The sequence below is a fragment of the Martelella sp. AMO21009 genome (genome assembly GCF_053484295.1).
Map to the genome: position 1 here is coordinate 1 of NZ_JBAKFR010000040.1, position 41,296 is coordinate 41,296.

39 protein-coding genes and 1 tRNA gene are annotated in these 41,296 nt (G+C 59.5%); 18 read left to right on the forward strand and 22 right to left on the reverse strand.

The genetic code is table 11. The features are described from left to right. Positions 1–247 precede the first annotated feature (247 nt). Positions 248–643, reverse strand: coding sequence for a DUF2794 domain-containing protein (locus tag V6766_RS23235; RefSeq protein WP_230719212.1), 396 nt, complete (start codon positions 641–643; stop codon positions 248–250). A gap of 236 nt (positions 644–879) precedes the next feature. On the opposite strand from V6766_RS23235, the gene V6766_RS23240 reads away from it, so the two are divergent. Next, a complete protein-coding gene (locus V6766_RS23240; protein WP_448470650.1) occupies positions 880–2,031 on the forward strand; it encodes a GNAT family N-acetyltransferase in 1,152 nt (383 codons plus the stop codon). A gap of 8 nt (positions 2,032–2,039) precedes the next feature. Here the strand turns inward: V6766_RS23240 and V6766_RS23245 are convergent, their stop codons facing one another. The 4 genes from V6766_RS23245 to V6766_RS23260 form a co-directional block, all read right to left on the reverse strand. Continuing rightward, positions 2,040–2,615 carry a hypothetical protein gene (locus tag V6766_RS23245; RefSeq protein WP_448470651.1) on the reverse strand — a complete coding sequence of 192 codons (576 nt, stop codon included), beginning with the start codon at positions 2,613–2,615 and terminating at the stop codon, positions 2,040–2,042. A 106-nt stretch (positions 2,616–2,721) separates the two neighbouring features. Further along, positions 2,722–3,627 (reverse strand): oxygen-dependent tRNA uridine(34) hydroxylase TrhO, encoded by a 906-nt coding sequence (trhO, locus tag V6766_RS23250; protein WP_448470652.1) that lies wholly within the window; start codon positions 3,625–3,627, stop codon positions 2,722–2,724. Between the two features lie 79 nt (positions 3,628–3,706). Then, positions 3,707–4,621 carry a CHAD domain-containing protein gene (locus V6766_RS23255; RefSeq protein WP_448470653.1) on the reverse strand — a complete coding sequence of 305 codons (915 nt, stop codon included), beginning with the start codon at positions 4,619–4,621 and terminating at the stop codon, positions 3,707–3,709. 1 nt (position 4,622) lies between these two features. Further along, positions 4,623–5,099, reverse strand: coding sequence for a CYTH domain-containing protein (locus tag V6766_RS23260; RefSeq protein ID WP_448470654.1), 477 nt, complete (start codon positions 5,097–5,099; stop codon positions 4,623–4,625). Positions 5,100–5,283: 184 nt separating this feature from the next. On the opposite strand from V6766_RS23260, the gene V6766_RS23265 reads away from it, so the two are divergent. The 6 genes from V6766_RS23265 (at position 5,284) to dnaJ (ending at position 11,432) form a co-directional block, all read left to right on the forward strand. Further along, complete coding sequence (locus V6766_RS23265) at positions 5,284–5,925, forward strand: 2-dehydro-3-deoxy-phosphogluconate aldolase (RefSeq protein ID WP_448470655.1); 642 nt, start codon at positions 5,284–5,286, stop codon at positions 5,923–5,925. A gap of 71 nt (positions 5,926–5,996) precedes the next feature. Beyond that, on the forward strand, positions 5,997–6,689 hold the full coding sequence (locus V6766_RS23270; RefSeq protein ID WP_448470656.1) for a GNAT family N-acetyltransferase: 693 nt from the start codon (positions 5,997–5,999) through the stop codon (positions 6,687–6,689). Continuing rightward, positions 6,682–6,897, forward strand: coding sequence for a hypothetical protein (locus V6766_RS23275; RefSeq protein ID WP_448432428.1), 216 nt, complete (start codon positions 6,682–6,684; stop codon positions 6,895–6,897). Before V6766_RS23270 ends, V6766_RS23275 begins: the two co-directional genes overlap by 8 nt. Positions 6,898–6,917: 20 nt before the next feature. Then, positions 6,918–8,030: an NAD(P)-dependent oxidoreductase gene (locus V6766_RS23280; RefSeq protein ID WP_448470657.1), complete on the forward strand. Its 1,113-nt coding sequence runs from the start codon at positions 6,918–6,920 to the stop codon at positions 8,028–8,030. A 246-nt stretch (positions 8,031–8,276) separates the two neighbouring features. Next, a complete protein-coding gene (gene dnaK / locus V6766_RS23285) occupies positions 8,277–10,205 on the forward strand; it encodes a molecular chaperone DnaK (RefSeq protein ID WP_448470658.1) in 1,929 nt (642 codons plus the stop codon). Between the two features lie 81 nt (positions 10,206–10,286). Next, complete coding sequence (dnaJ, locus tag V6766_RS23290) at positions 10,287–11,432, forward strand: molecular chaperone DnaJ (RefSeq protein WP_448470659.1); 1,146 nt, start codon at positions 10,287–10,289, stop codon at positions 11,430–11,432. 170 nt (positions 11,433–11,602) lie between these two features. Here dnaJ and V6766_RS23295 read toward each other — a convergent pair whose 3' ends face one another. The 4 genes from V6766_RS23295 to V6766_RS23310 form a co-directional block, all read right to left on the reverse strand. Further along, complete coding sequence (locus V6766_RS23295; protein WP_448470660.1) at positions 11,603–12,715, reverse strand: ABC transporter permease; 1,113 nt, start codon at positions 12,713–12,715, stop codon at positions 11,603–11,605. Positions 12,716–12,718: 3 nt separating this feature from the next. After that, positions 12,719–15,490, reverse strand: coding sequence for a ribosome-associated ATPase/putative transporter RbbA (gene rbbA / locus V6766_RS23300; protein WP_448470661.1), 2,772 nt, complete (start codon positions 15,488–15,490; stop codon positions 12,719–12,721). Further along, on the reverse strand, positions 15,487–16,545 hold the full coding sequence (locus V6766_RS23305; protein WP_448470685.1) for an HlyD family secretion protein: 1,059 nt from the start codon (positions 16,543–16,545) through the stop codon (positions 15,487–15,489). Before V6766_RS23305 ends, rbbA begins: the two co-directional genes overlap by 4 nt. 480 nt (positions 16,546–17,025) lie before the next feature. Next, the gene (locus V6766_RS23310; protein WP_448470662.1) at positions 17,026–17,754 is read right to left on the reverse strand and encodes an SIMPL domain-containing protein; all 729 of its coding nucleotides are present in this window, start codon (positions 17,752–17,754) and stop codon (positions 17,026–17,028) included. A gap of 162 nt (positions 17,755–17,916) precedes the next feature. Between V6766_RS23310 and V6766_RS23315 the strand changes: the two genes are divergently transcribed. Beyond that, a tRNA-Ile gene (locus tag V6766_RS23315) sits at positions 17,917–17,992 on the forward strand. Between the two features lie 28 nt (positions 17,993–18,020). Here V6766_RS23315 and V6766_RS23320 read toward each other — a convergent pair. Genes V6766_RS23320 through V6766_RS23345 form a run of 6 tightly spaced genes read right to left on the reverse strand, consistent with a single transcriptional unit; the run spans position 18,021 to position 22,554 of the window. Continuing rightward, positions 18,021–19,133, reverse strand: a complete 1,113-nt coding sequence (locus V6766_RS23320) for a tyrosine-type recombinase/integrase (RefSeq protein ID WP_448470663.1) — start codon at positions 19,131–19,133, stop codon at positions 18,021–18,023. Continuing rightward, complete coding sequence (locus V6766_RS23325) at positions 19,121–19,291, reverse strand: hypothetical protein (protein ID WP_448470664.1); 171 nt, start codon at positions 19,289–19,291, stop codon at positions 19,121–19,123. Before V6766_RS23325 ends, V6766_RS23320 begins: the two co-directional genes overlap by 13 nt. Beyond that, positions 19,291–20,508, reverse strand: a complete 1,218-nt coding sequence (locus V6766_RS23330; protein ID WP_448470665.1) for a phage portal protein — start codon at positions 20,506–20,508, stop codon at positions 19,291–19,293. The genes V6766_RS23325 and V6766_RS23330 overlap by 1 nt, the downstream gene beginning before the upstream one ends. Beyond that, on the reverse strand, positions 20,505–21,041 hold the full coding sequence (locus V6766_RS23335) for an HK97 family phage prohead protease (RefSeq protein ID WP_448470666.1): 537 nt from the start codon (positions 21,039–21,041) through the stop codon (positions 20,505–20,507). The genes V6766_RS23330 and V6766_RS23335 overlap by 4 nt, the downstream gene beginning before the upstream one ends. Next, on the reverse strand, positions 21,038–21,316 hold the full coding sequence (locus tag V6766_RS23340; protein WP_448470667.1) for a head-tail connector protein: 279 nt from the start codon (positions 21,314–21,316) through the stop codon (positions 21,038–21,040). The genes V6766_RS23335 and V6766_RS23340 overlap by 4 nt, the downstream gene beginning before the upstream one ends. Next, a complete protein-coding gene (locus V6766_RS23345) occupies positions 21,316–22,554 on the reverse strand; it encodes a phage major capsid protein (protein WP_448470668.1) in 1,239 nt (412 codons plus the stop codon). Before V6766_RS23345 ends, V6766_RS23340 begins: the two co-directional genes overlap by 1 nt. Here V6766_RS23345 and V6766_RS23350 point away from each other — a divergent pair. Next, positions 22,553–22,750, forward strand: coding sequence for a hypothetical protein (locus tag V6766_RS23350; protein ID WP_448470669.1), 198 nt, complete (start codon positions 22,553–22,555; stop codon positions 22,748–22,750). The two genes, V6766_RS23345 and V6766_RS23350, sit on opposite strands and share 2 nt — an antisense overlap. Before the next feature lie 4 nt (positions 22,751–22,754). On the opposite strand, the gene V6766_RS23355 is transcribed toward V6766_RS23350, so the two are convergent. Both V6766_RS23355 and V6766_RS23360 read right to left on the reverse strand, forming a co-directional pair. Next, entirely contained in the window at positions 22,755–23,357 is a 603-nt protein-coding gene (locus V6766_RS23355) for a hypothetical protein (protein ID WP_448470670.1), read from the reverse strand. Between the two features lie 53 nt (positions 23,358–23,410). Continuing rightward, positions 23,411–23,962, reverse strand: coding sequence for a hypothetical protein (locus tag V6766_RS23360; RefSeq protein ID WP_448470671.1), 552 nt, complete (start codon positions 23,960–23,962; stop codon positions 23,411–23,413). Between the two features lie 116 nt (positions 23,963–24,078). Between V6766_RS23360 and V6766_RS23365 the strand changes: the two genes are divergently transcribed. Both V6766_RS23365 and V6766_RS23370 read left to right on the forward strand, forming a co-directional pair. Then, a complete protein-coding gene (locus tag V6766_RS23365; protein WP_448470686.1) occupies positions 24,079–24,285 on the forward strand; it encodes a helix-turn-helix domain-containing protein in 207 nt (68 codons plus the stop codon). Positions 24,286–24,287: 2 nt separating this feature from the next. Beyond that, positions 24,288–25,130, forward strand: coding sequence for a DUF4145 domain-containing protein (locus V6766_RS23370; RefSeq protein ID WP_448470672.1), 843 nt, complete (start codon positions 24,288–24,290; stop codon positions 25,128–25,130). Here the strand turns inward: V6766_RS23370 and V6766_RS23375 are convergent. The 5 genes from V6766_RS23375 to V6766_RS23395 all read right to left on the reverse strand — a co-directional run bounded on the left by V6766_RS23375 (position 25,057) and on the right by V6766_RS23395 (position 30,081). Next, positions 25,057–26,679, reverse strand: coding sequence for a terminase large subunit (locus V6766_RS23375; RefSeq protein ID WP_448470673.1), 1,623 nt, complete (start codon positions 26,677–26,679; stop codon positions 25,057–25,059). The genes V6766_RS23370 and V6766_RS23375 overlap by 74 nt on opposite strands. A gap of 141 nt (positions 26,680–26,820) precedes the next feature. Beyond that, on the reverse strand, positions 26,821–27,144 hold the full coding sequence (locus V6766_RS23380) for an HNH endonuclease (RefSeq protein ID WP_448470674.1): 324 nt from the start codon (positions 27,142–27,144) through the stop codon (positions 26,821–26,823). 263 nt (positions 27,145–27,407) lie between these two features. Further along, entirely contained in the window at positions 27,408–28,916 is a 1,509-nt protein-coding gene (locus V6766_RS23385) for a primase-helicase family protein (protein ID WP_448470675.1), read from the reverse strand. A gap of 2 nt (positions 28,917–28,918) precedes the next feature. Continuing rightward, a complete protein-coding gene (locus V6766_RS23390; RefSeq protein WP_448470676.1) occupies positions 28,919–29,194 on the reverse strand; it encodes a hypothetical protein in 276 nt (91 codons plus the stop codon). A 74-nt stretch (positions 29,195–29,268) separates the two neighbouring features. Then, positions 29,269–30,081, reverse strand: a complete 813-nt coding sequence (locus tag V6766_RS23395) for a metallophosphoesterase family protein (protein ID WP_448470677.1) — start codon at positions 30,079–30,081, stop codon at positions 29,269–29,271. Between the two features lie 321 nt (positions 30,082–30,402). On the opposite strand from V6766_RS23395, the gene V6766_RS23400 reads away from it, so the two are divergent. From V6766_RS23400 to V6766_RS23430, 7 genes are all read left to right on the forward strand, one after another. Next, complete coding sequence (locus V6766_RS23400; RefSeq protein ID WP_448470678.1) at positions 30,403–32,142, forward strand: hypothetical protein; 1,740 nt, start codon at positions 30,403–30,405, stop codon at positions 32,140–32,142. Continuing rightward, positions 32,139–32,501 carry a hypothetical protein gene (locus tag V6766_RS23405; RefSeq protein ID WP_448470679.1) on the forward strand — a complete coding sequence of 121 codons (363 nt, stop codon included), beginning with the start codon at positions 32,139–32,141 and terminating at the stop codon, positions 32,499–32,501. The genes V6766_RS23400 and V6766_RS23405 overlap by 4 nt, the downstream gene beginning before the upstream one ends. Continuing rightward, positions 32,474–33,871, forward strand: a complete 1,398-nt coding sequence (locus V6766_RS23410) for a hypothetical protein (protein ID WP_448470680.1) — start codon at positions 32,474–32,476, stop codon at positions 33,869–33,871. Before V6766_RS23405 ends, V6766_RS23410 begins: the two co-directional genes overlap by 28 nt. A 449-nt stretch (positions 33,872–34,320) precedes the next feature. After that, entirely contained in the window at positions 34,321–37,398 is a 3,078-nt protein-coding gene (locus tag V6766_RS23415; protein WP_448470681.1) for a TerB N-terminal domain-containing protein, read from the forward strand. Positions 37,399–37,408: 10 nt separating this feature from the next. Next, positions 37,409–38,719, forward strand: coding sequence for an ATP-binding protein (locus V6766_RS23420; RefSeq protein ID WP_448470682.1), 1,311 nt, complete (start codon positions 37,409–37,411; stop codon positions 38,717–38,719). Next, the gene (locus tag V6766_RS23425) at positions 38,716–40,935 is read left to right on the forward strand and encodes a DEAD/DEAH box helicase (protein WP_448470683.1); all 2,220 of its coding nucleotides are present in this window, start codon (positions 38,716–38,718) and stop codon (positions 40,933–40,935) included. Before V6766_RS23420 ends, V6766_RS23425 begins: the two co-directional genes overlap by 4 nt. Continuing rightward, on the forward strand, positions 40,932–41,288 hold the full coding sequence (locus V6766_RS23430) for a 3'-5' exonuclease (protein WP_448470684.1): 357 nt from the start codon (positions 40,932–40,934) through the stop codon (positions 41,286–41,288). The genes V6766_RS23425 and V6766_RS23430 overlap by 4 nt, the downstream gene beginning before the upstream one ends. Positions 41,289–41,296 lie beyond the last annotated feature (8 nt).

A 41,296-nucleotide genomic window follows, 5' to 3' on the forward strand; every position in this document is an offset into this window, starting at 1 on the left:
GCGCAGATCCAACAAACAATGCTCGGACTTGATCCGAGCATCCAGGCGGCTTAAGTCTCTGAATTTTCAAGGATTTATAACAAAGACTTTGCCAGTCTGCCTGGATCCTCGGGTCGAGCCCGAGGATGACCCAGAGTGTGGGAGACGTTTGTCAGCAAACTGAGCCCTCATTTTTTGGAAGACCTTTCCTTTTTGCGGGTCTCATCCCCAGCTACGCCCCGGCGGACGGCGGAGCATCAGTCAGAGGCTACTTCTCCACCAGCTTCAAATTCCGGTCGAAGACCTTCAGCACCTGTTTCAGGTCGTGGCCGCGCTTGAGCACCATGCCGGCGGTGTTGGTGACCGAGAAGGCGCCCTGGCGGGCGGCGAGTTTCGGGTTTTTCTCGATCCGGTAGAGTGGCATTTCGCCTGCGCGCTTGAAGACCGAGAACACCGCCTTGTCCTTCAGGTGGTCCAGCGCATAGTCGCGCCACTCGCCCTCGCCCACCATGCGGCCGTAGATCCAGAGGATCGCGTCCAGTTCGCGCCGGTGGAAGGTCACCGGCAGGGGCTCGGCCTTCTGGCCGGCGCGATATTGGCTGAGCTCCACCACATTGGCGTTGGCGGCAGCCCGGCCGCGTTGCGTTTCCGGCTTGTCAGCCATGGCGTCTCCGCTTCGCAAACATGACACTTACACGACAGTCTGCCCGTATCGGCCAAAATTGCAAGGCCGGTGTGGCGTGAGAGTAGCCAACGCTTTGTTAACCGAAACCGGTTATCCCTTGTTAAGTGCGTTTGTAAGAGTTCAGTATCCATGCGTTCAGGCCCCCCAGAGCTGCCCGTCTTGCCGGACATGCCGTGCGCATCGCGCTTCGGCCGCCGGCCGAAAGGGGCGCGGCCATGAGCATAATTCGCAAGGACCTTGGCCAACGCCCGCCGGCCCGCCTCAAATCCAAGCTCTCCGTCGTCCAGCCCGGCAAGGCGGTTCCCGATATCCGCCTCGAGGTTCGAAGCGGCGGCGAATTCTCGCTCTATTCGCAGGCTCCGGATCATATGGAACCAGCCATGGACCGGCTGGCCGAGAGCGCGATCGAGCGCAACATCTTCCAGACCCCGGCCTTCCTGCTGCCGGCGCTCGGCGAGCGCCATTCGCTGCTGAGGGTCGCGCTGATGGAAGACGGCGACAGTGATGACAATCTAACCGCACTGATGACCTTTTCGGTGCGCGGCAACGGCTCGCACCTGCTCGCCCACGCAATCGGCGATATCGGCTATCACGCCCCGCTGATCTCGCGCCACCGGCCGATGGCGACGCTCGATCAGTTGTTCGAGGCGCTCGCCGGTTCGCTGGTCAACCTGCCGGGCATTGCCGTGTTTCCGCATCTGCTTGCCGATGGCGCGTTCATGCGCTTCGCCCGCGCCGTGGCCGCCGCCCGCGGCCTTGCCTTCCGGGTCACCCATGCCCGCCGGCGACGCGCGCTGTCGGGTCCGATCAACCCCGCTGGCGCGGCGCTGACGCCCGGCGAGCGCGAGGCCTGGCAGGCCAATCTTGCAAAATGGGAAGCACTGAATGCGCGCGGCAAGATCGGCTACCACATCGCCCGCAACCCATCCGAAACGGCGCTGATGCTGGATGAGCTGTCAGCGCTCACGACGACGGTCGCGGAAGACCGGTCCCGATTTGCGGCGCTGCTGCCCACGGCCAAGAAGCTTGGCCGCAACGACCAGCTTCGCATCCACGCGCTCTATCTTTCGGGCGAGATGATTGCGGCGGCGATCCAGCCGGTCACGGCCGGCGAAGCCTGGATCTGGCAGGTCTTCGTGCGGCCCGACATGGAACAGGAAGCGGTCGACGAGCAGCTGATCATGCGGCTGACGGAATGGAACACCCGCGACGCCAATATCGCGGTCACCCGCGCGGCCCCCGGCGTCGGGCCGTATCTCGCCGAGCGGTTCTGGCCGGTCGAGGAAGGCTATGCCACGCTGATGGTGGCGATCCGTCCCGGCATGGAACGCGCCATCGACGCGCTGGCCCGCGAGCACCGGGACTGAAGCAAGCCTCAGGAACAGCGCTTCAGGCGCGATTCTTCCGGCCGGTTCATCAGCGCGAAAATATCGATATCGGAAAGCAGCGGGTGGAATTCCTCGCCGGAATCGGCCCTGATCAGCACATCGAGCGGCACCACGGGGGCCACCATCGGACCGTTCCAGCAGGTGGAATCGAGGTCGACCTCGAAGCCCGGCTTGGCGCTGCCGGCGCCGCGCGCGGCCGCCATCTGCTCCTGCTGGTCGCGCAGGCGCAGCGCATCGGCGGGCGCCAGTCTCAACAGGGTCACCACCTGCCCCGGCTTGCGGAATTCGGCAACCGCCGCATCGACCTTCTCGGAATCGGCATTCACCAGCGTGTAATCCTGGCTGATATCGCCGCCCGCGCCGCGCTGATAGACGGTCAGCTCGACCTCTCCCTTCGGCAGGCGAAATTCCTCCGGGGCCAGAACCGCGATCCGGAGCGAAGCGGGATTGGCGGCGATCGGCGTGGGGATCGGCTCGGAGGCGCCCGGCAGGAACGAGAATGTCGAACAGGCGGAAAGCAGCACTGCTGCCGAAACTGCCAGGGATTTTGCCAGAAAACGCATGATGCCGACCGTCTTGCTTGTTTGTTGAGGCGAAGCTAACCAATCATGATTAAAGACGGGTAAATTCAGAGTCGGCGCAGTGCCTGCCCACAGTGCCTGACGGGCCCTACGCCCCGAGATGACGCTCGCCGCGGGCTTTCGCCAGCGCGATTTGGTGCTGGCGTTCGCGAAAGCGGGCGCGGTCGGTCTCCGAATAGCTGTCGGCGCAATGCGGGCAGGAAACGCCTTCCTCGTAGTCGGCGGAAAGCTTGTCCTCGGGCGTCACCGGATGGCGGCAGGCATGGCAGAGTTCGTGCTCGCCCTCTTTCAGGCCGTGGGTCACGGAGACGCGCTCGTCGAACACGAAGCAGGCGCCGTCCCAGAGGCTTTCCTCTTCCGGCACTTCCTCGAGATATTTCAGGATGCCGCCCTTCAGATGGTAGACCTCGTCGAAGCCCTGCTCCTTCATGAAGGCGGTTGCCTTTTCGCAGCGTATGCCGCCGGTGCAGTACATCGCAATCTTCGGCTTGTTGTGGAGGCCCTGGTTTTCGGCGACCCAGCGGGGAAACTCGCGGAAGGTCTTGGTCTTCGGGTCGACGGCGCCGCGGAAGATGCCGATCGCGGTCTCGTAATCATTGCGGGTGTCGATCACGATCGTGTCCGGATCGGAAATCAGGTCGTTCCAGTCCTTCGGCTCGACATAGGTGCCGACCGTCTTCAGGGGGTCGATATTGTCGACGCCCATGGTGACGATTTCCTTCTTCAGCCGCACCTTCATGCGGTTGAACGGCATCTTCGAAGCGTGGCTTTCCTTGTGCTCCATGCCGGCAAGCTCGGGCCGGGCGCGGATGAAGGCGAGCACGTTGGCGATGCCCTCAGGCGTGCCCGCGATCGTGCCGTTAATGCCTTCATGGGCGAGAAGCAGCGTGCCCTTGACGCCGTTCTCGTCGGCTGCGGCCTGAAGCGGCGCGCGGAACGATTCATAATCGGCGAAGCGGGCAAAATGATAAAGAGCTGCGACCAGATAGGACATGGCCTGTCTCCGCGTTACGTTTTCAATCGGCAGGGGCGTGTTTGCGGCCAATACACCCATTGCTGAGGCTTTGCAATTGTCAGCCTTCGCCGCGCGCGACGCGCTTGCGCCAGAGCGTCTTGATAATCGCGCTCTCGATTTCCGCCTCGTCGTCGAACACCTTGCGGGCGTTCTTCACCGCCCGGCGACGCAACCGCGCCCTTTGCGCGATCGCTTCCTCGCGGCAGATCCGGTGGGTCTTTTCAGACAGTGCCGGCGCGTCCGGGCCGTCAAGCAGCGCGATCATCACGCTGAGGTCGTGCTCGTGGCCAATGAGATCGGCAAGCGCCTTGGCGTCGGCGCGTTTGGCCTTCAGCGCCGTCGGCCAGATATCGGCGACAAGCGCGCAGAACATCCAGTAGATCTGCGCCTCCTTGCGCAAATCGTGGAAATGCTCGTCTGTCGCCTCGGCCCGGACCGCCATGATGGCGACATGGGCGGAGGCAAGCTGCTTGCGCCAGGCCTTGGCGATCGCCTTTTCCGGCGATTTCCCGTCGAAATCCTGGTTCTCGACCGCAGCGATGGCCTCCCGGCAGACGTCGATCGCCGCCTTCGCCTTCTTCTGCAGCGCATCCTCGGAAACCGCCCTGGCATCGCGCCGCACGATCAGCGCCGCCTCGAGCCGGGCCAGCGCCATGTCGACCTTTCCTTCGGCCGCATTCAGCCTGAGATAGCGGACGCATTCGATCAGCGCGGCGGCGTCCCGGTCGGCCGAGAGGGAATTCGCCAGATCGCGGATGCGGGCATTTTCCGCTTTCGCGAAATCCTTCGCGGCGGGGCGGACCAGCCGGTAGAGGCCGCGCACCCGCTTGAACTTCTTGCGGGCGTCGTGAACCGCTTCATGGACGCCGTTCGGCTGCTTCTTCAGGGCGCGGATCGCATCTTCGAACTGGGAGACGGCGACTTTCCGGACGGCGGCGTCGAACGGGCGATCGGGATCGAGCGAGAATGCCATATCAGTCTGCCTCCTCAGGATGCCGGCCGGTTTCCGAAAGCGTCTGGTTCAGATAGCGCGGGTCACCGGTCACCTCGCGGCCGAGCCAATCGGGAAGCGGTGGCGTGGCGGTCTCATCGGGAAGTTCCACCTCCGCCACCACGAGGCCCGCGAGATCGCCATGATAGACATCGATTTCCCAGACATATCCGCCGTCGGCGAGACAGTAGCGTGTCTTGTCGATGACGGCACCCAGCGCATGGCTCACAAGTTCCAGCGCATCGGCAAGCGGGATGTCATATTCATATTCATCGCGGCTGAGCGCGGCGCCGCCGAACTTCATCGTCAGCCGTGCGCGGCCGCCATCGAAGATGCGCACTCGCGCCGAGCGTTGCGGGCCGCTCATCAGATAGGCCTGGGTCAGGCGGACGCCCTTTTCCGCGCCATCCTTCCAGCCGTCGCCATCGACCAGAAACTTGCGCTCGATTTCCTTGGCCATGATCGTTCTCCCGGACGCTTTCAGCCCTGCCTCTGGCGGTCATGCCGCCGTGACGAAATTCCCTTATGAAGATCACTGCGCCCACAGGCAATGGGCAGCAAAGAATAACCCGGTTCCGGGGCTCGACTTGCCGGCTTTGCCGGGGTATCCCATGGACAATATCAACTAGGAAAGCGGTGCGAGAATGGAAGCGAAAACCGAAACCCTCCTCAAGGCGCTCACCGCGCAGCCGGTGATCCCGGTGATGATCGTCGAATCCGTCGAACATGCCGTGCCGCTGGCGCGCGCGCTGGTGGAAGGCGGGCTCAAGACGCTGGAAATCACGCTTCGTACCGATGCCGCGCTCGACGCCATCAAGGCGATGACCGACGAGATCGAAGGGGCCGTGATCGGCGCCGGCACCATCCTTTCGGCGCGCGATTATGCCGCAGCCGAAAAGGCGGGCGCCGAGTTCATCGTCTCGCCCGGCATCAACGGCGATATTCTCGATGCCGCAGACGACAGCGACGTGCCGCTGCTGCCGGGCACGGCGACAGCCAGCGAGGTGCTGTCGCTGCGCGAGGAAGGCTACCGGGTGATGAAGTTCTTCCCCGCCGAACAGGCCGGCGGCGCGCCCTATCTGAAGGCGCTCTCCTCGCCGATCCCCGATGTCATGTTCTGCCCGACCGGCGGCGTTTCGCTCCAGAATGCGCCGGATTACCTGAAACTGCCCAACGTCATCTGCGTCGGCGGCTCCTGGGTAGCGCCGAAGGACATGGTCGCGCGCGGCGACTGGGACGGCATCCGCAAGCTTGCCGAAGAGGCCTGCGCGACGCTGAAGGCCTAGGCCCTCGCTATTTCAAGGTGTTGAGGACCCCGGCCTTTCGTCGGGGTCTTTCCGATTGCAAAGGTATTGCGATGCAGGATCTGACGAATTTCGCGCCACGCGAGCGTCCGCAGCCGATCGTCGCCGCAGGCGCGAGCGTGATTGTCGAGCCTTATGATGGCGCACGTCACGCCGTTGAACTCTGGGAAGGGCTCGGCGGGGCGGCGGACGCGATCAACGACCTTCTCAAGTATTTCCCGAACGGGCAGTTTGCCGATGCTTCGGATTTTCGCGCCTGGCTCGACCGCGAGAATGCCTCGGGCAGCTATGTCACCCGGGTCTTCCGCTCGGCTGAAACCGGCAAGCTGGTCGGCATGGCAAGCTATATGCGGCTTGACGAGAAGAACGGCGTGATCGAGGTCGGCGCGGTGGCGCATGGCCCGGCAATGCAGCGCTCGACCATGGCGACCGAGGTTCACTACCTGATGGCACGCCACATCTTCGACGATCTCGGCTATCGCCGCTATGAGTGGAAGCTCAACAACGAGAACGAAAAGAGCCATGCCAGCGCGAAGCGGCTCGGCTTTACCTATGAGGGCACCTTCCGCAACCACATGGTCGCCAAGGGCCGGAACCGCGACACCGCCTGGTATGCGATGATCGACAGCGAATGGCCGGCGCGCAAGGCGGCCTTCGAAGCGTTTCTGGCGCCGGAAAACTTCACCGCCGACGGCAGGCAGATCCGCACGCTTGCCGAAATCCGGGAGGCAGGCGCGCATGGCTGATCAACCCACCGGCAACCGCTCCACGATCATCGCCGCGGCGCTGATCTTTTTCGGCCTGCTGATCGGCGGCTATTTCCTGCCCGACGCGGTCAATTATCTCGCGCAATACTCCGTCTGGCTCGCGGTCGCCGTCGGGATCGCCTTCGTCCTGGCGGTTTTTCTGGTATTCTGGCTGCGCGGCCGCTATCAGAAGCGCCACGGACGATAGCGCTGAAAGAAACGAACCGAATGACTGAAATCACGCCGACATGGGCGAAGGCCCATATGCCGCGCACTGCACGCGCGGTTGAAAACCTGCCCGACATGACCGGAATCCGGCTGGCGATGAGCATGCATCTCGACATGAAGATGCTGCCGCTGGTGGAAGGGCTTGCGGGCCGCGGCGCGGCGCTGTTCATAACCACCTGCAACCCGGCGACCGTGCGCAACGAGGTTGTCGACGCGATGCGCGCCGCCGGCGCGCGGGTCGATGCCTACAGGAACATGCCGGAGGAGGACTGGCGCGCGGCGATCCGCGCCGGGCTAGAATGGGGTCCGACCCATCTCAGCGAAATGGGCGCGGATTTTACCCATATGCTGCTCAGCGAAGGGATGGAGATGCCGCCGATCAAAGCCGGGCTGGAGGCCACGGGCTCCGGCATCAACCGGCTTCAGGGCGCGCTGCCGCCATGGCCGATCTTCAACTGGGACGATCTCCCGGTGAAGGAAGGGCTGCACAACCGCCACATGGTGGGGCTCACCACCTGGAACGCCTTCTTCACCCGCACGCTGTTGAGCCTGCATGAAAAGACCGTGCTGGTGGTCGGCTACGGCTCCGTCGGCCAAGGGCTCGCCGCCAGCGCGCGGGCCTTCGGCGGCACGGTGATGGTGGCCGAGATCGACCCGGCGCGGGTTCTGCAGGCGCGCTATGACGGCTTTTTGGCCGGATCGGTCGAGGCGCTTGCGCCGCTCGCCGATGTGATCGTCACCGGAACCGGCGGTCATCATGTCGTGCCATATTCCGTGATCCAGCGCCTGAAGGACGGCAGCTTCCTGCTCAATGCCGGCCACCGCATCGACGAGATCGAACTGGCGCCGCTCGCAGACCTGCCGCAAACCAGGGCCCTGCCCGCTGTCACGACCTACCGCCTCGCCTCGGAAAACTGCATCCATCTGTTCGTCGACGGCGCGATGGCCAATCTCGTTGGCGGCGAGGGCGACAGCCTGAATGCGTTCGACATGACGCTCGCGGTGATGGCCGAGGGCATCGGCCATATCGTCGGCGATGGCGCTTCCGCGGCGAGCGGCGTGCACCTGCTGCCGCGCACGGTCTGGGAACGCGCCTGCCCGTCTGCATCATGAGCGTCACGGAATCGATATTTCCGGCTCGTGCGCACCGGCCGGGCAATCCGCGATCACGTGTAAAATTTGGTCATAAATGGCGTTTTAAGCCGCCCACAGCGCCTTGCAGAGCGTTTTGGCGCTTATTATATACCGATCACAACGGCGTTATCGCCGCCCTGGAAATCAAATCAAGACCATGCTCAAGGGGCCGTCAAGGAATGCCTGAAGGGTTCGGATGGCCTGCTTAAAAGGAGAGAAAATAAAATGGCTAAAGTAATTGGTATCGACCTGGGAACCACCAACTCCTGCATCGCCATCATGGATGGCAAGGATGCGAAGGTGATCGAAAACGCCGAAGGCGCGCGCACGACGCCGTCGATGGTGGCCTTTTCCGAAGATGGCGAGCGCCTTGTCGGCCAGCCCGCCAAGCGTCAGGCCGTCACCAACCCCACCAACACGCTGTTCGCGGTGAAGCGCCTGATCGGCCGCCGCTACGAAGACCCGACCGTGACCAAGGACAAGGGCCTCGTTCCCTTCGAAATCGTCAAGGGCGACAATGGCGACGCGTGGGTAAAAGCCAACGGCAAATCCTATTCTCCCTCGCAGGTCTCGGCCATGGTCCTTCAGAAGATGAAGGAAACCGCCGAAGCCTATCTCGGCGAAAAGGTCGAGCAGGCCGTCATCACGGTTCCGGCCTACTTCAACGACGCCCAGCGCCAGGCCACCAAGGACGCCGGCAAGATCGCCGGTCTTGAAGTCCTGCGCATCATCAACGAGCCGACCGCTGCCGCGCTCGCCTACGGCCTCGACAAGAACGAAGGCAAGACCATCGCCGTCTACGACCTTGGCGGCGGCACTTTCGACGTGTCGATCCTCGAAATCGGCGACGGCGTCTTCGAGGTGAAGTCGACCAATGGCGACACCTTCCTCGGCGGTGAAGACTTCGACATGCGTCTCGTCGAATACCTTGCCGACGAGTTCAAGAAGGAAAACGGCATCGACCTGCGCTCCGACAAGCTTGCCCTGCAGCGCCTGAAGGAAGCCGCCGAAAAGGCAAAGATCGAGCTGTCGTCCTCGTCGCAGACCGAGATCAACCTGCCGTTCATCACGGCGGATGCGACCGGTCCGAAGCACCTGACGCTGAAGCTGACCCGCGCCAAGTTCGAAAGCCTTGTCGACGATCTCGTCAAGCGCACGGTCGGCCCCTGCAAGGCTGCCCTCAAGGATGCCGGCGTTTCGGCGAGCGAGATCGACGAAGTCGTTCTCGTCGGCGGCATGAGCCGCATGCCGAAGGTTCAGGAAACCGTCAAGCAGCTGTTCGGCAAGGACCCGCACAAGGGCGTGAACCCGGATGAAGTCGTGGCCCTTGGCGCGGCGATCCAGGGCGGCGTTCTGCAGGGCGACGTCAAGGACGTTCTGCTGCTCGACGTCACCCCGCTGTCGCTCGGCATCGAAACGCTCGGCGGCGTGTTCACCCGTCTGATCGACCGCAACACCACGATCCCGACCAAGAAGAGCCAGACCTTCTCGACGGCCGAAGACAACCAGTCCGCCGTGACCATCCGGGTCTTCCAGGGCGAGCGCGAAATGGCCGCCGACAACAAGATGCTCGGCCAGTTCGACCTCGTCGGCATTCCGCCGGCCCCGCGTGGCGTGCCGCAGATCGAAGTCACCTTCGACATCGACGCCAACGGCATCGTCAACGTCTCGGCCAAGGACAAGGGCACCGGCAAGGAGCACCAGATCCGCATCCAGGCATCGGGTGGTCTCTCCGACGCCGACATCGAGCAGATGGTCAAGGACGCCGAAAGCCATGCCGAGGAAGACAAGAAGCGCCGTGCGGCCGTCGAGGCCAAGAACCAGGCCGAGAGCCTGATCCACTCCACCGAGCAGTCGCTCAAGGAGCATGGCGACAAGGTTTCCGAGGATGACCGCAATGCCATCCAGACCGCGATCGACGAGCTGAAGACCGCCGTGGCCGCCGAAGAGCCGAATGCCGATGACATTCAGGCCAAGACCCAGACGCTGATGGAAGTCTCCATGAAGCTCGGTCAGGCGATCTACGAGGCCCAGCAGTCCGATGAAGAAGCCCAGGCTTCCGCAGACGCGGCGCGCGATGCCAAGTCCGACGATGTGGTCGACGCCGAATTCGAAGACGTCAGCGACGATGACGACAAGAAGAAATCGGCCTGATCTTTCGATCGGATAGGACCTGAATGATTCCGGCCGTCCCAGGACGGCCGGTCACTCTTTTTCAAGAGGTATTGCATCTCCATGGCAAAAGCGGATTTTTACGAGACACTCGGCGTCGGTCGCTCGGCCGACGAAAAGGAGCTGAAGAGCGCCTTCCGCAAGCTTGCGATGAAGTATCACCCCGACCGCAATCCGGACAACGCTGAAGCCGAGAAGAAATTCAAGGAAGTCAACGAAGCCTATGAAACCCTGAAGGACCCGCAGAAGCGGGCCGCCTATGACCGCTTCGGCCATGCCGCCTTCGAAAACGGCGGACCGGGCGCCGGCGGTTTCGGCGGCGGCGCGCAGGGCTTCGGCGGCGCGGGCGGTTTCTCGGATATCTTCGAGGATATTTTTGGCGAAATGATGGGCGGGGCCCGCGGTCGCCGCCAGCCTAACGGCCGCGAACGCGGCGCCGATCTGCGCTACAATATGGAAATCAGCCTTGATGAGGCCTTCCACGGCAAGACGGCGCAGATCCGTGTGCCGAGTTCGGTCGTATGCGACGAATGCTCCGGCTCGGGCGCAAAGCCCGGCTCGACGCCGACCACCTGCGGCACCTGTCACGGCGCGGGGCGCGTGCGTGCCGCCCAGGGCTTCTTCTCGGTCGAGCGCACCTGCCCGACCTGCCACGGTCGCGGCGAGATCATCTCCGACCCCTGCCCCAAATGCCGGGGCGAGGGCCGCAAGGTCGAGGAGCGTTCGCTTTCGGTGAACATTCCGGCCGGCATCGAGGATGGCACCCGCATCCGCCTTCAGGGCGAGGGCGAAGCTGGCCTGCGCGGCGGACCGTCAGGCGATCTCTACATCTTCCTCTCAGTCAAGCCGCATCCGTTCTTCCAGCGCGACGGCGCGGACCTGCACTGCTCCGTGCCGATCTCGATGACCCAGGCAGCGCTCGGCGGCAAGTTCGAGGTGACCACGCTCGACGGCGCGAAATCGCGCGTCGCGGTTCCCGAAGGCACCCAGGCCGGCAAGCAGTTCCGCCTGAAGGGCAAGGGCATGCCGGTGCTACGCTCCTCGCATCGCGGCGACCTCTACATCCAGGTCCGCGTCGAAACCCCGCAGAAGCTCACCAAGCGCCAGCGCGAACTGCTGCAGGAATTCGAGGAACTTTCGTCGAAAGAAAACAACCCGGAATCCAACGGGTTCTTCTCCAAGATGAAGGACTTTTTCGGGACCGAGTGAGCCCCTTTCCGAAGTCGAAGACAGCGATGCGGCGCCCTCTTCCGCCGCATCGCAAGCTTTCGCCAAGAGTTCGAAACCGGACGCGTTCCTTCAGATGTTCGAGCGCGCCGTCCCTCTTTCCGTATAGAGCCCCTCAGGCGAGGACAGAGCAACAACGGCCAACGGATACTCTATTGCAGAAAGCCGCGGAAGCGCCGTAGCGCGATGGCGAAGAGCGCCAGTCCGAGCGCCGCCAACCAGACGAATTGCGGCCAGACGACATCAAACCCCGCGCCGCGAAACAGGATGGCCTGCGACAGCGTCACATAATGGGTATTGGGCGCCAGCAGCATGATGTCCTGAATGAATTGCGGCATGCTTTCGCGCGGCGTCATTCCGCCGGAAAGAATCTGCAACGGCATCAGCACCAGCATCAGCAGCAGGCCGAACTGCGGCATCGAGCCCGCCACGGTTGCCAGGAAAATACCGAGCGAGCACATCGAAAACAGCATCAGCGCGCTGCCGGCAATGAACAGCGGCATGGAACCGTTGACCGGCACGCCGAGAATGCCTTCGACCACGATCACGAGCGAAAGCGCAGAAGCGACGAGGACGACGAGGCCGATCGACCAGATCTTGCTGAGCACGATTTCAAGCGCGGTAACCGGCATGACCAGAAGGTGCTCGATCGTGCCATGCTCGCGCTCGCGGATCAGCGCCGCGCCAGACAGGATCATCGACAGCATTGTGATGTTGGTGATGATGTTGATGATCGAGCCGAACCACATCTCGCTGAGCTGCGGATTGTAACGGGCGCGGATATCGAGAGAGACCGGAATTTCGCTGCCGTCGGGAAAGCGGTTCAGATATTCGCTGACGGTGTTGTCGATAATCTGCTGAATATCGTTGTTGCCGGTGAAGGCCTGCGTCATGCGCGTGGCGTCGATATTGAGCTGCAGTTCCGGCTTCCGCCCGGCCAGCACGTCCCGTTCGAAATTCGCCGGAATATCGAGCACGAAGGTCGACGTTCCGGTATCCAGCCGGGCATCCATCTCGGCGGTGGTAATGATTTCCGGCTCGATGAAATAGGGGGGATAGAAGGCATCGATGATGCGGTGCGACAGCGCCGAGCGATCCTCGTCGACAACCGCGATGGCCGCGCGGTTGAGCGTTTCCGGCATGGCGGAGGATTCCATGTAGATGGAAAGCGAGAAGGCGTAGATGATGAGAATGAGCATCAGCGTGTCACGGCCAAGTCCCCGCAATTCCTTGATGCCGAGCTGGAGGATATTGGAAAACCGCATCACCTACCTCGCCTGCTTGCCGAGCAGCAGCGTGCTGGCGACGGTCAGAACCGGAATGGCGATGAGAAGCGGCACGAAGGCGGATTGCAGCTCGGCAAAGCCGAGCGCCTTGGTGAAGGCGCCGCGCGATATCGTCACGAAATAGGTGGCCGGGTAGACATTGCCGATCATGGCGCCGAAGCCTTGAAGCGCGCTGACCGGATCGATAAGGCCGGAATACTGGATCGCCGGAATGAGTGTAAGAAGAGCTGTGGCGAAAAGGGCCGCGATCTGGCTGCTGGTAAAGGTCGACACCAGAAGGCCCATGCCGGTGGAAATGACAACGTAAAGCAGGGCCGCCGCCGAGAAGGCCAGCAAGCTGCCGGTAAACGGCACCTGAAACACCATCAGCGAAGTTGCCAACAGCAGGACGAAATTGAACATGGCAAGCACGATATAGGGCACCTGCTTGCCGATCAGAAATTCCAGCCTGGTCGTCGGCGTGACATAGAAATTGACGATGGAACCAAGTTCCTTTTCCCGTACGACGGAGAGCGTCGTGAGAATGGCGGGAATGAGCATCAACAGCAGCGGAATGACCGCCGGCGCCATGGCGACGAGGCTGCGAATATCGGGGTTGTAGCGATAGCGCGCTGCGACCGAATAGGCCGGATCGGCCGCCCCTGCCCCGTAGACTTCCTCGATCTTGCGGGTGAGCCATGCGGCATAAACGCCCTGGATATAGCCTCTGGCCGAAGACGCCCGCTGCGGCATCGAGCCGTCCAGCCAGACGCCGATCTCGACATCCCGGCCCCGCGCGAGGTCGGCGGCGAAATTCGGCGGAATTTCGATGGCGAAACTGATTTCCCCGTCGCGCATGCGCCCGTCCATATCGGCATAATCGACAAGCGGGGCCTTCTCGTCGAAATAACGCGACCCGGAAATATCGAGCGTAAGGTCCCGGCTTGTTGCGGTTTGATCGCGGTCGAGCGTGGCATAGCTCAGGTTTTCGATGTCGAGATTGATGCCGTAGCCGATCACCAGCAGCAGAATGACGCTGCCGATGATCGCCATCGCCGCGCGGATCGGATCTCGGCGCAGTTCCAGCATCTCGCGCCAGGAGTAAGCCATCATCCGGCGAAAATCGAAATGGCGCTTCAGCGCCCTTTCGGCGCCCCGCTCGTCGGCGTCATCCGCTTCGGCAATTTCGGCGACCACCGGGGTTTCCGTCTCGTCGCCGCTATCCGTCACCGCTTCCAGATGGCCGATGAAGGCCTCCTCGAGCGTTGCCTTTCCGCTTGCGGCGATAATGGCGGCCGGGCTGTCGCTTGCCAGCACCTTGCCGGCATGCATCAGCGAAATCCGATCGCAGCGCGCCGCTTCGTTCATGAAGTGGGTGGAGACGAAGATCGTGACGTTGTCGATGCGCGAAAGCGCGATCAGCATGCGCCAGAAGTCGTCGCGCGCCACCGGATCGACGCCGGACGTCGGCTCGTCCAGGATCAGGATGTCCGGGCCATGGATCATCGCGACCGCCAGCGACAGGCGCTGGCGGATGCCGAGCGGCAGCGCGTCCGGCAGGCCGTCGGCGACGTCGGCGAGATCGAACCGCGCGATCATCTCGGCAACGCGCGGTTCGATCGTCTGCTCCGGCAACCTGTAGAGCCGCGCATGCAAATAAAGGTTCTGCCGCACGGTGAGTTCGGCATAGAGCGAGAAGGACTGCGACATATAGCCGACCCGCCGGCGCACGTCGATATTGCCGGGATCGACCGGCTGGCCGAACAGCTTCGCCTTGCCGTCGCTCGCATCCAGAAGCCCGGTCAGCATTTTCATGGTGGTGGTCTTGCCGCAGCCATTCGAGCCGAGAAAGCCGAAAATCTCGCCCCGGCGAATGCGGAAGCTGACATCGTCGACGGCGGTGAAATCGCCGAACCGCTTGCTCAGATGCTCGGCTTCGATGGCATAGTCACCGGCATCGTCGCCCTCGCGCGCGGTAATTTCCAGCGGCTCGCGGTCGCCGCGGGCGGTTTCCGGCAGCAGCGCCACGAAGGCCTCATCGAGATTGTCGGTGGCGGTCGCATGCAGAAGTTCGGCCGGGCTTCCCGTGGCAAGAACGCTGCCGTCATTCATCGCCGCAAGCCAGTCAAATCGCGCGGCTTCTTCCATATAGGCAGTCGCGACGATGACGCTCATGCCGGGGCGTGCGGCGCGGATATTCTCGATCAGGCTCCAGAACTGCCGCCGGGACAAGGGATCGACGCCGGTCGTGGGCTCGTCGAGAACCAGAAGGTCCGGATCGTGGATGAGCGCGCAGCAAAGCCCGAGCTTCTGCTTCATGCCGCCCGAGAGCTTGCCGGCCGGTCTGTCCGCAAAAGGCAGCAGTCCCGTGCTCTTCAGCAACGTCTCGATGCGCCGTCGGCGTTCGCTGTGGGCGTGGCCGAACAGACGGCCGAAGAAATCGATGTTCTCGTAGACGGACAGCGTGGCGTAGAGGTTGCGGCCAAGCCCCTGCGGCATGTAGGCGATGCGCGGGCAGACGGCGCGGCGGTGCCCGTCGTCCGAGATATCGCCGTCAAGCACCTTCACCGTGCCGCTTTGCACTTCACGCGCGCCGGCAACCAGCGACAGCAGGCTCGACTTGCCGACGCCGTCCGGACCGATCAGGCCGGCCATGCAACCGGCGGGGATATCAAGCGAGATATCCTTCAGCGCCGTCGTCTTTCGATAAAGCAGGCTGACGCCCTGAAGGCTGGCGACTGTGGCGACGCCATCCTGCTCACCGGCAGCGTTCATCGGGCGAGATTTCCTTCAAGCGCATCGGGCCACGCGGCATCGGGATCATAACGCACATAGGCGACGCCGGGCAGCCCGGTCTTGACGAGGTCGACATGCTTGCGCAACAGGTCCGGGTCGATACGCGCCTTGACCCGGAACATCAGCTTCTGGCGCTCCTCTTCGGTCTCGACGGTCTTCGGCGTGAACTGGGCGACATCGGAAACGTAGGAAATGCTGGCGGGTATGGTGAATTGCGGCGCGGCATCGAGCACCAGGCGGGTTTCGGCGCCGATTGCCGTCAGGCCCGCCTGTTCCGTGGGCAGGAAGAAATTCATATAGACATCGGTCAGATCGACGATGTTGAGAATACGACCGCCAGCGGCAACGATTTCGCCCGGCTGGGCGACGAGATACTGCACGCGTCCGGGACGCGGCGCGGTCAGGGTGCTGTCATCGATGATCGACTGGATATAGTCTATACTGGCCTGAGCCGCATCGATTGCCGCCTCCGCCTTCGCAAGCTGAACTTCGGCGGTGCTGACGGCTGCGCTTGCGGCGGCGGACGAAGCCTCGCCGGCGGCCATGGCGGCCTTCGCCTGCAATGCGGCCGCCTCGGCATCCTCAAGCGCCTGTCGTGAGGACACATTGGTCTGCACCAGTCTCTGCATGCGCGCATAGGTGGCTTCGGCGGAATCGAGCAGGGCCTTGCGCTGTTCGACAACCGCTTCGGCGGCCCGTTTTTCCGCCTTCGCCTGTTCTATCGTGGCATTGGCCGCGTCCACGCCGCTGCGGGCGCTGCGCAGATTGGCCTCGGCCTCGCGTTTCTGCGCCTCGAGCTGTCTGGTGTCCATCTGCACCAGTTTCTCGCCGGCCTGGATGAGATCGCCCTCGTTGACGAAAATCTCGCTGATCCGTCCGGCGGACTTGGCGGAGATATCAATCTCCGTCGCCTCGATACGACCGTTCCCGCTGGCAATTCCTTCAGGAAGCGTATCGCCGTTGAGATTGCGCCATGCGGCGTAGCCGCCCGCCGCAACGGCAACGAGGACGATAATCGCGACCCATTTACCCAACCCTGTCCGCACTCTGACATCCTCATTCCGACGTGGTACATAAACTGCCGAACGCAATCACGCTTTCCACCCTAGAGGCCGGAACAATCATGACAATGCGGCATATCGCCCTCGCGCTTTCCGAAGCCGGCCTACAAGTATCACGCGACGCGCACGAATGTTATTGGCTGCAGCAAAAATTTTGGCGCGGTCAAAGCCCGCGTCAGGTCTCGCTTCAACTCACGGCGAGGCGGAAGGCAACAATACCGGCAGATATCCGCGCCCGTTCGGCAACCGGCAAGGCCGCGCTCCGGTCGCTTGCAGGCTGGTACAGTCATCATATCGCCGCGGGAAAATATCGCGCCGTCAGCGGCGCGCTGCAGACAGGACGGGCCGCCGGAAGATCGCCGGAGCGGCAAGACAGGAAAGAAGGCTTCCTTGACACGCAGCGCCGGCATGCCCGGTCCGGCGCGAACGCGCCGGACCGGGCCGGAGCCGACTCTACTGCTCGATCGCCAGCGTCATGTTGACGGTGATGTTGTAGGTGTTTTCGCCGGCCGCGATCGGCGGGGCGCCCTCGGCTTTCGCCATCATCACGTCGGCACGCATCATCATCGGCCGCGGCATCGAGCTCTGCTCGGAGATCGACATCACCTTGCCGAGCGTCACGCCGGCAGCCTCGGCCAGCGTTTCGGCCTTGGCGAGCGCATTGGCCACGGCCTCGCGCCGGGCCTCGTCTTCCGCGGCGGAAGGATCGCTGTTGGAAAACGAAATCCCGCCGCCGGAATTGACCCCGAGCTTGACCGCCTGATCGAGCACGGCGGAGAGCTTCGAGAGATCGCGCACCCGGACATTGAGGCCGTTCTGGACCTCGTAGCCGACGATCTCGCTGGTCATCGACCCGTCATCGGCCTTGACCTGCTGATAGCGCGGGCTGACCGAGAAATTGCTGGTCTGGACGTCCTTGTCGGCGATTCCGTTCTGCTTCAGCGCGTCGATCACCTTCTGCATGGCGGCCGAATTGTCCGAAAGCGCGGTCGCCGTGTCATCAGCCTGGCTGACGACCGAAAGCGAGACGGTGGCCATGTCGGGCACCAGCGTGGCATCGCCATCGGCGGAAACATTGATGACGGCCGGCGGCGCGGCGCCATCCGCAAGGGCTGCCGTGCCGGCAAGCGGGAGCGCGAAAAGCAGGCCCGCGGCGGCGAGACGAACGGGTAATGTGGCCATGGATATCCCTCCTTGAAATGATGTCCCTTCCTCTTGGCCGGCAATTGTGAAGCCAATGCGGCGGGAACTTGCGATGCCCATGAATTTGGAGTAGTCGGAGGGTCCGCGCAAGGAGCCATTGCCGACGCGGCCCGTTCCAGCCCATCTCGGCTACGGACAGGGGGGCCTGTAGCTCAATGGTTAGAGCCGGCGGCTCATAACCGCTTGGTTGGGGGTTCGAGTCCCTCCAGGCCCACCAATCATCTTATTTAATCCTTTAATTTCAATTACTTACGTTCTTTTTTGGCGAACCTTGTAGGTAGGTTCACCAATGTTTGTTCGCGATTTGGCCGGGATATCAGTTTGTCAAACGCCGCGTCTGCCAACCCTTCCCGAGTCGCCGCATCGGTATATCGCTGCACTTCGGAGAGCGTTTTGTGCCCGGTGACCGCCATTATTTCGTGGGCGCTCGCCCCAGCCTCGGCCAAACGACGCGCACACGCCTTTCGCAGGCCATGGGATGAGCAAGCCGAAAGACCGGCTGCATCGCACCAATCTCGCATGATGTTTCCCAAGCCATCGGCAGATCTCGGTTTTCCATAGGCAGTGGCAAGAAACGGCCGGTCGCCCGGGCAGGTCGCCAGCACTTCGGCCAAATCCGGATGCAGCGGAATGGATATCAAAACGCCATTGCTCTTGATGGTTTTCTGGCGGCGATACTCGAAGCGATCGCCCTCCGGCGTCTGCTTGATGTTCCATGCCCCCAGCTTGACGGCATCTACCCGCGCCGCGCCGGTATAGAGCATGATGGTCACCGCCGTGTGCGCCATTGTTCCCGGCTCATGCACCTCGAAGAAACGGGCAATCTCTCCCTCGTCCCAGGTATGGAAACCGCCGCCCTCCATTTTGTAGGGCTTCACCAATCGAGCCGGATTTGCCTTGATCCAGTCGAGCGCTATCGCGTGGTCAAGAAGCTGAATAAGCCTCTTGCGCAAATTGTTCGCCGCCGCTGGCGTGTCTGACTTCTCCGCCAGAATTTTCATGACGTGCCGGCGCTCAAGCCTGTTCACAGGTTTGTCGCCGTGCTTCTCGCGGAATGGTTCGATGTGCCCGCGATAGGTTGTCTTTGTGCTGTCAGCGAGAGCCTTCCATACCGGAGATTTGTAAAAGGCAACGACAAGATCGTTGACGCTGCCGGGTATTGTTCGGTCAGCCCCGATTGGGCTGCGGATTGACTTCACCGCCATCTCATAGCGCTGAATGAAATCCTCCGACCCATAGTCGGTGCCAAGCTCGATTGACCGGCCGCCTTTGCGATAGCGCCAGCGCCGCTTTCCGTGTCTGTCAAAATAGGGAGTAGCACCCGGATATTTCCGGCTGGAGGCTTTCACTCGTCCCACGGGTTCACCTCCTTCTCTCCGACCTTCTGAGTGATGATGATGACATGTCCGTTGCGGGGGTCAATCTCGATCCGGGATATGCTCACACCAGCGGCAACCACGCCTTTGACATAGCGCGTAAGGTCAGCCTGCTTGATGGATGCAGCCCGGTTCGCCACTAGTCGTCCCCTTCGCCTTCAGGCCGCGCGCCCAGCGTCGTCATGTTCAGCGGCGAAAGGTATTCGCTGCCGCCGTCGATTTCGGACATGTTCTCCAGGCCGCGAATTTCGTTCGGAGAAAGCCAGCCCCATTCCCGGCCCACGCGATACGCCTCATAGCGGGCCTTCATGTCGCCCCGAAGCAGTCCGGCAAGGTCATGTTCAACGAACAGTGCCCGGCGACTGTTCGCCGTCAGAAAGGCCGTGTTCATCGCCTGCTCGAAACGTCGCGCCAGCGGTGACAGGCAGCGGACAACGAAAGCCCGGCTTTCCTGATCGATGTTCGAATAGGTCGCATTGTCGGTGATCCCGGCAACGGATGGCGGCACGTTGTAGCCTCGGCAAATATCGAGGTTTGAAAGCTTCATGCGCTCGATAAACTCGGCATCCTTTGCCGACATCGACATTGACTTGAATTCAACGCCGCCGTCGAGAACGTGAACACCCGAAGTGGCGTTGTTCTCCTCGATCTTCTGGCGAAGCTTGTCGAGGACGTCGGTTTTCTTGTCCGTAGGGATCGCGTTCGGGAAGGTGAAAACGCCTTCCATACGGTAGCTTTTTGAAGCCTGCTTTGCCGCCGCGTCCTGCTGGGATAGCGCCAGGTTGAAAGACTCCCGCATGATCTGGATCGGCGAAAGCCCCATCACGCCGTCGCGGCCGAGCCGGTAGCGCACATGAAGCATTTCTTCCTGCAGGTAGACGCGGACGCCACGGCGCTCTGTCACCCGATACCGAAGCCGCCCGCTTTCAAGCTGCTCGACCGCGACCGCCCCAGGGTCAAGCGGATAGAGCGCCATAACCTGCCCCCGGTTGTTCCGGGTGATGCGGGCATATGCGTTGCCGTGGATAAGCAGAGAGGCAATCAGATATTCCCGCGCCTCGAAAGCCGTCTGCGTCTCATTCGGCTGATCGTGAAGCACCAGGTAAAGCGGGTGATCGGTCGCCCGCTCCCGCCCGCCATTTGCCGAACGGCGATAGAGGTTCAGCGGCATCGAGGCCAGCGTTTGCGTGATCACCGAAATACAGGCATGAGCGACGGCCTGTCCGGAAGCGCGGGTAGGATCGACATATCCGCCGACGCCACCGCGAAGGCCGAAGAACTCGGCAATATAGGGATCATCGCTCTTGATCGTGCTGGCGCGCTTTTCGCCGCCGAAGATGCTGGGAAAGAATTTCATCGGCCAAGCTCCAGAAGGCGAAGGCTGCGCGCGGCATAGGCCTTGAAGGCGTTGCCGGTCTGGCGCATCCGGGCGTTGATCACTGTGCCGTCATAGGCGGGCCATGCCAGAACAACGGAAATTTCGAAGAGTTCGACGGATCGCAGCTCGCGACGGTCGCCGCTGCGATCCTCATCAAGCGCCGCAAACCCGAAGCTCATGCCGCCAAGGTCGCCACGCTCTGCCAGCGCCAACACGTCGCGGCCCGCCTGCGTGTCGGGAATGTCGAGGTCAAAGGCGAGGCCGCGCGTATCTTCGGAAAGCCGCAGCGAGCGAGAACGGGTCCGTGCCAGCACCCGGCCCGGATCGTGATCGACAAGGGCGAGAACATCGTTGCCGTCGCGAAGCGAAGCGGCGAACGCGCCAGGCGCGATGGTTTCGGTGAAGCTGCCGCCGATGACAGCGGGATTGTTGAAGGTCGCGGCGTAGCCCTCGAGCCTGCGCCCCTTGGCGCGGATTTCGGCGGCAAGCCCGCGCTTTTCGAAGTCCATCATGCGAAATTCTCCCGATACGGGGCAATCAGCCGGTCAACGCCGAAGGGGATGCGCCGCAAGGCCTCATCCGTTGTCGCTTCCCGGTTTGCATAGAAGTGGCCGACCAGAAGCAACACCGCCAGGTCGAGCGGTTCGGGCAAGGGATCGGCGCTCATGTCCACGCCGATCGATGTCAGGTGCGCGCCCGCCGCCGCAATGAAACGCTCAATCACGGCGTCGTCGTCATCGAAGTCAACGCGGCAATGCGCCTTTGCGTCAGCGAGCGTCACCATCATCAGATCTCCGCGAAGGCGAAGGCTTCGGGGTGGCGAACCACCACGTCAGCGTCGAGGAAGGCGTGGAGCAGGGCACCGCCATTGCTGGCCACGTCCGGGTGATAGGGGTTGATCAGGATATCCACCGCTGACCAGTAGCCGATATAAAGCTCGCCCCACTGACCATAGATCAGCGCCGACTTGTCTTCCGTTTCGCCGATATCGTCGGGCACCTGCGTGGAAACCTCGACGCGGCCGTTATGGAAAAGCTCGGCCTGGGAGAAGGTGTGGCCGTCGCCATCCTTCAGTTTCCGGCAAGCCTTGATCACCGTGGGGTTTGTCAGGAAAGCCGCCGTGCCGGTCACGTCGTCCTGTTCAAGCTCGGCAATCAGGTTGGCCGTGGTATCGGAGAAGGCCACTTCCGTTTCCACAGTGGGAATGTCCGCCGTTTCGAGAAGCCCGAGCGGCTGATTATCCGTCCCGGTCCCGGCGATGGCGGCAAGGTCAAGGCCCTGTGCCAGCATCAGGCCCAGGTCGCGGCGAAGAATGGTTTCCATCGCTTCATTGCTCTGAAGCATCAGGCGCCGCGTGAGGCCATATTCGCCGGTGATCGTGTTCGGCGCCATCGACACCTTGCCGAAGGTGACAGAGGAACGGGTGGCATTGCCGCCTTCCGCCACCCACGAGGTGGAACCGGAACCGATCATGTTCGGCAGGTCCAGAAAGCCCGTCAGGCCGCGCAGCACGGTTGCACCCATGCTTTCCACCTTGAGCGAAGGTCGGAACCGATCCGCCACCCGGCCAAGCTGGGTTGCGACGGTGTAGCCGCCGGCTGCTGCCGTACCTACGCTTTGGTCGCGGGTCTCGATCGTGCCCATCAGCACGTCGGAAGGCACCGCCAGGTGAATGCCCGAAGCGCCGGAACGATTTTCCCGACCGCGTGTAAGCTCCTGATGCACTTCCGCCTCGCGGCCGGTCAAACGCCCCGAGAGCGCGCCGGAGATGGCGGCGGCCAGCGAGTAGTTGCGAAGCTCCCGCGAGAGCTCACGATTGTCGTTGACCGGATCGGCGTTTTCTTCCCGCTCGAAAGCGGCCATGCGTTCTTCACGAACAATCTGGCGGTCGATATCCTCGACCTCCGTTTCCAGCGCCTTGAAGCGCTGCTCTTCGTTTTCCTCCAGCTTGTCTTTCGCATGGAGGCTGCGCATTTCGGCCACTTTCCCGGCCCGCTTCTCGCGCAATTCAATCAGCTTTTTCATGTCTTTCTCCGACTGGTGGAAATTCACGTTCGGAGGAAATCAAGCGTATGCGTTGGTTTTGTCGTTTCGCCACATGGCGGAATTGAAATGCCAGCTTGCGCCCCTTGACCGGTTCCTTTGTGCCCCGCGCCCCGGAGAGGCGCTTTCCTTTTTCGGCTGGCTGGCGCAGCCGTTGCTTGATGGCGCGGGGAATTAAAATCCTATGTCGGCCTAAGTGCCTCGATTCGCTTCACGCACTCCGCCCCCTTTTCGGAAGGCCCGTGCTGGGTTGCTTTCATGATGTCGCAGAGGAACCCCAAAGCGCTGAATGGGATGGAGGCCGACCTCGAAAAGAACGGATTGGGGTCAACGAAAACTCGCTCAAGCTCCGACACGTCTTCCATCGACGGAAGTCGGAACTCCAAAATCCCGGCCCCTTTCGGAAGATCAACGTCGATGCCCAGGCGGTTCTCGAAGACGGTGATCCTCACATCGTCCCACTCGTCATCGGACAAATGCCCAGCAGAGGCAGCTCCAAACAGATCGGAAAGCAAATCGATCGCCTTGAGCCGACCGACATTTGTCTGGCAGGAAAGGCGACCATAGATGCTAACCATCTCAGCAGAAGTACGAATGACCGGCTTCAACGCCACCGCCAACAAAAGACTGGCTACGTGACGCCCATTCACATGCGCGATGGCTCTCCCTTTGCTTATCGGCAAGGTGCCGGCATCGATCAAAGCGCGCGCATAGGCGTTGACGGTCTTTTGTTCGACCATCGTCACTGTGGATATCGCTTCGACCATTTGAGAAACCGACGCCATGTCTCGCCCTTTCGATTTGGTTTTACATAAACCAAATCGAAATAGCAAGATTTTTATCGTATACCCATTCTCGGCGCACTGCCGCGCCGTACCCGTGGCACACCCCGCCTGCGAGATATCATCCGAAACGCCTCATATTTGCCGCTCCGGTCAAACCCATAGTGATGGTGCCATTCCTGCGGACCTCTGTCGGAGGTTCGGTCTTTCCGCGATTGATCAAGCCCTTCCGTCCAGCCGCAAAGCGGCTCGTCTTCATCGCCGTTTTGCTCCAGGTCGTAATCGGCATACATCCCCATATTTCCGGTTGCCGTCCAACCCAGCCACGCCTCATCGTCGCCGCCGTCTTCCCAGTCCGCATTATCCTGCTCTCGTTCATCGTCGCAGGACATGACGTTGTTCAACGGATGATCGCCGCAAAACTGGCGCTGGTTCGGCCAGCCATTGACCGGCTCTGCCATTCCATCATCCTCGGCGTTCTCATCGCCGTCATAATCGTCGAGCAGCGAAACAAGGTGCTCGATTGTCTGCTCGATCCGCTTCCGCAGCTCCGGCGTCAGCTCCAGAATGCGGACAAAGTTCTCCTGTTCGCCAAAATGAGTGCTCATCGGCGTTGCTCCATTGTCTGAATTATGAAATCAGTGCATTGTTACGATATCCGCACATCGTCAGTGCGTCAATACGAAATCGGTACAATGTTATGATATTGCCTATTCAATGCAAAATGGCCCGCGCCGCCGTCGGCTGGGGCGTCCGCGATCTTGCCAAACAAGCAAGCGTGTCCGTCGATACTGTTTCAAGGTTTGAGCGGGGAGATGACTTGCTTCCGCGAACAATTGAAGCTTTGCAATCAGCGTTCGAACGTGCTGGTGTGATTTTCGTGGAAGCAAACGGGGAAGGGCCCGGGGTGCGCCTTCAGAAGAGGTTGTGACTATGGTTGGAACTATTCCGCCTAGCGTTAAAGAACGAGGTTTTACCTGTCCGTTTTGCGGCATAAACACCGTCCATACGTGGCATCAAACCTATGCCGGAAGCTTAGGGATCAAAACTCCCACCAAATCCGAGATTTTCGATTTGGCTATGGGGGAAGCCATAACGACGTCCCCGACAGAGCTCGTCGAAATACAAAAAAGGCTTGTTGACGGAGATATCCGGATTGAGCGGAAGTATACAACTCAGAAGAGTTTAAGAGTTCACAATCTGTTTTTAGAGAGGTGCCATCATTGTGGGGGCGTTTCGGTATGGAAGTACGACGTCATGCTCTATCCCTCCGAGCAGGAAATCGCCCCCAATATAGACCTTTCTGAGGGCATCAAGCGCACATTCATAGAAGCATCTCGATGTTTGAGCGCCTCCCCTCGAGCTTCTGCAGCACTTGCTCGATTAGCTCTGCAAGAACTATGCATTGAATTGGGTTGTAGTCCAAAGAAAAAACTTGACGCTCAAATTGGCGAACTCGTTAGCAGAGGCCTTCCTGAAAAAATACAAAAAATGTTAGATGGGGTCCGAGTAGTTGGCAACAATGCTGTGCATCCTGGGCAACTAGATCTTCGCGACGATAGACAAACTGCTAAATTTCTCCTCGTTTGCATCAACCGCATCGTCGAAAAAATGATTACTGAGGAGCGTGAGGCCGAAGAATTATATGCTCTACTGCCCGAAAACACAAAAGCGAGCATTGAGCGCCGCGACGGCAAGAATACTAAACCATTAGCTCCATCAGACACGCCGGAAGCGCCTCCGGCTCGTGACGCCCCGAAACCTGAAGGGCCATAGCCAGCGCCACGAGGCCGTCAATGCGCCCCGTGGCTTTGTCCTTATCCAGCTTGCGTGAACCGGCTGCGTCGCGCGTTATGACGGCATTGGCGGCGCACATGTTCAGCACCGGGTTGCCGCCGTGTGCCAGCATCTTTTCCGCCACATGCCTTTCCAGCGTATCGACGGCGGGCGACATATCCCGATAGCCCTGCCCGAACGGCTCCAGCGGGATCGTCGCGCCGAACAGCGCCAGTTCCCGTTTCAAATCCTCGATGCGCCAGCGGTCGTAGGCCACCGCCTTCAGATCATATTCGCTCGCCGCCTCGATCATCGATTGAGCGACAAAGCTGGGATCGATCGTCGCCCCGGGTATCAGCGTGATATGGCCCTGTCTGGCCCACAGATCGTAAGGGACGCGATCCTCGTTCGAGCGCTCGGCAATGTTCGCCTCCGGCATGAAGAAGCGGCAGAGCACGTCAAAGCCAGTCTCACCGGGGAAAACCAGCACAAAGGCCGTCAGGTCGCGCGCGCCGGACAGGTCAAGCCCGCCATAGCACTCGCGCCCCTTGAGAGCGGCAAGGTCCGGCGCGGCATTGCAGCGGTCCCATTCGGCCTTGTGAATGAAGCGCGCGACGGCGGAAACGCGCTGATTGAGGATCAGGTTGCGGAAGGCCGATTCCTTCGAGGGCACCAGCCGCGCCTGGCTGGCCTGGCGCTGCACATCTTCGAGGCTGCGAAAGTCGTCCAGGGCCGGGTTTGCCAGCGCCCAGGTATCCGGGTCGAACGGATCGGCGTCGGCTGGCGCGGTATAGAGCGTCAGGTGAAAGCTCGGATCCTCGACATCGCCGGCATTGACCTGATTGCCGTAATCGATGAGCTCGGAGAAAACATGATGGTCGGCGGCCGCCTGCGTTGAAATGCACATCATCAGCGGATTGTCACGCGCGCCCATCGCGGTATCGAGCGCGTCGAAAAGATCGCGGTTCGGCGCGCTGCCAAGCTCATCATAGACCACGAAGGACGGCGACAGGCCCATTTTCGAACCGGCATCGGCAGAGAGCGCCGCGTAGATCGATCCCTCGCCACGCCCTTCCAGGACCTCGATTTGCTTGTTGAAGCGGATGACGTTCGCGCGGTCTTCAAGCTCGGGGTGGGCGGCGAGGATGGCAACCATTTCCTGAAACAGCTTCGCCGCCTGGTCGCGCGTCAGCGCCGCCGAATAGACCTCGCCGCGCGGCTCGGCCTCCGGCCCCATCAGGTGGCAAAGGGCGAGCCCCGCGGCAAGCTGGGTCTTGCCGTTCTTGCGCGCCATGGAAAGCACCGCCGTGCGCACCGGCCTGCGCCCGTTTTCATCCTCGGCATAGACGGCCTCAATGAAATCGCGTTGCCAGTCGCGCAGCGTCATCGTCGTGCCCGCGAGCTTGCCCGCCGTGATCGGCAAATCTTCCAGAAAGGCAATAACGCGCTCGGCCCGAGAAAGCCCTTCGACCTCCCACGGCTTCACCGCCCGTTCGTCAATCTGGCCTCGCTTCGATACCGCTTTCGAGCCAATCCCACGCTTGCCCATTCCTGTAACCCTTTGAACCTGTTTTAGAAAATCATTCCAAGAGCACCAAAACTAACTATCTTCCGAGTTAAGCCACCGGTATTCGGCCTGCCAATCGCCCGCGATTTCGACCGCCCCCACCCATGGTGGAATGATTTTGCGTCACAGGTCATCGCCGAACCAATCGTCGCCGGGGTCAATCGGGTTGCCGTGCTGGTCGAAGCCTTTGAACCTTCGGCCCGAGCCTCGGCGATCTGGCCTGTCAACCGCGTTGGTCTTCTCGTTGTGGCATCGCTCGCAAAGGGACATCAGGCCTTCGAGTGGCGGGAAGGCCTCGCCGCCTGCCTTGATGGCCTTGATGTGGTCAACGGCTTTTGCGGCTTCGGTTCTGCCGCGCAGCCGGCAGGCATGGCACAAGGGGTGCGCTGCCAGCTTGGCCTTGCGCAGCCGCCGCCACGCCGCCGTGTTGTAGGGCCAGTCAGCCATCAATCACTTCCTCGTGGTCATATCCAACCTGCATCCAACCTGTGCCGATTAGGTTGGATATTAGGAACGCTTTAAAATCAATTACTTGCAAAGCGATATCCAACCTATCCAACCTATCCAACCTAAAATACAAATACATGCGCATGCGCACACACGGACCTGCCAGATAGGTTGGATAGGTTGGATAGGTTGGATGGACCGTTGATTTGATTGGCTTTTTCAAATCAGGCAGGTTGGATATAGGTTGGATAGGAGGTTGGATATCAGGCATCCCAGTCATACGGCTGCCCTATCGCTGCTTCGAATTGCGCACGACACGTTTCGAGAGGCGGCAGGTCATAGCCCCGCACCTGCCTGATCGACGCATCGTCCTCGTTGACCGTACGCCTCGCGGGCCGGAGAATAGGCATAATCTCTTTCAGCCTCATGTGAAACTGCGTTTCTGCTGCCCGTCTTCGAATGCCGGTCCGTTCCGCGCTCTTGATGTAGTCATCGAAAAGTTGGGCTTTCGAGGCGAAGGCTGGCCACTCATCGTGCCTTTCGGTCGGTCGGCCGTCTTCTAGCCGCGCAAATAGCCAGGCTTCCACAGGATCGAAGGAGTTGATCTTCTGCGAGAGCAAGGCCGTTGTCTTTGGTATCAGGCGTAGGTTGATCTCCGATATGTCGAGTCTCAGCAGGTCATAGAGCAAAGCCTCACGGCCGCCGCTATCAAGCTCCTCGTCCATCTGCCTGAAGTAACGATGATCATTCGCGCAGTTCGGCAATACATCGAAGACAGCGAAGCGCCGCTCGTCCTTCCCGGCCGGGATCACCCAATTTTCGTTGCTGGTCATAAAGAGCCGGATGAAATTCGGCAGTTGCACCGGATCGACGCCTTTCGCCTCGATCATCTGGGTCTTGGACGTCACCAGCCCCTTGAGCCGGCCCTCCGCATCTTTGCTCCCCGCCCATACCGCCTCTTCCGCCTGAAGCAAAAGACACGCGCTCATGTGCACATTGAAATTCCCGGTGATGTAGCGAGGATCATCGACTTGATAATAGTGCCGCCCCAACAGCGAGCCGAACACCTCCCCAGCCTTGGATTTGCCGACGCCCATGCCGCCTCTAAGCACAACGGCCGTTCCGGGCTTCTCGCGCGGCTGCTGGATCAGCTGGGCAAACCAGGCGAAAAGCCACGCGAAAAGAACCTGATCGCCGCCGCAGACATTCGTCAGCAGATGGTCCCTAAAAATCGAATAGGTGCCTCCCTTCCGTGGCGAGACCGCAAATCCGCGCCAGAGGTTGTAGAAGCCATATTTCCCGGTCGCATTGCCAGCGTCGGGGAAGAACTCTATTCCCGCATACTGGCGGCGCTCGCGGTCATTCAGCCAGGCGCGCGCCCAGGTGAGGTTTTTCTTTTCCCCATCGGCGTTCTCGACCTCGACATATTTGTTCTGAAACAGCGTCTCGAAAGCGTCTTTTCGGAGGAAGGACGGCTCTTCCCCATCCATTAGGATCGATACGCCCGAACCCATTTTCACGACCGCAAATCGGGCATTCATCGCCTCGACATCGTACTCGCCATCCAGCGGTTGCCAGTGCTCGCTATTGCCGACGTTCTCCGAATAACCGTAGTCGTTTCCATCGCTCCGGATCACGCGCCATTGTCTGGCGATGAGCTCTTGCTCAAGCTCTTCGTCGCTGATGCCGTTCGCCGCTCGGCGCTTGCGCGCCCTTTCGGAAATCGCTGCTTCAGCTTCCGGTGAAAGCCCACCTTTCTTGTCCTTTGCCATCATCAAGCCTCCAGGTGAGCCTCGATGAGAAATCCATGGTGACGCCACCGGCTAAGGTTCGCCAAGCCACGATTTTCGACAATGATTTCAAAGACGGCATATGCACGGTTCGCCAAAGCAAGCCGCTGTTTTCTCAGGACTTCAACAAAACCTCCAGGCCCACCAATGATCCTATTTAATCTGTTGTCGTCCGACATCGAAACGCCGACTTTGCGACAAAAGTCGGTTTTTCGATTCGCCGCTTGCGGCGATGCCTTGGAGACCTCTTCGCGTTCCAAATCGGGCGCCTGTTGATTTCGCCCTTACCGATGAATTGAAAAAATAGATGCCGCGCAACGCCGCCCAGCCGGTTTTACGCTTCCCGCACCAAGAGACCGGCCTTGTCTGTGTCAATCAGACCCCGCAGCAACACATCCGCTTCCGCATCAGCTCTGACGTTTTCCGGATACCCGAAAGAAACGTTCACGATCGGCGTCCTTCCGACTTTTCCGCTCAGGTGTCGGTGCGTATGCCCAAACAGCCACAAGTCGGGGCTATGCCGCAAAATCCATTCATCCAGATCGGAAGCGAAACAAGGCCTCAGATCATCGACAGGTCCCGCCACACACGGACTGGGCGCATGATGGCTCAAAATGACGGTGCGGCCGTCAAAAGGCTCCTGGACCTTTCGCGTCAACCATTCGAGATGGTCCGCATGAACTCGGACCGTATCATCCGGGCGCACCATTCTTCCGTCGATCCGGATCCGATCATAATCGGTCATGCGGTAGCTCGCCTGCCGGATTGCGGCTTCCCGATCCCCGGTCAGGCAGAAATCAGTCCAAAGCGTGCAACAAAGGAAACGGACACCACCGAGCTCCAACGCCTCCTTCTGGATAAAGCGCATGCCGGCATCTTCCACGAATGACTTCAGCTGCTCGTCACCATCGAGTTGCCACTGATAATAGTCGTGGTTGCCTGGCAGGATAAATACCTTTGCCGGATCAATCAGGCGTGCCAGCTGCTCCAGGCCTCTCGGCCAGTTCAGCAACGGGTTGTTCGTGAGATCACCCGCCAGCACAAGGGCATCAAGCCCATCGAGAATCGACCTGAACGTCGCAAAAGGATCGCGATAGCTTCGCCACCATAAGTCCAGGTGCCAATCGGCTGTAACGAGTATTCGCATCAACCTTGCTTTGCTTCAGAATAGATTCGACTTTGTGGCTGAAGCGACCTCATATCACTCGAACGACGCCTTTGCTATCATGCAAAGAGAAAGCGGACGGTCAGGAATGCGCCCCCATTTCGGCCATTAGATCTCTCTCGACCTTGTCCTGAAAGTAGTCGTTCGTTGCGCTACGTGCGAAGATCTACAAAGGGCGGCTTCCGGAAGTTCGCCGCAGATGCAAAGCCGAGACAGTCTGTGTGAAAAGTACTTGCTCCTTCTTGAGAGGCAGTAGTTTCCAACGCTTGGTCTACGCGGTATGAATGTGCAAAGGATCTACTGGTGAACGAGGCTGGCAGAGTGACGGAAAAAAGAAAATTAACTCAGCTGATTATCGACGGCGATGCCGCCGGACGCCTCATCCCAACCATTCTCGAACTTGAATACAAAGACAGAAAACGTGAACTAGGCAGTTTCTTGGCTGATCTGCACAACTCGGGTGAAATCGTTCTGCTCTCGAACGGCAACCTTGAAGCCATACGACGGCTTGAGCACAATGAATTTTGGATGATATTCGGCGCGTTGTCTGACGCAATTGAGCACGTGGTGGATGATTACTCGGCTGTGCAGCAGTTTGCCGAGTGTCTGGTCGAGAGAGCAGGTAACGATGGGGCATCTAACACCCCGTTTTTGTCTTTCGTTCGTTGGTGCGAAAAACACCCCGCACAAGCTAGAAAAATCATAGTAGGTGCAAGGGGCGGCCAAGAGGATTGCCAACGCTCTTGCGTGTTCGCCTTACAAGGCCTCAATGACTTTGCGTGCTTGGTAGATTTCGTAGAGGACAGTAGATCAGAAATCCGATCTATAGGGTTTCGCGCCTTAGGCAGGCTCAATAACATGACATCACAGGATGACCAAACTGGCATAGATGCTTGTTTGTCGGAAATTCAAAGCCCGACTTCTGATGATTCGCACAATGCTGCTGTTGAAGCCGTTTTTCGCATTTGGGACAAAGAAGCGGGCAAGGAAAAATATCGGCAGGATGAAGTGATCAAGTCCCTTCTCGCCCAGCCGACCGATGAAGACTCGGTGCTCCTGTGTGCGATGCTTTTCTATCACAAGAATGCATCCACAGAGCAAACTATCAGTGCAGTATTGAGTAAAGCACAAAGCATATCCTCCAGCTTTGAAATAGCAAGCCACTGGATAGATCACGCGCTAACCTGGAAAGATGAACGCTGGTCGTTCAAGGAGGTGGTCGCGTTCATCGAGGCCATGGTTCCGCACTTCGAGGAGCCAGCAAAGAGCACGCAGTTTCATAGCTTTTGCGAATGGGTTTGGGAGAAACCTGCAAACGCGTCCTATCTCTTCGCACGATGGCTTAATTCTGGCGACTTTTCCTTGTGCAGTTTCTTAGCCGAAATGCTCAGCGGAGGAGATAAGGGAGCCGCGCAACCTCTCCACCCGCAAGACATTCCCGCCGAAGCGGTCGATCAAGTCTTTATAGCCCGAAAATGTATCGGGTTCCTCTGGCTGCATGAGATCACGGCGGCGTCAATTCTGCTTAGCCTAGTGGAACATGGACACCCAGATGCTGTTCCTGAGATCGAAGGACTTCTTTGGAAGCCACTTCTGCTTAGCTACTCTAGTGAGCTAAGGCCGTATCTTGAGCAGCAAGCGTCTAGTGCTTCTCCGAGTGTGGCTAAGGCAGCTCAAAACCTTATAGCGCGACACAAGGCTTACATCGAGGGATTGAAAAATGCGGAAGAGCTCAGCGAACTTGAACCCTCAAATGAAGCGAGGCGGGCAGCTGCGATAAAAGATCATCAGAGGAACACCGATATTCAAAAACAAGCACACAAGATGTCTATCCTTGGTGATCTGTTTCATACTGCGACGATGCTCTACGGTCGCAAGAGCTTCAGTATGATCACGGGTGCTGATGGCAAGCAGTTTCCAAGTGTCACCCCGCTGAGCGAACACTCCTATAACTATGAACTTCCTCGTCTGTCCGTGATTGACCCGGTTGGGTTTAATGCTCTTCTCACGGTTTGTAAGGTCGAGCAGAAGAAAACAAAATGAAGCTGATACTCAAAGAATATCTCACGTCTCTCAAGGAACGTGGTGACCTTGACAAAGCGTTGTTGCCCAATCTGCTGTCTGCAATGGGGTTGCAGGTGCTGAAAACTCCAATGATCGGAACACGCCAAGACGGTGTTGATATATCCGCTGTAGGTCAATTGCCAGACGATGATCAGAAGTACCTCTATTTGCTCTGCGTCAAGGCAGGAGATGTCGGGCGCAACGATTGGGATACGGGGCCTCAATCTGTACGTCCAGAGTTGCAGGAAATACTGGATGTCTACATTGGTTCAAAAATTTCAAAAGAGCATCAAGATTTACCGATCAAAATATGTTTGTGCATGGGGGGGGGGAGTTAAAGGAAACTGTTGAGAGCAACTGGGCTGGTTTCACGCAGAAAAACGCGACTAGCGAAGTGAGCTTTGAGCTATGGAACGGGGACCGCCTAGCTGGATTTATGGAAAAGTCCTTGATGGCTCGGGAGTTATTGGACGAAGCGGCGCGCAGATATTTTCAGAAAGCTCTCGCGATGGTGAACGAGCCTGAGGCTTGCTACGGGTATACTAGAAGTTTTGTCGCCATCGTTCTATCGCCAGAGGAGATGAAAGACAACGAGCGACTATTGAGGCTAAGACAAGCGTATATTTGCCTGCACGTCATATGCGCCTGGGCGATTGAAGCTAAGAGCCTCGATGTCGTCTATCGAATATCTGAACTGGGCTTGTTGTTCTGCTGGGATGCAATGCGAGAACAACCAGTCAAGCCGAAACCTACTAAGCATCAAACCGCTCTGACGGCGATTTTGGATCAGTACGTTCGGCTCTATTTGATGATGTCCGAGTTGTATTTTGAGAAGGTACTGTATCCTCATGCCGAGACGCTTCATGCGCTGACCGTTTCGGTGAAGTCGCGGGAAGCGGTCGATGCCAATCTTGCGATGTTCGACCTGCTCGGGCGTGCGGCTACCCGTGCAATCTGGACGGACTTCTTTGGGAAAGCTCTCTCAGGGGCGAACCCCGAATTTGCTCGCAGCCTGAGCGAGCAGACTACTAAGATGCTCGACATGTTGGTAGCTCTGATCAACAATAATCCGACTTTGGGGTCTCCGTTTAAGGACGATCACATGATCGAGGCAGCCTTGGTCATGTATCTTGCGCAACAAACATCGTCAGGCAGGCGATTTATGCCATGGTTTCATGCCATGGCTGAGAACGCATCGTTCGCGCTACTAACCAATGCCAATTACCCGACGTGCTTTCGCGACTACAACGATCTGCTTTCGCATCCTTCGAGCAATGAACAGGAATACCGAGACGAGGCATGTGTTGGCAGTATCCTGTATCCCTATCTGTTTGTGTGGCTTCAGTTCGGGGCCGAACAAGACTATATCGAGGAATTTTCCAGACGACTTTCGCAAAAACTACCTAACTGCACTCATCAGGCGTGGTTCCCTGATGAGGAAACGGATCAGAAAGTTTGGCGTGGGGATACCTACAATGGGATTTGCGTAGCCGGCCTGTCGCCATCACGCGGATATGCGGAGATAGCAGGCACCTTGAACCTTGCAATCAAGGAGTGTGGGGCAATTTTTGAAATGACAGTGATGAAGCGAGGTCTGGTTCCATTGTTTTTGACAGCGTGTAGGCACTATCGCTTACCGATCCCGCCAACACTTTGGATGCCGCCGCAAAGTAGTTCAGATGTGGCTCAGGTGGAGCCCAATTCATAGTTGAGCAAGAAGCTTCCTTACCTTTTGGCGATAGCTGCGCCGCAGCACTGTTGAAGTTTTCCAAGGTCCGGTTTGGGCCGAAAGCGACTATACGCCTCTCAAGCCCGAACGTCCGTTTCGCTAATTGGTGAGACCAAACCTGCCAGTCAGCAGTCGGCCCCTTTTGAGTCATTTCGATGAGGCCTGGCTCGTGCCCGGACACGAGAATTTCACACGAATAAATCTCACGGCGGCGGGCTCGAAGGTGCATATCCCGTCGAGACCCTAAGGTTGTGGCAGCTCGATCGCGGGCATCAGACGCCGCCTCCGCTGCACCAGTCCGACTTGGCTTCTATCGAGCCGACTGTCGCCAAAGTCATAGATCGCTATATTTAGGAGTGCTTGCAAGAAGAGATCAAAAAACGCAATGTTGACCTTGCTCCAAGCAATGCGTTGAAAGTGGACTTGCAATGAGTGATGCGGGGTCGAAATTCTGGAAGTGTCTGGCAGTTTTATTTGCTGGCGCGGTGATCTGGTTTGCGCCGATAGCTAACGCAGAAGAACTTTCTATTCGTGAACTTCAGAGTTTCCTGACCGAAAATGGGTACAGGCCGGGGACGGTGGACGGGATCGATGGTCCCAAGACACGTGCGGCACTGAAAGCGTTCCAGGCAGATCACGGTCTGGCAGAGACCGGCATGCAAGATGCGGCCACGCAGGCGGCGATCGGGAAAGAGGCCGAGCCAGATCCGTCCGCAATAGCGGCGCCCCCGGCTGTCAGCGAGGAGCCGGTACCTTTGAACCGAGCAGAGACGGCGCCGGTCAATGCCTTTGGAAACTCCGAGTCTAAAAACAAAGAGGAATTCCCTGCTGAGGACACAAGCGCAACGTCGCCTCCCCTTGAGAGCCCGGCTCCTTCATCTGCGCCGGAGCTTGCGGAGGAAGGGCGAAACGGTGATAGCGCCGACACTCTTCCGCCTCCGCCGTCAGCCCCGACGGAGGTGCCGAAGACGGTTGCCGGAGAGAGCAGTACCTCCTCGTCGGATGACCCGCTTGCGACCGCTATTGCAATCGCAATTCCCGCTCTGTTGATTTTCATCTGGCTCCGGCGCAGACGTATCAAGAGAAAGATCGCGCAAGCTGATGCGAAAAACGACGTCGTCGAGGGCAATTTCGCATCCGCAAATCGTGCGGCGTCGGCGTATTCAACTGCGCCGCTCGTACAACAGGCAGTATCGTCGTCGAGCAAGGGAGTCCCCACCGGAATGAACCGTGTCGGTGGCGGAGCCACATCGGGTTCAACCTCTGCAAAGCGCAAAGCAGATGACAGCCATTTCAGACTGGCGAATGCCAATCCTGCGGCAGGTCTCTTTGCTTCAAAAAGCCATCCTGTTTCGGCCTCTTCTACGGTCGCTGACCGGCGAAGCGCTGGTGGGCTGCATGTCGAGACCGGATCCGATCGCCTGACCAGCAAGCGCGAAACCTCCGATCGTAGGTGGTTCGCAAAGCAGGGTGCCTGGTTGCCACCCGGAGAGACCGTCAAGATAGCCGGCCGCACGATCGCGGGGATGGTCTATGTCGGCACGCCGCCACGGGCCGGTCGTTATCAGGAAAAATGCCGGGCGTATATCGATCCCGGTTTGAAAGCTTCATCGGGCAGCAGCGACATCGCTGGGACGAACATGCCGTATTGGCCGAGTTATTCGGAGATGTCCCCGATCGCCCGCGGGACATATCTCGATTGGCTCGCGTCGGGCCGTAACGATGCCCGATATGACGCCGGTTACATGTTTCTCTATTTTTACGGTCTCGAACGCCGGTTCTTCGTCGACAAGCCCGGTATGCATGAAAAGCTGGAGATAGTGCGCGAGGTCGAACGACTTCAGGCACTCTATTACGAGAACCATTCGGCGCGGCGCTATCTTGGCCTTTTTCTTGAGGCAGCAGCTCCTTTTGTAGAGGACGCGCGCCCGCTTGAGCTGGCATTCGGGTCGGAAAGCGGCGAGCTGCCGCTCCCGGTCAAAATCCTGCTGGGCACGACAATCGCTGAAGGAGGGCGACTATCGTCCGAACAGCTGCTGAGCTTTTGGTATTGCCACCCGGAATGTTACGGACGTACCCCGGCACAGCGTTGTGCGGAGGAATTCCGTGCACTGTTCGGCCTGAAATTCAACGAAAAATATCCGGACGGGCTTAAGCTCCGCAAGCCCAAACGCGATCTCAAGGTTATCTACCGGGCAGCGTCTTCGGAGTTTGAGGTTGAGCTCCTTCCGAAAGCAAACGGTCAGCCGATCCCTGATATATCCAGCCTTGGAACGCCTGTTACTACAGCGAAGTCAATCGCGGACGAGGCCATCGACGAACTCGACAAGCTGAGCCGCTATATCGGTCGAAATCCTGAAGGGCGCGGGAGCGTCGAAGCGCATGCCTTGCTTCCGCCAGCCCTCTGGCCGCTGTTCCCCTCTGCCGATCTCGAGGAGATCAGGCGTTGGGCACACGGTATCATCGACGGTGGCGGGCTGGTACCACTGGTCGATCTCATCGCCAAACTGGAAGGCTCGGTTCCTGACAAAATCGGAAAGAAACAGCTTGTGAGCGCGGCCGATGCCCTTGCACGGCTCGGCATCGGCTTTTCTCCCGATCCGCGCTTCGCCCCGCGCGGTCCGAAGATCGGCGATCCGGTGATGCTTTTTGAGCAAGCGGATGGCGATCTTGAGAGTGTCAGCGATGGATATAAACAGGCGCTGACCGAACTGACGGTCGGCGCTTTCATCGCGCATGCCGACAACGAGATTGCGCCAGCCGAACGCATGGCACTGCAGCGCCTGATCGACGACAAACCGTTGAACGAGGCGGAGCGAAATCGCCTGACAGCCAATCTTGCCTGGCAACTTTCCGTGCCACCTGACGCAAGGGGGCTGCGCAAAAGCCTGCAGAACGTCTCTCCGGCCGAGAGCGGCGCTATCAGAAGGGCCATCGTGGCAATGGTTCACGCCGACAATGTGGTCGCAGCCGATGAGGTCTCCGCGATCGAGAAGATCTACAAGTTTCTCGGTATTTCCGAAGCGGAGGTCTACTCCGACATTCACGCGCTTTCGGCCTCAGATGAACCGGTCACGCTGTTGCGCGCGCAGCCGGCCGAGCCGGGCGAGGCGATACCTGCTGAGGCCCGCCCCGATTTTCTCGACAGCGGCAGAATTGCAACGATCCGCCAGGATACCGAACGCGTCTCCTCTGTTCTGGGCGCCATCTTCGCTTCCGATATCGACGATGATCTCGATGATGAGCCACATGATGACGTGCAACAGGACGTTCTGCCTGGCCTAGATCCGGTTCACGCGGGTTTCGTGATCGAGCTTGTCACCCGCGATCAGTGGTCGGAGGTGGAATTCAACATGCTGGCCAGTCAGCATGGCTTGATGGCGGCTGGTGGACTGGAAACGATCAATGAATGGTCATTCTCGCGCTACGACGATGCGCTTATTGAGGAATACGAAGGTTTCGAGTTGAATACCGAAATCGTCCGGCAATTGCAGTTGCCGGCTTAAGGGGTAACAGATGGCTGCCATAAAGCGACGGGAACGCGACACGATCATCCAGGCATTGCGGGCGGGCGTGGTCCCGCGACTGGGGCTGCAACACATTCAGGTCGGGCGCGCCCGCGAAATCGAGGAACTTGTCAGGGATATGGAGCGGATCGCGGAGGGCGGTTCGGCGATCCGTTTCGTCATCGGCGAATACGGCTCCGGCAAAACCTTTTTCCTAAATCTCATCCGCCTCATTGCCCTCGAAAAGGGGCTGATCGTGATGTCGGCCGATCTTGCGCCTGATCGGCGGCTGCACGCGACCGGTGGTCAGGCGCGTAGCCTCTACAGCGAGATGGCGCGGAACCTGTCCTCGCGCACCAAGCCGGATGGTGGTGCAATGGCGAGCGTCGTCGAGCGCTTCGTCAGCCAGTTGCAGCGGGATGCGGAAAGACAGGACAAGGCGACGGGCGAACTGATCCGGGAGCGGCTGGCGCATTTTGAGGAAATGACCAACGGCTTCGAATTCGCCGAAGTGATCCGCAAATACTGGGAGGGACACGAGACCGGTGACGAGGAGCTCAAGTCGGCAGCGCTTCGCTGGCTGCGTGGCGAGTTTGCGACACGAACAGACGCCCGAAATGCGCTTGGCGTGCGCACCATCGTCGATGATGCCAATGTCTATGATCACCTGAAACTGATGTCCGCATTCGTTTGCGAGGCGGGCTATAGCGGCTTGCTGGTTTCGCTTGATGAGATGGTCAACCTTTTCAAACTGACATCCTCTCAGGCGCGCAATGCCAACTACGAGCAGATTCTGCGGATATTGAATGATGTTCTGCAGGGCAGTGCCAGCCATCTCGGCTTCATCATGGGCGGCACGCCGGAATTCCTGATGAACACGCGGCGCGGGCTTTACAGTTACGAGGCGCTGCAATCCCGGCTTGCCGAAAACAGCTTTGCCCGCGATGGCCTGGTCGACCTCTCCGGGCCTGTGGTCCGGCTTTCCAGCCTGACACCTGAAGACCTGTTCGTGTTGCTGAGCAAGGTCAACCTGATTGCCCATGACGAGGGGCGGCAGCTGCCGGATGCCGCGCTCGAAGCCTTCATGCGCCATTGTTCCGAAAGGATCGGCGAGGCCTATTTCCGGACACCGCGCAACACGGTGACGGCTTTCGTCAATCTTGTCGCAGTGCTGCAGCAGAATCCGGGCACGGAGTGGAGCGACCTGATCGAGGAGATTGAGATCGCCAATGACACCGGAGATGACATGAGCGACATTGAAGATGGCGCAGGTGTGGCGCCCCAACCGGATGATGAACTGAGCAGCTTCAAACTCGGATGAACGCTTTCGACCGGCTTGCACCCCCGCTTCAGAAATGGATACGGCAGCAGGGCTGGCCCTCGCTGCGACCGGTTCAGACGGCAGGCATTGACGCCATTCTCGGCACGAACAATGACGTCATAATCACCGCGGCAACGGCCGGCGGAAAGACTGAAGCCGCTTTTCTGCCGTTGATTTCAGATGTCTTGCTTGAAGAACCCGCTCAGGACCACGGCTTCGACCTGGTCTATGTCGGTCCGCTGAAAGCCTTGATCAATGACCAAACCCGGCGCCTTGAGGATATGTGCAGGGAGGCCGAGCTTGCGGTTGTTCCTTGGCATGGCGATATCGGCTCCGGTGTGAAATCGCGCGCGCTTAAAGTACCCCGTGGGGTTCTGCTGATCACACCGGAATCACTCGAAGCGCTGTTCGTTCGCCGCGGTAGCTCGATCGCGACCTTGTTTGGCGCAACGCGGGCAATCGTGCTTGACGAACTGCACACGCTCCTCGATTCGGAACGCGGCATTCAACTCCGCTCCCTGATGACCCGTATGGAAATCGCCACGGGGCGGCAAATCCGACGGGTCGGCCTCTCCGCCACGCTCGGCGACACCGGTCTTGCTCGTCACTTTCTGCGTAGAGAAGCGCCCGATGATGTGGTTCTGTGTGAGGCAGCGGGCGGTGGCGCGGAATTTCAGGTGCAGCTGAGAGGCTACGTCACGGGTGGAAAAGTGCCTGAGGATGATGTAGCGGCGAAGGAGGATCGTTCCGCCGAAGCGGCGATCGCCATGCATCTGTTCGAGAAGTTGCGCGGCTCCAACAATCTGGTGTTCGCCGGCTCCAGAGGAAAAGTGGAACTCTATGCCGATCGGTTGCGCCTGCTCGGCGAGGCTCAGGGACTTCCGCAGGAGTTCTATCCCCACCATGCATCTCTTTCCAAGGAACACCGTGAATTCGTCGAAAAACGCCTGAAGGATGCGAGCCTGCCGACGACGGCGGTTTGCACATCCACACTCGAACTCGGAATCGATATCGGTTCGGTGACCTGCGTCGCACAGATCGGCGCCCCGTTCACGGTTGCATCGCTGGCGCAGCGGCTGGGGCGGTCAGGCCGCCGTGCCGGCCAGCCCTCGATCCTGCGCCAGTATCAGATCGAGGCGCGACTTGAAAAGGGCAGTCACCTTGCTGACCGGTTTCGGCTCGGTCTGGTGAGGGCCATTGCCATGATCGAACTCTATCTTCAGAAATGGTATGAGCCCCCGCGCTCGTCAGCGCTTCATCTTTCGACATTGGTTCATCAAATCCTTGCGGTGATCGCCGAACGCGGTGGCGCGAGCGCGGAGCGTCTGTACGCCACGCTATGCCGCAAGGGGCCGTTTCATGCGGTCGACACCGCCTTGTTCCTCGCCGTGTTGCGACAGATCGGAAGTCCCGATATTGCGCTGATCGAGCAGTCCGACAACGGCCTGCTTCTCCTTGGTCGACAGGGCGAGAAACTGGTTGAGCATTACAGCTTTTACGCCGTGTTCAAGACGCCGGAGGAGTTCCGCCTTGTCGAACAGGGCAAGGATCTCGGCACCTTGCCCGTCGACAACATCCTGGCGCCTGGCATGACCATCATCTTTTCGGGACGGCGATGGGAAATTGTCGAGATCCACGAGAGGGAAAAGGTCATCCTCGTAACAAGATCGAAGGCAGGTGCGCCGCCATTGTTCGGAGGCGATCCCGGCGATATCCATAACCAGATTGTGGAGAAAATGTTCGAGGTTCTGGAAGGCCAAGCCGTGCCGATCTACCTCGACAAGCAGGCGGCGGCACTTCTTGCCGAAGCGCGGGGGAATTTCGCGCTGGCAGAAGCAGGTTCTCGCCGCATTATTGCCACGGGGGAGGATAGCCATCTCATTGCGACACGCAAGGGCAGTGTCGTGACCAACACACTGGCGCTCGCGCTGGGAGGCTTCGGATTTGAAACATCGATCTATGACGGGTTTATCGAGGTTCGCACGAAAGAAGCTAAACTCAGGCTTGAGGATGCGCTTGCTTTGATTGCAGAAAGCGAGAGGCTTTCCTTGTTCTACCGGCAGGCAGAACCACAGTCTGAAAAATTTCACCCGTTTCTGAACGCAGACCTGTTACAACAGGACGCGCTTTCCTGCCGGCTGGATGAGACTGCCGCGATCCGCCTTGCATCTGAAATTCTGGCGTCGACGCAGCAACAGACCGCACGAAATCGATGACCGGCAAAAAAATCGAAACACTCATGGCCCTGGATTTCGAAGCCTCGTCTCTCTCGGTAGAGAGCTGGCCCATCGAAGTCGGCATATCATGGATTGAAGGTACCCAGATTCAGACATGGTCATCGCTGATACGGCCAGCATCGAGTTGGGAGCGCGCGGATTGGTCGAAGCGAAGCGAAGCTGTGCACGGGATTTCGATATCGGATCTGGAGACCGCCCCGACCGTTGAAGACGTCGTCCAACAGCTGATGCCCAAGATCGAGGGCTTTATTCTGGTTTCCGATGCTCCAAAACTCGAAACCCACTGGCTAGAGCGTCGGGCGATTAGTCTGCAACGCATGCTGTTGATTTGAAGTAGTTC

Excerpts from the sequence above, each read along its gene's own strand:
- V6766_RS23235 (WP_230719212.1), bottom strand. The coding sequence starts at position 643 with ATGGCTGACAAGCCGGAAACGCAACGCGGCCGGGCTGCCGCCAACGCC.
- V6766_RS23240 (WP_448470650.1), top strand. The coding sequence starts at position 880 with ATGAGCATAATTCGCAAGGACCTTGGCCAACGCCCGCCGGCCCGCCTC.
- V6766_RS23245 (WP_448470651.1), bottom strand. The coding sequence starts at position 2,615 with ATGCGTTTTCTGGCAAAATCCCTGGCAGTTTCGGCAGCAGTGCTGCTT.
- trhO (WP_448470652.1), bottom strand. The coding sequence starts at position 3,627 with ATGTCCTATCTGGTCGCAGCTCTTTATCATTTTGCCCGCTTCGCCGAT.
- V6766_RS23255 (WP_448470653.1), bottom strand. The coding sequence starts at position 4,621 with ATGGCATTCTCGCTCGATCCCGATCGCCCGTTCGACGCCGCCGTCCGG.
- V6766_RS23260 (WP_448470654.1), bottom strand. The coding sequence starts at position 5,099 with ATGGCCAAGGAAATCGAGCGCAAGTTTCTGGTCGATGGCGACGGCTGG.
- V6766_RS23265 (WP_448470655.1), top strand. The coding sequence starts at position 5,284 with ATGGAAGCGAAAACCGAAACCCTCCTCAAGGCGCTCACCGCGCAGCCG.
- V6766_RS23270 (WP_448470656.1), top strand. The coding sequence starts at position 5,997 with ATGCAGGATCTGACGAATTTCGCGCCACGCGAGCGTCCGCAGCCGATC.
- V6766_RS23275 (WP_448432428.1), top strand. The coding sequence starts at position 6,682 with ATGGCTGATCAACCCACCGGCAACCGCTCCACGATCATCGCCGCGGCG.
- V6766_RS23280 (WP_448470657.1), top strand. The coding sequence starts at position 6,918 with ATGACTGAAATCACGCCGACATGGGCGAAGGCCCATATGCCGCGCACT.
- dnaK (WP_448470658.1), top strand. The coding sequence starts at position 8,277 with ATGGCTAAAGTAATTGGTATCGACCTGGGAACCACCAACTCCTGCATC.
- dnaJ (WP_448470659.1), top strand. The coding sequence starts at position 10,287 with ATGGCAAAAGCGGATTTTTACGAGACACTCGGCGTCGGTCGCTCGGCC.
- V6766_RS23295 (WP_448470660.1), bottom strand. The coding sequence starts at position 12,715 with ATGCGGTTTTCCAATATCCTCCAGCTCGGCATCAAGGAATTGCGGGGA.
- rbbA (WP_448470661.1), bottom strand. The coding sequence starts at position 15,490 with ATGAACGCTGCCGGTGAGCAGGATGGCGTCGCCACAGTCGCCAGCCTT.
- V6766_RS23310 (WP_448470662.1), bottom strand. The coding sequence starts at position 17,754 with ATGGCCACATTACCCGTTCGTCTCGCCGCCGCGGGCCTGCTTTTCGCG.
- V6766_RS23330 (WP_448470665.1), bottom strand. The coding sequence starts at position 20,508 with ATGAAATTCTTTCCCAGCATCTTCGGCGGCGAAAAGCGCGCCAGCACG.
- V6766_RS23335 (WP_448470666.1), bottom strand. The coding sequence starts at position 21,041 with ATGATGGACTTCGAAAAGCGCGGGCTTGCCGCCGAAATCCGCGCCAAG.
- V6766_RS23340 (WP_448470667.1), bottom strand. The coding sequence starts at position 21,316 with ATGATGGTGACGCTCGCTGACGCAAAGGCGCATTGCCGCGTTGACTTC.
- V6766_RS23350 (WP_448470669.1), top strand. The coding sequence starts at position 22,553 with ATGTCTTTCTCCGACTGGTGGAAATTCACGTTCGGAGGAAATCAAGCG.
- V6766_RS23345 (WP_448470668.1), bottom strand. The coding sequence starts at position 22,554 with ATGAAAAAGCTGATTGAATTGCGCGAGAAGCGGGCCGGGAAAGTGGCC.
- V6766_RS23355 (WP_448470670.1), bottom strand. The coding sequence starts at position 23,357 with ATGGCGTCGGTTTCTCAAATGGTCGAAGCGATATCCACAGTGACGATG.
- V6766_RS23360 (WP_448470671.1), bottom strand. The coding sequence starts at position 23,962 with ATGAGCACTCATTTTGGCGAACAGGAGAACTTTGTCCGCATTCTGGAG.
- V6766_RS23365 (WP_448470686.1), top strand. The coding sequence starts at position 24,079 with ATGGCCCGCGCCGCCGTCGGCTGGGGCGTCCGCGATCTTGCCAAACAA.
- V6766_RS23370 (WP_448470672.1), top strand. The coding sequence starts at position 24,288 with ATGGTTGGAACTATTCCGCCTAGCGTTAAAGAACGAGGTTTTACCTGT.
- V6766_RS23375 (WP_448470673.1), bottom strand. The coding sequence starts at position 26,679 with ATGGGCAAGCGTGGGATTGGCTCGAAAGCGGTATCGAAGCGAGGCCAG.
- V6766_RS23380 (WP_448470674.1), bottom strand. The coding sequence starts at position 27,144 with ATGGCTGACTGGCCCTACAACACGGCGGCGTGGCGGCGGCTGCGCAAG.
- V6766_RS23385 (WP_448470675.1), bottom strand. The coding sequence starts at position 28,916 with ATGGCAAAGGACAAGAAAGGTGGGCTTTCACCGGAAGCTGAAGCAGCG.
- V6766_RS23395 (WP_448470677.1), bottom strand. The coding sequence starts at position 30,081 with ATGCGAATACTCGTTACAGCCGATTGGCACCTGGACTTATGGTGGCGA.
- V6766_RS23405 (WP_448470679.1), top strand. The coding sequence starts at position 32,139 with ATGAAGCTGATACTCAAAGAATATCTCACGTCTCTCAAGGAACGTGGT.
- V6766_RS23410 (WP_448470680.1), top strand. The coding sequence starts at position 32,474 with ATGTTTGTGCATGGGGGGGGGGAGTTAAAGGAAACTGTTGAGAGCAAC.
- V6766_RS23415 (WP_448470681.1), top strand. The coding sequence starts at position 34,321 with ATGAGTGATGCGGGGTCGAAATTCTGGAAGTGTCTGGCAGTTTTATTT.
- V6766_RS23420 (WP_448470682.1), top strand. The coding sequence starts at position 37,409 with ATGGCTGCCATAAAGCGACGGGAACGCGACACGATCATCCAGGCATTG.
- V6766_RS23425 (WP_448470683.1), top strand. The coding sequence starts at position 38,716 with ATGAACGCTTTCGACCGGCTTGCACCCCCGCTTCAGAAATGGATACGG.
- V6766_RS23430 (WP_448470684.1), top strand. The coding sequence starts at position 40,932 with ATGACCGGCAAAAAAATCGAAACACTCATGGCCCTGGATTTCGAAGCC.